At 69.8% G+C, this 48334-nt stretch carries 46 protein-coding genes and 1 pseudogene; 16 read left to right on the top strand and 31 right to left on the bottom strand.

Features of this window, described 5'->3' with window-relative positions:
• Window positions 1-676 (top strand): beta-ketoacyl synthase chain length factor (locus QMX80_RS06200; RefSeq protein ID WP_282275930.1); only part of this gene is annotated, 676 nt, incomplete at its 5' end.
• Window positions 669-1460, top strand: a complete 792-nt coding sequence (locus QMX80_RS06195; RefSeq protein ID WP_055767127.1) for a glycosyltransferase family 2 protein — start codon at window positions 669-671, stop codon at window positions 1458-1460. The genes QMX80_RS06200 and QMX80_RS06195, both read left to right, overlap by 8 nt.
• A 79-nt stretch (window positions 1461-1539) precedes the next feature.
• On the opposite strand, the gene fabG is transcribed toward QMX80_RS06195, so the two are convergent.
• Genes fabG through QMX80_RS06155 form a run of 8 tightly spaced genes read right to left on the bottom strand, consistent with a single transcriptional unit; the run spans window position 1540 to window position 7989 of the window.
• Window positions 1540-2268, bottom strand: coding sequence for a 3-oxoacyl-ACP reductase FabG (gene fabG, locus QMX80_RS06190; RefSeq protein WP_282275929.1), 729 nt, complete (start codon window positions 2266-2268; stop codon window positions 1540-1542).
• Window positions 2265-2729 (bottom strand): phosphotransferase, encoded by a 465-nt coding sequence (locus QMX80_RS06185; RefSeq protein ID WP_282275928.1) that lies wholly within the window; start codon window positions 2727-2729, stop codon window positions 2265-2267. The genes fabG and QMX80_RS06185 overlap by 4 nt, the downstream gene beginning before the upstream one ends.
• Window positions 2716-5013: an MMPL family transporter gene (locus QMX80_RS06180; protein ID WP_282275934.1), complete on the bottom strand. Its 2298-nt coding sequence runs from the start codon at window positions 5011-5013 to the stop codon at window positions 2716-2718. Before QMX80_RS06180 ends, QMX80_RS06185 begins: the two co-directional genes overlap by 14 nt.
• A gap of 41 nt (window positions 5014-5054) precedes the next feature.
• Window positions 5055-5723: a LolA-related protein gene (locus tag QMX80_RS06175; RefSeq protein WP_282275927.1), complete on the bottom strand. Its 669-nt coding sequence runs from the start codon at window positions 5721-5723 to the stop codon at window positions 5055-5057.
• Window positions 5662-6645, bottom strand: a complete 984-nt coding sequence (locus QMX80_RS06170; RefSeq protein ID WP_282275926.1) for an acyltransferase — start codon at window positions 6643-6645, stop codon at window positions 5662-5664. Before QMX80_RS06170 ends, QMX80_RS06175 begins: the two co-directional genes overlap by 62 nt.
• The gene (locus tag QMX80_RS06165; RefSeq protein ID WP_282275925.1) at window positions 6642-6941 is read right to left on the bottom strand and encodes a hypothetical protein; all 300 of its coding nucleotides are present in this window, start codon (window positions 6939-6941) and stop codon (window positions 6642-6644) included. The genes QMX80_RS06170 and QMX80_RS06165 overlap by 4 nt, the downstream gene beginning before the upstream one ends.
• 50 nt (window positions 6942-6991) lie before the next feature.
• Window positions 6992-7714 carry a ketosynthase gene (locus QMX80_RS06160; RefSeq protein WP_282275924.1) on the bottom strand — a complete coding sequence of 241 codons (723 nt, stop codon included), beginning with the start codon at window positions 7712-7714 and terminating at the stop codon, window positions 6992-6994.
• Between the two features lie 5 nt (window positions 7715-7719).
• Complete coding sequence (locus QMX80_RS06155; protein ID WP_273081464.1) at window positions 7720-7989, bottom strand: phosphopantetheine-binding protein; 270 nt, start codon at window positions 7987-7989, stop codon at window positions 7720-7722.
• A 200-nt stretch (window positions 7990-8189) separates the two neighbouring features.
• On the opposite strand from QMX80_RS06155, the gene QMX80_RS06150 reads away from it, so the two are divergent.
• Window positions 8190-9200, top strand: a complete 1011-nt coding sequence (locus QMX80_RS06150; RefSeq protein ID WP_282275923.1) for a pteridine-dependent deoxygenase — start codon at window positions 8190-8192, stop codon at window positions 9198-9200.
• Window positions 9201-9715: 515 nt separating this feature from the next.
• Here QMX80_RS06150 and QMX80_RS06145 read toward each other — a convergent pair.
• Window positions 9716-11042 (bottom strand): annotated as a pseudogene (locus tag QMX80_RS06145) (AMP-binding protein).
• A 214-nt stretch (window positions 11043-11256) separates the two neighbouring features.
• On the opposite strand from QMX80_RS06145, the gene QMX80_RS06140 reads away from it, so the two are divergent.
• Together QMX80_RS06140 and QMX80_RS06135 are read left to right on the top strand one after the other, a co-directional pair.
• Window positions 11257-13623, top strand: a complete 2367-nt coding sequence (locus QMX80_RS06140; RefSeq protein ID WP_282275922.1) for a S9 family peptidase — start codon at window positions 11257-11259, stop codon at window positions 13621-13623.
• 72 nt (window positions 13624-13695) lie between these two features.
• The gene (locus QMX80_RS06135) at window positions 13696-13869 is read left to right on the top strand and encodes a hypothetical protein (RefSeq protein ID WP_282275920.1); all 174 of its coding nucleotides are present in this window, start codon (window positions 13696-13698) and stop codon (window positions 13867-13869) included.
• Between the two features lie 160 nt (window positions 13870-14029).
• On the opposite strand, the gene QMX80_RS06130 is transcribed toward QMX80_RS06135, so the two are convergent.
• Window positions 14030-16756 carry a winged helix-turn-helix domain-containing protein gene (locus QMX80_RS06130; protein ID WP_282275917.1) on the bottom strand — a complete coding sequence of 909 codons (2727 nt, stop codon included), beginning with the start codon at window positions 16754-16756 and terminating at the stop codon, window positions 14030-14032.
• Window positions 16757-16923: 167 nt separating this feature from the next.
• On the opposite strand from QMX80_RS06130, the gene QMX80_RS06125 reads away from it, so the two are divergent.
• The 8 genes from QMX80_RS06125 (at window position 16924) to hemF (ending at window position 22014) form a co-directional block, all read left to right on the top strand.
• Entirely contained in the window at window positions 16924-17715 is a 792-nt protein-coding gene (locus QMX80_RS06125) for a hypothetical protein (RefSeq protein ID WP_282275915.1), read from the top strand.
• Window positions 17716-17720: 5 nt separating this feature from the next.
• The gene (bamE, locus tag QMX80_RS06120) at window positions 17721-18110 is read left to right on the top strand and encodes an outer membrane protein assembly factor BamE (RefSeq protein WP_282275914.1); all 390 of its coding nucleotides are present in this window, start codon (window positions 17721-17723) and stop codon (window positions 18108-18110) included.
• A 37-nt stretch (window positions 18111-18147) separates the two neighbouring features.
• Window positions 18148-18972, top strand: a complete 825-nt coding sequence (locus QMX80_RS06115; protein WP_282275912.1) for a DUF4852 domain-containing protein — start codon at window positions 18148-18150, stop codon at window positions 18970-18972.
• Window positions 18973-19005: 33 nt separating this feature from the next.
• A complete protein-coding gene (locus tag QMX80_RS06110) occupies window positions 19006-19311 on the top strand; it encodes a hypothetical protein (RefSeq protein WP_282275911.1) in 306 nt (101 codons plus the stop codon).
• 2 nt (window positions 19312-19313) lie between these two features.
• Window positions 19314-19904 (top strand): DUF4755 domain-containing protein, encoded by a 591-nt coding sequence (locus tag QMX80_RS06105; RefSeq protein WP_282275909.1) that lies wholly within the window; start codon window positions 19314-19316, stop codon window positions 19902-19904.
• 63 nt (window positions 19905-19967) lie between these two features.
• Complete coding sequence (locus QMX80_RS06100; RefSeq protein WP_282275907.1) at window positions 19968-20372, top strand: NUDIX domain-containing protein; 405 nt, start codon at window positions 19968-19970, stop codon at window positions 20370-20372.
• A 105-nt stretch (window positions 20373-20477) separates the two neighbouring features.
• Window positions 20478-21056, top strand: a complete 579-nt coding sequence (locus QMX80_RS06095) for a hypothetical protein (protein ID WP_082443535.1) — start codon at window positions 20478-20480, stop codon at window positions 21054-21056.
• A gap of 22 nt (window positions 21057-21078) precedes the next feature.
• The gene (gene hemF, locus QMX80_RS06090; RefSeq protein ID WP_282275906.1) at window positions 21079-22014 is read left to right on the top strand and encodes an oxygen-dependent coproporphyrinogen oxidase; all 936 of its coding nucleotides are present in this window, start codon (window positions 21079-21081) and stop codon (window positions 22012-22014) included.
• A gap of 146 nt (window positions 22015-22160) precedes the next feature.
• Here the strand turns inward: hemF and QMX80_RS06085 are convergent, their stop codons facing one another.
• Both QMX80_RS06085 and polA read right to left on the bottom strand, forming a co-directional pair.
• Entirely contained in the window at window positions 22161-22643 is a 483-nt protein-coding gene (locus tag QMX80_RS06085; protein ID WP_055767176.1) for a YetF domain-containing protein, read from the bottom strand.
• 690 nt (window positions 22644-23333) lie between these two features.
• Window positions 23334-26102, bottom strand: a complete 2769-nt coding sequence (polA, locus tag QMX80_RS06080) for a DNA polymerase I (RefSeq protein WP_282275905.1) — start codon at window positions 26100-26102, stop codon at window positions 23334-23336.
• Window positions 26103-26194: 92 nt separating this feature from the next.
• Between polA and QMX80_RS06075 the strand changes: the two genes are divergently transcribed.
• Complete coding sequence (locus QMX80_RS06075) at window positions 26195-26482, top strand: DUF2782 domain-containing protein (RefSeq protein WP_055767181.1); 288 nt, start codon at window positions 26195-26197, stop codon at window positions 26480-26482.
• A 468-nt stretch (window positions 26483-26950) separates the two neighbouring features.
• Here QMX80_RS06075 and QMX80_RS06070 read toward each other — a convergent pair whose 3' ends face one another.
• The 5 genes from QMX80_RS06070 to rpmB form a co-directional block, all read right to left on the bottom strand.
• Window positions 26951-27400, bottom strand: coding sequence for a universal stress protein (locus QMX80_RS06070; RefSeq protein ID WP_055767184.1), 450 nt, complete (start codon window positions 27398-27400; stop codon window positions 26951-26953).
• 115 nt (window positions 27401-27515) lie between these two features.
• Window positions 27516-29705 carry a DNA helicase II gene (uvrD, locus tag QMX80_RS06065; protein WP_273081490.1) on the bottom strand — a complete coding sequence of 730 codons (2190 nt, stop codon included), beginning with the start codon at window positions 29703-29705 and terminating at the stop codon, window positions 27516-27518.
• A gap of 69 nt (window positions 29706-29774) precedes the next feature.
• The gene (locus QMX80_RS06060; protein WP_282275900.1) at window positions 29775-31163 is read right to left on the bottom strand and encodes an FAD/NAD(P)-binding protein; all 1389 of its coding nucleotides are present in this window, start codon (window positions 31161-31163) and stop codon (window positions 29775-29777) included.
• Between the two features lie 153 nt (window positions 31164-31316).
• Complete coding sequence (rpmG, locus tag QMX80_RS06055) at window positions 31317-31484, bottom strand: 50S ribosomal protein L33 (protein WP_169411268.1); 168 nt, start codon at window positions 31482-31484, stop codon at window positions 31317-31319.
• A 10-nt stretch (window positions 31485-31494) separates the two neighbouring features.
• The gene (gene rpmB / locus QMX80_RS06050; protein ID WP_054668347.1) at window positions 31495-31731 is read right to left on the bottom strand and encodes a 50S ribosomal protein L28; all 237 of its coding nucleotides are present in this window, start codon (window positions 31729-31731) and stop codon (window positions 31495-31497) included.
• A gap of 220 nt (window positions 31732-31951) precedes the next feature.
• Here rpmB and QMX80_RS06045 point away from each other — a divergent pair, with 220 nt between their 5' ends.
• Window positions 31952-33166, top strand: a complete 1215-nt coding sequence (locus tag QMX80_RS06045; RefSeq protein WP_282275898.1) for a glycosyltransferase — start codon at window positions 31952-31954, stop codon at window positions 33164-33166.
• A gap of 74 nt (window positions 33167-33240) precedes the next feature.
• On the opposite strand, the gene QMX80_RS06040 is transcribed toward QMX80_RS06045, so the two are convergent.
• From QMX80_RS06040 to QMX80_RS06020, 5 genes are all read right to left on the bottom strand, one after another.
• Window positions 33241-33786: a hypothetical protein gene (locus tag QMX80_RS06040; RefSeq protein WP_282275897.1), complete on the bottom strand. Its 546-nt coding sequence runs from the start codon at window positions 33784-33786 to the stop codon at window positions 33241-33243.
• A gap of 189 nt (window positions 33787-33975) precedes the next feature.
• Complete coding sequence (locus tag QMX80_RS06035; protein ID WP_282275933.1) at window positions 33976-37149, bottom strand: CusA/CzcA family heavy metal efflux RND transporter; 3174 nt, start codon at window positions 37147-37149, stop codon at window positions 33976-33978.
• Window positions 37150-37168: 19 nt separating this feature from the next.
• Window positions 37169-38155, bottom strand: a complete 987-nt coding sequence (locus QMX80_RS06030; protein ID WP_282275895.1) for an efflux RND transporter periplasmic adaptor subunit — start codon at window positions 38153-38155, stop codon at window positions 37169-37171.
• Window positions 38152-39423, bottom strand: a complete 1272-nt coding sequence (locus QMX80_RS06025; RefSeq protein ID WP_282275893.1) for a TolC family protein — start codon at window positions 39421-39423, stop codon at window positions 38152-38154. Before QMX80_RS06025 ends, QMX80_RS06030 begins: the two co-directional genes overlap by 4 nt.
• Window positions 39424-39478: 55 nt before the next feature.
• Window positions 39479-39886: a hypothetical protein gene (locus tag QMX80_RS06020; RefSeq protein ID WP_282275891.1), complete on the bottom strand. Its 408-nt coding sequence runs from the start codon at window positions 39884-39886 to the stop codon at window positions 39479-39481.
• A 36-nt stretch (window positions 39887-39922) separates the two neighbouring features.
• Here QMX80_RS06020 and QMX80_RS06015 point away from each other — a divergent pair, with 36 nt between their 5' ends.
• Window positions 39923-40432: a TIGR03067 domain-containing protein gene (locus QMX80_RS06015; RefSeq protein WP_282275890.1), complete on the top strand. Its 510-nt coding sequence runs from the start codon at window positions 39923-39925 to the stop codon at window positions 40430-40432.
• Window positions 40433-40528: 96 nt separating this feature from the next.
• On the opposite strand, the gene QMX80_RS06010 is transcribed toward QMX80_RS06015, so the two are convergent.
• The 9 genes from QMX80_RS06010 to QMX80_RS05970 form a co-directional block, all read right to left on the bottom strand.
• Window positions 40529-42316 carry a DUF885 family protein gene (locus QMX80_RS06010; protein ID WP_282275888.1) on the bottom strand — a complete coding sequence of 596 codons (1788 nt, stop codon included), beginning with the start codon at window positions 42314-42316 and terminating at the stop codon, window positions 40529-40531.
• A 160-nt stretch (window positions 42317-42476) separates the two neighbouring features.
• On the bottom strand, window positions 42477-42815 hold the full coding sequence (locus tag QMX80_RS06005; RefSeq protein ID WP_273081594.1) for a lipid-A-disaccharide synthase N-terminal domain-containing protein: 339 nt from the start codon (window positions 42813-42815) through the stop codon (window positions 42477-42479).
• Window positions 42812-43534 carry a glycosyltransferase family 2 protein gene (locus QMX80_RS06000; protein WP_055767248.1) on the bottom strand — a complete coding sequence of 241 codons (723 nt, stop codon included), beginning with the start codon at window positions 43532-43534 and terminating at the stop codon, window positions 42812-42814. The genes QMX80_RS06005 and QMX80_RS06000 overlap by 4 nt, the downstream gene beginning before the upstream one ends.
• A 69-nt stretch (window positions 43535-43603) precedes the next feature.
• Entirely contained in the window at window positions 43604-44569 is a 966-nt protein-coding gene (locus tag QMX80_RS05995) for an SDR family NAD(P)-dependent oxidoreductase (RefSeq protein WP_057505008.1), read from the bottom strand.
• A gap of 286 nt (window positions 44570-44855) precedes the next feature.
• Window positions 44856-45158, bottom strand: a complete 303-nt coding sequence (locus QMX80_RS05990) for a helix-hairpin-helix domain-containing protein (RefSeq protein WP_055767252.1) — start codon at window positions 45156-45158, stop codon at window positions 44856-44858.
• 32 nt (window positions 45159-45190) lie between these two features.
• On the bottom strand, window positions 45191-46105 hold the full coding sequence (locus QMX80_RS05985) for a ParB/RepB/Spo0J family partition protein (RefSeq protein WP_055767256.1): 915 nt from the start codon (window positions 46103-46105) through the stop codon (window positions 45191-45193).
• A complete protein-coding gene (locus QMX80_RS05980) occupies window positions 46105-46902 on the bottom strand; it encodes a ParA family protein (RefSeq protein ID WP_055767259.1) in 798 nt (265 codons plus the stop codon). The genes QMX80_RS05985 and QMX80_RS05980 overlap by 1 nt, the downstream gene beginning before the upstream one ends.
• A gap of 174 nt (window positions 46903-47076) precedes the next feature.
• The gene (gene rsmG / locus QMX80_RS05975) at window positions 47077-47715 is read right to left on the bottom strand and encodes a 16S rRNA (guanine(527)-N(7))-methyltransferase RsmG (RefSeq protein WP_282275881.1); all 639 of its coding nucleotides are present in this window, start codon (window positions 47713-47715) and stop codon (window positions 47077-47079) included.
• Between the two features lie 88 nt (window positions 47716-47803).
• A partial coding sequence (locus QMX80_RS05970) for an urea transporter (protein WP_282275880.1) occupies window positions 47804-48334 on the bottom strand: 531 nt, incomplete at its 5' end.

Here is a 48334-nt window from a genome sequence, read left to right as displayed (position 1 = left end):
GCCGGCGCCCACGCTGCTGGCCGCGAACGAGCGCCGCCGCGCGCCGGCCACGGTGGCGGTGGCACTGGAAGCCGCGCTGGCCGCCTGCGAGGCGGCCGGGCGCGAGCCGGCGGCGCTGCCCTCGGTATTCGCCTCCACCCATGGCGAAATGTCGATCACCGACTACATGTGCGCGACCCTGGCCAGCGACCCGCGCGCGGTGTCGCCCACCCGCTTCCACAACTCGGTGCACAACGCCGCCGCCGGCTACTGGACCATCGGAGCCGGCGCGCACGTGCCGGCCACCGCGATCAGCGCCGGCTCCGGCAGCTTCGCGCAGGGGCTGGTCGAGGCGATGGCGCAGCTGGCCGCCGGCAGCGAGGCGGTGCTGCTGGTCGCCTACGACGGCCCATCCTGCGGTCCGCTGGGCGAGGTGGCGCCCAGCGAAGGCCTGCTCGGCGTCGCCCTGGTGCTGTCGCGCGTGCCCTGCCCCGACCTGCCGACGCTGCGCATGGAACTGGTGCAACACGCCGGGACGGACGCCGATGACGTGGCCGGGCCGCTGTCGCAACTGCTGGCCGGCAACGCCATGCAACCGGCGCTGCCGCTGCTGGAAGCGCTCGCGCTGGAGCGCGGACAGGTGCTGCTGCCGGCCGGCATCGAACAATGGCTGCGGATCGACATCGGCCATGGCTGATTCCCGCACACCGGCGCTGCGCCCCGACGAGGTGGCGGTGGTGATCCCGGCGCTCAACGAAGCGCTGCGCATCCGCGAAGTGGTCAGCGGCGCGCTCGCGTGGTTCCCGCACGTGATCGTGGTCGACGACGGCTCCGACGACGGCACCGCCGGCTGCATCGCCGACCTGCCGGTCACGGTGCTGCGCCATCCGCGCCGCAGCGGCAAGGGCCAGGCCCTGCGCAGCGGCTTCGCCGAGGCCGTGCGGCGCGGCCTGCGCGGCGTGCTGACCCTGGATGGCGACGGCCAGCATGCCGCCGCCGACCTGCCGCGGCTGCTGGCCAGCGCCAATCGCCACCCCGGCTGCATCGTCATCGGCGCGCGGCTGCGCAAGCGCGCCTCGCAGCCGCTGCTGCGGCGGCTGGCAAACGAATTCGGCGACTGGGGCGTGGCCTGGGGCACGCATTACCAGGTCGCCGACAGCCAGAGCGGGCAGCGTTTCTACCCGGCCGAGGTGATCGCGATGCGCGAGGTGCCCGGCGAAGACTTCGTGTTCGAGGCGCAGGTGCTGATCTCGGCCGCGCGGCAACTGGGCACGCGCTGCGTCTCGGTGCCGATCGAGTCGCGCTACCGCGCCGCCGGCAGCGACGAATGCTTCCGCCCCAGTCACTTCCGCCCGCTGCGCGACCTCACCCGCATCACCGTGCACATCGTGCGGCTGGCGCTGCGCCACGGCCATGTGCGGCAGGTGCACCGCACGATCCGCGCGCATCCGCCGGTGATCGATGAAGCCAGGGGTGAATGAAGAGTGAGAGAAAGCAGCGGCGGCAGCGCGGGGCTTTTGCCCTTTCCCGCTCCTCACTGCTCCTCGCCCACTCCTGCCCTCACCCCATGCCACCATTGATGCCGATCACCTGGCCGTTGATGTAGCCGGCGTCGTCGCCGCACAGGAAGGCGACCAGCGCCGCCACTTCTTCCGGCTTTCCCGCGCGCGCGGCGGGCACCGCCTGCTTGATCATCTCCGGCGGGAACGCATCGGCCGCCATCTTTCCTTCGATCACGCCCGGCGCGACGACGTTGACGCTGATGCCGCGGCTGGCCATTTCCCGCGCCAGCGATTTCGAGGCGCCGTGCAGCGCGGCCTTGGCCGCGGCGTAGTTGGTCTGGCCGCGGTTGCCCAGCACCGCCGCCACCGACGAGACATTGACGATGCGGCCCCAGCGCGTGCGCGCCATCGGCAGCAGCAGCGGCTGGGTGACGTGGAAGAAACCGTGCAGCGAAACGTCGATCACCCGACGCCAGCGCGCCGCGTCCATGCCGGCCATCGGCGCGTCGTCGTGTACGCCGGCGTTGTTGACCACGATCTGGATCGGGCCGTCGGCCAGCAGCTCGTCCAGCGCCGCGGCGGTCGCCTCGCCGTCGGCCACGTCGAACGCCACCGCCTGCGCGCTGCCGCCGGCCGCAAGGATGTCCGCGGCCACCGCCTGCGCACGGGCCAGGTTGCCGTTGGCGTGCACGATCACGTGCGCACCGTCGGCCGCCAGGCGCCGGCAGATCGCCCCGCCCAGGTCGCCGCTGCCGCCAGTGACCAGTGCGCGTCGTTTCGTGTTCATCGCCGCTCTCCCTGCATGTCGTCTCCCACGCTGTCCGGTTGCAGCATCACCGCGGCGCGGCCTTCGGCCAGCACGCGCGCGCCATGGGTGATGCGGAAGCTGTACTGCTGGCTGGTTTCCGCTTCGGCCAGTACCTGCGCGGTCGCCTCGATGGCGCCTTCCAGATCGTCGATGCGCGCGACATGCAGCTGCACATCGCGCAGCGCCACCAGCACGCCGGGCACCACCGCACCGCCGCGCTGGCGCACGCGCAGGCCACCGTGCACCGCCATCGCCTGCGCGCCGTATTCGCACAGGTGGATCGCGCGCAACCGTCCGTCGCTGCGCAGCGGGTGCGCCGGGTCACGATGGTTGAAGGCGCGCAGGGCGATGTCCGAGGCGCTCCAGGCGGCCACCTCGTCCCACAGGCACATGCCGCCCTGGTGCGGCACCAGCCGCAGGATGTCCTCACGCGCCAGCATCGGCGGCGGCCTCCTGCCAGGGCTCGCGCGAGATCAGCAGCGCCAGCGCGAAATTGCACACCACGCCCAGCGCCACCGTGCTGCCGATCGCGCGCAGCACCGGGATCGAGGACAGGCCGAGCAGGCTGAACACCAGCAGTGTCATCGCGCTGCACACCAGCAGGCCATGCAGGGTGCGCAGCTGGTCGGCGAGGCTGTCGCCGGCGTGCTCGAAGAACAGCCCGTAGTCCAGGCCCAGGCCGGCGGCCAGGATCAGCCCGATCAGGTGGAACAGGTTCAGTTCGATGCCCGCCCCGCGCAGCAGCGCCAGCACCACCAGCGTGGTCAGCGCCATCGGCAGCAATACGCGCAGCACGCGGCGCGGCGAGCGCAGCGCCGCCCACACCGTGGCGGCCAGCAGCAGCACCGCCACCGCCAGCGCCGCCAGCACGCGCCCGCGGTATTCGGCCACCAGCGATTCGGAGGCGTGCTTCAGGTCCAGCAGTTCAGCGCCGTGCAGGCGCGCGCTGGTCGCCACCGCGGCCACGTCGCGCAGCCCGCTCAGCGACACCAGCGCAGTGGCGTGGCCGCTGCCCTGCAGCAGCAGGCCACCGACCGCGGTCGCCAGCGGCGTGCCATGCAGGTCCTGCGGCTGCAGCGCAGGCGCGCCACGGGCGCGCTGCACGTCGGCGACGAAGGGTTCGAAGGCATCGTCGCGGAACGGCGTCTGCGCCACCGCCGCGGCCAGTGCGCCGCGCAGCGTGGCTTCGTCCGGCAGCCGCTGCTGGCGCTGGCGCTGCAGCGCGGCGCTGGGCAGGTAGCGCGCGGCCATGTCGTAGCGGTCCAGTGCGCCGTCGGCGACGAGCTGGTCCAGCACCGGCCGCAGTCGTTCGCTCGCGGCCAGCGCCGCCTGCGCGTCGTCGCCGCGCACGGTGATCACGTAACGCACGTCCGGCGCGCCCAGTTCGCCGCGCAGCTGCGCATCGCGCAGCAGGTCGGCCGTATCCACCGGCGTCAGCTTGCCCAGGTCGTTCTGCCAGAACGGCCCCGGCGCCCACACCAGCACCGCCAGCGCTGCCGCTGCCAGCACCGCCAGCGAACGCCGCGGGCGCGGCAACCGCCGGGTGTGGCGCCACAGCCGCGCCAGCCACGCCGAATCGGCGAAGTCGCGGGTGGCCGGATCGACCAGCGCCGGCAGCAGGTAGCGCGTGGCCAGTGCCGCGGTGGCCAGCGCGGTGATGGTGAACACCGACAGCTGCTTCAGTCCCTCGACGCCGGAGAACAGGAACGTCAGGTAGGCGATGCAGGTGGCGACCACGCCGGTGCCCAGCGTCGGCCACAGCGCGCGCACGTTGTCCCACGGCGAGCGGCCGGGGCGCTCGTGGCTGAAAAAGTGGATCGGATAGTCCTGTACCACGCCGATCAGGGTGAAGCCGAAGGCGATGGTGATGCCGTGCACGCCATCGAAGGCCAACGCCGTCACGGCCAGCCCGGCCAGGCCAGCGCTGGCCAGCGGCAGGAACCCCAGGATCGGCATTTTCCAGCTGCGATAGGCGACCCACAGCAGCAGGATCATGCCGATCGTATCGATGGTGCCGATGACGCCGGCCTCGTTGGCGGTGCGGTTGCCGATCTTCACCGAGAACGCGCCCGGCCCGCTCATTTCCAGGCGGCCGCCGCTGCCGGCGGCGATGCGCTCGAAGGCCGCCTCGATCGTGTCCACCGCCTGCTGCTGCGCGCCGGGATCGAAGCCGGCCGCGCGCGTCTGCACCAGCAGCAGGGCCTGCCGGCCGCTGTGGTCGAACCAGACCTCGTCGATGCGCTGCGGCGCGTTGGCCGGCTGCAGCGCTTCGGCCACGCGCAGCACCTGCAGGGTGGGATCGGACGGCAGCAGCGGTTCGACCAGCCCGCCGGCCGGCGAGCCCAGGTCCTGCAGCCGCGCCTGCAGTTCGTCGTGCAGGTTCGCGGCGCTGAACGCATCGCCGGGCAACTCGTCGATCAGGTAGCGGTAGGGCAGCAGGCGTTCGGGAAAGGCGTCCAGCCCGGCCTGCCCGCCATTGGCAACCAGCTCGAACTGCGGATCGGCCGCCAGCGCCTCGTGCAGTTGCCGCGACTGCGCGGCCAGCTGCTCCGGCGCCGCGCCGGACAGCGCCAGCAGCAGCAGCCGCGCGCCCGGGCCTTCGCCCAGTTCGTCGAGCAGCAGTTTCTGCGCCGGGGTACGCGCATCGGGCATGAACTTGCGCAGGTCGCCGCTGACCTGCATGCGCCCGCTCACCCAGGCGGTGAGCAGGCCCAGCAGCAGCATCCAGCCGATCGCCAGGCCGATGCGCCGGCGCGGGGTCAACTTCAACGGCGGCTCCTGTCCTGAGCGGACCCCGGCGGCGCGGAACCATCGCGCGCGCCGTCATGGCACAGCGCGGCCAGCGCATCGGCCTGGCGCACGTCGCCGGCGGCACCGGCCGCGCCGCCGAGCAGGGTGCGCTGCAGGTCGCCGCGTGCCGGTTGCGTCTCGATGCAGCGCAGCTCGCCGTCGCGGCCGCGCAGGGTCACCTCGCGCACCCGTGCGGCCAGCGCCTGCGCCTTGGGCGTGAGCACCAGTTGCCAGCGCTGCGCGTTGCCGGACGCCTGCAGGCGATAGGCCTGTTCCAGCGCGGCCAGGTCGCCGGACAGCAAGGCGCCGAAGCTGGCCTGCAGGTCCGACAGCTCCGGCACGCGCTGCAGCGAGAACACGCGCGGCGGCTTGCCGGCGCGCTCGATGCTGACCTGACCCCCGGCGATCGTGGTGGTTTCGGCGTAGGGCGCGCGCACCTCGCGCACCAGCGTGCCGGCATCCGGGCGGCGGTACTGGCCCTCCACCCGCAGCGGTTCCTTCAGCAGCGCCGAACCGCGCAGTTCGACGAAGCCGGTCTGGCTTGGCGCCGGCTGCGCCAGCTGGCGCAGGATCCACCCCGCATCAACCTCGGCCGCCATCGCCGGCACGCTGCCGCAGCCCGCGGCCAGGAGCGTCGCCAGCATCCAGCGGCGCGGAAAGAGGAACGTCTGAATGCCAGAAATCATAGAAATTGAACCAGTTCCAGGGAGCGCCGTGCAGATGCTGTTCCAGCCTGCCGGCATAACGGTGAACCAGCGCCGACAAGGCCTCGGCGCGCTGCGCGCGCGGCACGTCGAGCGCCGGCGCGAACGGCTCGAACAGCAGATCGTAGCGGTTGCCGCCGCGGTACAGGCCGAAGGCCAGCATCACCGGCGCCTTCAGCACGCTGGCGATCAGCCACGGCGCGGTCGGGAACGGCGCCGGCGCGCCGAGCAGCGGCGCCTGCAAGGCGGTTTCGCCCGGCCGCGCGCGGTCCACCAGCAGCGCCACCATCGCGCCTTCCTCCAGCGCCTGCTGGATGGCGAGCACCACCGCCGGCCCACCCTGCCCGGCATCGATGATGCCCGCGGCCAGGCCCGGGTCGAGTTCGGCCAGCAGCTCGGTGATGGCGGCATTGTGGGCGCGGTCCAGCAGCACCCGCAGTTTCAGGTCCGGCCGCTGCCGGCCCAGCGCGCGCAGCGCGTCGAAGCTGCCCAGGTGCGAGCCGAACAGCAGCACGCCGCGGCCTTCGTCCAGCTGCTCGAGCAGGGCCTGCGTGCCGTCGGTACGGATGTCGAACAGGTCCATGCGCCCGCCGAGCAGGAACACCCGGTCGAGGATGGTCGCGGCGAAGGTATGGATATGCCGCGCCACGTCCCACAGGCTGGCGCGGCGGCACAGCGCGCGGCCCAGATAGGCGCGCGAGGCGCGGCGTTCGCTGCCGCGCACCAGCAGGAAATAGGCGGTGATGGGATACAGGCAGAGCCGGCCGATGCCGCGCCCGCCGTGGCGGGCGATGCCGGCGATCAGGCGGATCGCGGCGCGGCCGCCGCCCTCGGGCCGGCGCTTCCAGTCGGCATCGCTCATGCGACCGCGCCCCCGTCAGCGGCCACCAGCTCGCCGCGCGCGATCAGCTCGTCGCCGCGCCACACCCGGAATTTCCAGCGCGGCGTGTGCCCGTCCAGTTCGATCCGCGCACTCTGCCCGGGCAGCAGCGGCGCCATGAACTTCACCTGCGGCAGGCGCAATGCCTCCAACGGCCTGCCGGCGGAGGCCTCGGCCGCGCGCAGCACGTGTTCGAGCACCACCACGCCCGGCACCAGCGGCCGTCCCGGGAAATGGCCGGGCAGGCAGGGATGCTCGCGGGGAACGGTGAACTGCATGGCGTGACGGGCGGCGGGGTGGGCCACAGGATACCCGCGGCCCGCCGCGTTCAACGCAGCAGGTCGCGCCAGAATGCCGGGCCGAGCTGCCCCATCTGGCGCACGAACTGGCCGGCACTGCGGTAGGGCCGTTGCGGGAACAGCCGGCAGCGCAGCGCGTATTCGGCCACGAAGAAGCCGCCGATCAGGCCCCAGTCGGCCACGTTCGCGCACCACGACCACTGCGCATGGCTCAGCGGCCAGCGCGGCTGCCGGCCGAACGCGGCCAGCAGGCCGTCAGGCACCGCGCTCATCGCCAGCCCCAGGTTGATCGCCGCCAGCAGCGCCAGCAGCAGCGCCCACGCCGCGGTCAGGCGTCGTGTATAGCGCTCCAGCCGGTCGTCGACCGGTACTCCGGCACGCGCATGCAGGGCCTGCACGATGCGGGTGATCAGCGGCAGCCGGCCCGGCCGCAGCGAGCGCGCGAAGCCCCAGGCCACCAGCAACGGGAACACCACCGGCGGCGCCAGCAGCAGCATCCACGCCCACGGCGAGCGCCCCAGCCAGGCCAGCAGCAGCCCCGATGCCAGCAGCGCGGCCCAGGCCACGGGCCGGCGGCGGCCCAGCGCATCGAGCAGGCACAGCAGCACCAGCCCGAACAGCGCCAGCGCGGCCCAGCCGCCCTCGCTGCGCAGGCTGGCCACATGCGAGAGCGCCGGATAGGCCAGCAACAGCACGATCCGCAGGATGCTGGCGGCCGGCCCGTGGCCGGGCGCGTGGCCGGCGCCGCTCATGGCGTTCAGGCGGTCCGGTTCGCCTGCACGTGCGCCGACAGCGCGCGCAGCGAGGCGAAGATGCGGCGGTTGTCGTCGTTGTCCGAGCGCAGCTGGAAGCCGTAGCGCTTGCCGATGGCCAGGGCCAGCTCCAGCGCGTCGATCGAATCCAGGCCCAGCCCGTCGTTGAACAGCGCCGCCTCCGGATCGATCGCCGCCGGGTCCACGTCTTCCAGGTTCAGGCTCTGGACCAGCAGCCCGGCCAGCTCGCGCTCGGCCTCGGTTTGTTGCGACATCGCCACTTCCACTAGGAGATTGATGCGCAACGATCCGGTATCGCCGCCCGCGGCGCAACCATGGCCGCCACGGCGCGCGCGGTATCATGGCGCTTTCTGCAGCACCGATCCGCCCGCACGATGACGTCCTTGTTCCCCTGCCCTGCTTCCGTTTTCCCTCCCGCCCAACCTGCCTGCCTCCATGGCTGCGGGAGCGCGCGATGAACGCGGTTTCCGGCTTCGCGCCCGCCGCCGGGCTGGAGGTGGACTACGCCGATCCGGCGCAGCTGCCGGCCCTGCTGGCCGATCCGCAGGTGCTGGCCGTGTTCGGCTTCCAGGCCGGCGACGGCGCCCCCGCCAGCGACGACCCGCGCTACCTGCAGGTCGGCCTGCAACCGGAAGGCGAGCCGCGGCTGGAAGTCTGGCGCGGCGCCGGGACGGTGCGCAGCGGCCGCGAGGCCGACGGCCTGGCCTGGGCCAGCGACGGCGCACTGATGTTCGGCGCGCTGCAGATCGCCGAATCCCGCCACGGCGGCATCCTCGAAGCCGGCGCGCATGCCTATGCGCGGCTGCTGTCGGCGCTGCCGCAGCAGGGCTACCCGCATCTGCTGCGCATCTGGAACTACCTGGACGCGATCACCGAGGGCGAGGGCGACGACGAGCGCTACCGCCAGTTCTGCATCGGCCGCGCCCGCGGCATCGGCACCATCGACGTCGGCACCCTGCCCGCGGCCACCGCCATCGGCCGCCTGGATGGCGTGCGCGTGCTGCAGGTCTATTGGCTGGCCGCGCGCGTGCCCGGCACACCGCTGGAGAACCCGCGCCAGGTCAGCGCCTGGCGCTATCCGCGCCAGTACGGCCCGCAGTCGCCCAGCTTCGCCCGCGGCATGCTCGCCGCGCCGGGCAGCGCGCTGCCGCTGCTGCTGTCCGGCACCGCCAGCGTGGTCGGCCACGCCACGCTGCACGGCGAGGACACGCTGCGCCAGCTGGAGGAAACCTTCGCCAATCTCGACGCGCTGGTGGGCACGGCGCGCGCGCGCCTGCCGGCATTGCCGGCGCATTTCGGCGCGGGCAGCCGGCTGAAGGTCTACGTACGCGATGCGGCGGAGATCCCGGCGATACGGCAGGCGCTGGCGCGGCAGCTGCCGGCGGAGGTGCCATACATCGTGCTGCACGCGGAAGTGTGCCGGCGCGATCTGCGGGTGGAGATCGACGGGGTGCACGGCGCCTGACTGCGGTTGCGGTTGCGGTTGCGGTTGCCCCTGATTCTGCTCTTGCCTTGGCTTTTGACTTCCGGATCCCCTTCCGTAGCGACGGAGCCGACGGACAAGACCCCGCAGGGGCGACGTGCAGGGACGCACGTCGTTTTTCGACGAGACAGGGATGTCTCGTCGAAAAATCCCGGCGGCGTAGTGGACCCGGAGTGCCGCAGGCACGGAGGGCGCGGAGGCAGGGGCGTGCTTGACCAGCCATTCGGCTGTTGGAAAAACACTTCTCTTGGTTACTTCTCTTTGCACGAGCAAAGAGAAGTAACCAAGAGAAACACGGGCCGGGCCGCGATCCGTCGGGCTGCGCCCGCCGGTTCCCTACGCTCCTCGCGTGCCGAGGGGACGGCGCACAACTCGCTTCGCTCAGACACGTGCGCCTCTTCGCCCCTCAGCCCACTGCGGTGCTCGGCTCGCTCTACGGCCGGGGTGAGTCAAATGCCAAGGGCACAGCAAAATCACGGGCAACGGCAACGGCCGGATTATTCCCCACCCCGCAGCAACGCCAGCACCGCATCCCTCGGCAACTTCCCCGTCTCGTTGCGCGGCAGGCACGCCACCCTGCGCAACGGGCGCGGCAGGAACACCGGGTCCATGCCCGCGCGCAGTTCGCGCAGGATCTCCGCCTCATCGCGCTCCGGCGCCACCACCAGTGCCGCGATGCGGCCCACCGCCTGACCCGGCTCCGGGTCCAGCTGCACCATCACCGCATCGCGCACGCCGGGCACCGCCTGCAGGCGCCGCGTCAGGTCGCCCAGCGACGCGCGCTTGCCGGCGATCTCCAGCAGGTCGGCGCGGCGGCCGCGCAGCAGGAAACGGCCTGCCGGCAACAGCTCGACCAGGTCGGCCAGCAGCACCGCCGCCGGCAGGTGCGGCGCGTGGACCAGGGTGCCGTCCTCCTGCGGTTCCAGGCGCACGCCCGGCAACAGCGTCCATGCCTGCTCCCGGGCGGTGCGGCGGCGGGCGAAGATGCAGGTCTCGGTGGAACCGAACACTTCGCGCACTTCCGTGGCGAAACGCGCTTCGGCCGCTTCGGCCAGCGGCTGCGGCAACGGCGCGGTGGCGGTGACGATGCCGGCCAGCGGCGGCAGGTCCACGCCCGCTTCGACCAGCGCCTTCAGGTGCACCGGCGTGGTGACCAGCAGCCGCGGCGCGGGCACCTCGGCCAGCGCCTGCGCCACGTCCTGCGGGAAGAACGGCCGGCGCCAGCAGCGGCAGCAGCACCGACATCTCCATGCCGTACATGTGCTGCGGCGGCACCGTGGCGACCACCGAGGGCACCTGCCCGCTCCACAGGTCGCCCAGCGCCTGCAGGTTCTGCGCGGTGCTGGTCACGAACGCGCCCCAGGTCTTGGGATTGGCCGCCGGCGCGCCGGTGCTGCCCGAGGTGAAGCCGATGGCGACCAGCTGCGCCGCATCGAGCTGCGGAACATCGCCCGGCAGCCGCGGAAGTTCCTCCGGCAACGCGAACCAGCCCGGCGGCAGCGGATCGGGTGCGGCGTCGCCCAGGCACCAGGCCTGGTCATGGCGCTGCTGCACTTCGGCCACGACCGCCGGCGCGCGCGAGGGCGGCAGCAGGTTCACCTGTCCGCGCAGGGCGACCGCACAGAAGCCGACCAGGAACCGGTAGCGGTCCTCGCACAGGTTGACCGCATGGCGGCCGGGCGGCAGCAGTGCCGCCACGCCACGCACGTGTTCAAGGAATGTGGACAGGTCGATCCGCGAAGTGGCGATCGCCGCCAGCGGCCGCCCGGGCGCACCGACGGCGAGAGGATGCGGGGCAGGAGAAATCGGAGGGGCAACAGGCACGCGGGACGACCTTCAGGGAAAACCGCCGCGGAACCATAGCGCGGCCGGCGCCCAGCATAGCCGCTGGCGGAAACCGGACAAACGCGGCGGCGGCCCCGGAGCGCCTGCCGCGCCGGCCTGGCCGGCGGTTTGCCGGCTGGCCCATGACCAGTGGCCCAGCCCATCCTGGAAGCGGGCTGCTAGGCTTTGCCGGTTTTCTCCAACGGTGCCCGTGATGCCCAGACTCCTGCCCCTGTCCCTGCTGCTGTTGGCCGCCGCCACCGGTAGCGTCCATGCCGCGCCCACGCCGATCACCATCGAACAGGCGATGGCCGACCCGGACTGGATCGGGCCGCCGGTGGAATCGGCCTGGTGGTCGTGGAACGGCCAGCAGGTCGAGTACACGCTCAAGCGCCAGGGCAGCCCGGTACGCGACACCTTCCGCCAGCCGCTGGCCGGTGGCGTGGCCGCCCAGGTCGCCGACGACCAGCGCGGCACCCTGGATGCGGCCAACCGCGTCTATGACCGCCAGCGCCAGCGCATGGCCTTCGTGCGCAATGGCGACGTGTTCGTGCGCGACCTGCGCAGCGGTGCGCTGACCCAGCTCACGCGCGGCAACGAGCGTGCCTCGGGCGTGGATTTCGCCACCGATGGCGGCCTGATCTGGAACGTTGGCAACAACTGGTACCACTGGAACGCCGGCAGCGGCGCCATCGCCCTGGCCGCCCAGCTCAAGGCCGAGAAGAACCCCGCCGACGCGCCCAAGGCCGACGTGCTGCGCGACCAGCAGATGCGCACGCTGGAAACCCTGCGCCGCGACCGCGCCCAGCGCGACACGCTGCGCGAGCAGGGCGAGCGCTGGCGCCAGGCCGACCCGACCCGTGCGCCCGGTCCGGTCTACCTGGGCGCGGACGTGGAGATCGTGGACAGCGCGCTCTCGCCCGATGCCACCCACCTGATCGTGGCGACCAAGCCGAAGAATTTCGAGGACGGCCGCGGCGGCAAGATGCCGCTGTACGTGACCGAGTCCGGCTACGAGGAAACCGAGGACACCCGCACCCGCGTCGGCCGCAACGGTTCCGCGCCGCATGCGCTGTGGTTCGTCGACGTGGCCACCGGCCAGGTCCGCCCGCTGGCGCTGGACGCCCTGCCGGGCATCGGCACCGATCCGCTGGCCGCGCTGCGCAAGGCCGCCGGCAAGGAGCCGCTCAAGGGCGACCGCACCGTGCAGGTGATGAGCGATTTCATGGGCGGCGGCATCCGCTGGAACGCCGATGGCAGCCAGGCCGCGGTGATGCTGCGCGCCAACGACAACAAGGACCGCTGGATCGTCAGCGTCGGCGGCGATGGCCGCATGCAGAACCGCCACCGCCTCACCGATCCGGGCTGGATCAACTGGGGCTTCAACGATTTCGGCTGGATGGCAGACGGCCGCACGCTGTGGCTGCTGTCCGAGGAATCGGGCTTCTCGCACCTGTACACCCAGGCCGGCACCGGCAAGCCGCGCGCGCTGACCAGCGGCAAGTGGGAGACCTCCGCGCCGGTGCCCTCGGCCGACGGCAAGGGCTTCTACGTGCTGTGCAACCAGCAGGCGCCGCACGACTACGAGGTGTGCGGCGTCGATGCCGCCAGCGGCCAGGTGCGCGAACTCACCGACCTCAACGGCGTGGAGGACTTCTCGCTCTCCCCCGACGGCCAGCAGCTGCTGGTGCGCTACTCCGGCGCCTACCTGCCGGCGCAGCTGGCGGTGGTGCCGGCCGCGGGCGGCAGCGCGCGCGTGCTCACCGACACCCGCAGCGCCGAATTCAAGGCGCGCGAGTGGATCCAGCCGCAGCTCGTCGCAGTGCCATCGAAGCATGGCGCCGGCGTGGTCTGGGCCAAGTACTACGGCCCCGCGCAGAAGGAGCCGGGCAGGAAGTACCCGGTCGTGATGTTCGTGCACGGCGCCGGCTACCTGCAGAACGTGCACCAGCGCTACCCCACCTACTTCCGCGAGCAGATGTTCCACAACCTGCTGGTGCAGAAGGGCTACATCGTGCTGGACATGGACTACCGCGGCAGCGAGGGCTACGGCCGCGACTGGCGCACGGCCATCTACCGCAACATGGGCCACCCGGAGCTGGAGGACTACCAGGACGGCCTGGACTGGCTGGTGGAAACCCAGCAGGGCGACCGCGACCATGCCGGCATCTACGGCGGCTCCTACGGCGGCTTCATGACCTTCATGGCGCTGTACCGCGCGCCGGGCACGTTCAAGGCCGGCGCCGCGCTGCGCCCGGTCGGCGACTGGCACCAGTACAACCACGGCTATACCAGCAACATCCTCAACACCCCGGACATCGACCCCGAGGCCTACCGCGTGTCCTCGCCCATCGAGTACGCCGAGGGCCTGCAGGACCACCTGCTGATCGCCCACGGCATGATGGACGACAACGTGTTCTTCCAGGATTCGGTCAACATGACCCAGCGCCTGATCGAACTGCACAAGGACAACTGGTCGATCGCCCCGTACCCGCTGGAACGCCACGGCTTCACCCGCGCCGATTCCTGGCTGGACGAGTACAAGCGCATCCTCAAGCTGTTCGAGGAACACCTGAAGTGAGACGGACAAGGGCGGCCCTTTGAGTGGGCCGCTCTTCTTTCAACGATTCCACTCAATCAAATGGAGGTTTCAATGAAAACGAAGGTCATGCTTGCGTTGGCCCTGGCAATCGCCGGGCTGAATTCCGGTTCAGCTTCCGCTGCCGACGCTCCCGCCAAGGCCCATGCGGAAAATGCACAGCAAGTGCCCCTGAAAGCATTACTGGCAAGAATCTTCACCTCCGCATCAAAACCAGAGAATCGCTGAGTTCCGTATATTTAAACGGGTGCTTTGAGGTTTGCGAGGAGCCCCCTTCCAGCCCCCTGCCTGCTCCGCGGGCGGGGAGAAGACTATGCTGACGTACCGTGGCGGTCATGCACTGACGCAGGACCGCACACGAACAGGCCGGCAAGATGCTTCAAACAGCTCACCCCAGCTTGCTCAACTCGCGTCGAGCAAGCCGGATGAGCCAATAATCCGGCGGGTTCTTTTCCGACAGCACGGCAATGGATTCCTCCAGCAATCCACTCGCTCTGCTCTTGTCACCCCGGGCTGCCGCCAGACGGCCTTCAAGCATCGTCCGTTCTGCCCGCCCTTCCGAACTGGCCTTGAACAGCATCGCGCCCCGCATGCCATCAAGCAGGGCTGCCAGCTCGTCCCATTTGCCCTGTTCGGCCAGCACGTGCCCGAAGTTGACCTGGACGGCCGTCCTGACCATGCCGTAGGTCTTGCCCTCCTTGCCATCGATCTCGCGCATTACTGCAACGAGCTGGGCATGAGCCTCCTCAACCCGATCATCGCCTAGCAGACACAAGCCTTGGGTATTGCCGATATTGGCCGAATGGATGTGTCCCGGTCCGAACCGCTCGACCATGCCCTGCCTGACCTTGGCAGCCATCTGCCTGCACTCGGCCCACTTTTCCTGCTTGAAAAGGATGTGCGCCAAACCATGCATCGCCAGCAATGTGCTTTCGCTCCGAGGCCCCATCACCTCCGTCATCTCGGCGATGACGTCACGGTAGTCCTGTTCGAGCGAACGCTCCTCACCCATCAGCATGCGCAGCCGAAGGGCACCGTAACGAGCCGACAAGGCCATTGGCATGGATACCGTACCCTTGGCCGCCTGCAACCGCTCGATGGTTTTCTGCTGCAACGCCCGCACCTCATCCATCGGCAGGCCCGCCATGCCACGCGCCATTGCCAGTGCCTGCACAATCCCGAACTGCAGCTCATCATTGGGTTCCGGCAACAGCGCCAGCTGGCCAAGCGCATGCTCCAGCGGCTGCACTGCCAGTGGCAATTCGCCACCTTGGAAATGGCACCACGCCAATGCACGATCATGGTAAATCCACAGTAACGGGCGCTCTGTCGCGGGCGCCTTCTCGATTCCGGCGGCAACCTCGTCCAACAGAGTACGGGCCTGCCGAACATCGCCAGCACGTGCCAGTGTTTCGCCAAGCAATGCTTCCTGCAGCAACTCCGGCGCGCTGCCAGTCCCCTGCAATCGCCCGTACAACCTCGCTGCGGCCCGGAAATGAGTCGCGGCACTGGCATAGTCGGCCTGCTGGTAGTACGCCTGCGCGACGATCTCGTGCAACGGTGCAGCCACTTCAGGCTGCGCTGAGAAGCGCTGTTCGATCCTGGGAGCTGCACGCTCCAGTGCCTCCTTCATCGTCATCGACTCTTTGGCCGATTCGAACGGATTGGTGGCCTTGAGAATGTCATCGGCCACGAAGCGATTCAGCGCGCGGGCAATGTCCCGCTGCTCGACCGCCTCGCGTTCGGATACCCAGGTCCGTTGCAACAACCAGCCAGCCCCACCCAGGCCGAGCGCCAATGCGGCCATCGTCGCCAACACCCACGGCCGTCGCGCACGTACCCGCGCCAGCTTCGCCTCACCCTGGGCGATGCGCTCCCTGACGGCCTCCTCCAGCGCCTTTCTTTCCCGCCTGCCGGACAGGTCACGGATGCGCGCGGCCAGCAGCGCGGCCGAATCCAGCCGCTTGGTGGCGTCACCATTGGCGGCATCGGCAATATCCTCGCGCAACAGCGGGTCGTCGATATCCGCTTCCCAGCCCGGTGCGAGCGGACGCCGGAAGTCGCCCACCACCATCTGATACAGGGTGACGCCCAGCGCATAGACGTCGCTCCTGACGCTGGGCGCCTGCCCGGCCACCACCTCCGGGGCCAGGTACAGCGGCGTGCCGCTGTCCGATGACAGCGTCTGGGTCTGGGTCAGGCCCAGACGGGTGATGCCCAGTCCTTCCAGCACACCCAACTCGAACACGCGGCTGCTGCCGAAGTCCGCCACCCGCAGGTGCAGCGCATCCGGCTCGCCGGCAAGCAACAGGTTGGCCGGCTTCAGGTCCTTGTGCAGCACGCCGACACCATGCGCCTCGGCTACCGCATCGGCGGCCTCGCAGAACAGCGCCAACCGCATAGCCAGCGGCACGGCGTCGATGCCATGCCCGGCATCGTCCTGCCAGCGATCGAGCCCGGTACCGCCATGCTCGAATTCGATGAAATAGGGTGCCTGCTCGAAATCCCAGTCGATCAGCTTGACGAATTCGCGGCGCTCGCCCAAAGCCTGCTCCAGCAGGCGCGCGACCGTCACCTCGCGCTTGAGGCCAGTCAGGCGCTGCCCATCCAGGCTGAACTTGAATACACGCGCCTGCCCGGTCTTGGCATGCCGTGCCAGCCATACCTCGCCATCACCGCCACGGGCCAGCGCCTCTTCCAGCCGCCAGTTGCTGCGACGGGGCACGCTGTCGCCGGCCGAAAGCCGGCTGCCGAGCGGGATGTACTCCACCACCTGATGGTTGACCCGGCCTTCGAGCCGGTAACCCACCCGGGGCAGGGTGGCGATCATCGCCCCGGTTTCATCGCCCAGCGCACGACGCAGCTTGCCTACCGCATTGGTCAGCACGGCCTCCACGACTACCCGCCCGTCCCAGACGGCGGACAGCAGTTCTTCCTTGGTCACCGCTTCGCCGGCATGGCGCAACAGGTACTGCAATACCTCCAGCGGCTTGCGCTCCAGGTCGACGACATGGCCATCAACGACCAGTTGCAGACGTCCCTCGTCGAACTCGGCCTTGCCGAACCTCCAGCGATACGCCACTGGCGCCCCCCCCGTACCCGTTTCCACTGCCATTCCCTTCCCCCTGATGCCCCACTGCCGATCCTGAAAATCCTTTCAGATCAGCGACATGAAAAACGTTTGAACTTCGTTTGAAGCGCGTGGGGACGATTCCACCCGCCTTCGCCAACAGTGCGACACCGGCAACCGTCGTCCGGGGCAACGCACAGCGAGGGATCCACATGCGGGGAAAGATCATTCACTACAACGCCAGCGATGGCAAAGGACTGGTTGCCGCCACCGGCCAGCAATTCGCCTTCCAGATCGGCCAGTGGCGCAGCGACAGCGCTCCGGCCGTCAACCAGACGGTCGAACTGCAGTTCGGCGAAGACAGCACCTTGCAGTCATTGGCAAAGGTCGGCGACGAAGTCCTGCTGAGAGAGAAGGCCAGCGAGCTGGCCGGCAGGCTGGGAGGCGTGGGCGGTGCGGCGCTTGGCACGCTCAAGGCCAACTCCCCCGGTACGGCCGAGGGCCTGCAAGGCGGGATCACGCGACTGGGCAAGCCCGTGCTGGGCCTGTACGCAGTGTTCGCGGTATCGGCCCTGCTCCTGCCCTACCTGAAAATCAGGCACCCCTTTGGCGGCGAGGGCCGCTCTTTCAGCCTCGTCGGCCTGTCGGACCTGTCCCAGCAGCTCGGCACTTCGGTAGGCGGCAGCTTCCTGCCGTGGCTGGCCATCCTCGCCTGCGCGCTGCCGTTGTTCTGGCGCAGCCGCGTTGCCTGGCTGGCGCTGCTGCTGCCGCTGCTGGCCACCCTCAAGCCGTTCTGGGACGTGGCCTGGGCGATCAGGAAGGTCACCCAACAGGCCAGCCAGTTCGATGCACGGATGGGCAACGCCATCGCCGGACGGTTGCTGGACACGCTGGGCACCGGCGTCGGCCTGTGGCTATGCCTGCTCACCGCCCTGGCGCTGGCGGCCTTCGGCCTCAAGCGCACCGTGCTCCCGCCCACCGATACCGCCACTCCCCAGGAATAAAGACCATGAAGCACATTCCCATCGCCCGCATGGCGGTCGCCGCCACGCTGCTGTCGGCCACTGCCTTCAACGCCGCCGCACAGCAGGACAACAGCGCGGTGCTGCAACGCCTCGCCGCCCTCGAAGCGCGGGTGGCGGCACTTGAAGGCCCGTCATCCAACGGCACGCAAGGCGCCGCCGAGGCATGGCAGGACCCCGAGAAATGGAAGCGCCTGCGCAAAGGCATGACCGAGCAGGAAGTACGCGACCTGCTGGGCAAGCCAACTACCGGCAACCGCAACAACCAGGCCGCCAGCCAGACGCTGACCATCATGGCTTACGCCAATGGCCTGCAGATCGGACAGGTCAATCTCCTGAACGGCCACGTCAGCAGCTGGAACGAGCCGCTTTTCTGATCCCTTTCACCTCCAGCCAGAACACCGGAGACAAGCGATGACCAAAACCACCCTGCACCTCACCGCACTGGCAGCCGCACTGCTGCTGGCCGCCTGTGGCGGCAAGAAGAACGACGACAGCAACAACGATGCTCCGCCCGCCGGCAGCCTGCTTGAAGCCGCAAAGGAAAAGGGCGTAGAAGCCGCAAAACAGGACGCACTGCCCAAGCCCGACGCCGACAGGCCCTTGTCCAGCTACCCCGAATTGACCAGCGGGCAGCAGGTGATGTTCCTGTATGCCGCCGCCTCGAAGCTGCCGCCGGACTTCGAGAAGATGGCCGAGGTGTACTCCCGCGAATACCGGCAAAGCAGCGACGCCTTCCGCAAGAACGACCTGCTGCAGGCGATCAAGCCGCAGATCGAGCAGGGTATCGCCCAGGCCGCAGCGCATCCCTATGCGTGGGTTGAACTGGAAGATACGCAACTGGAAAGCTACGACTTCCAGCGCAAGGGCTTTGTAGTCAAGGAGTTCGAAGGCGGCATCACCCGTTATTTCAGCGACTCCCCGCAGTACACCTATACGTGGGCCAACCGCGACCAGATGGCCTTTGCCCCGGTTGCCGACGAAGCCATCGCCCGCGAGCTGGAAGCCATGCGCACCCGGTGGGACCGGAAGCCACGCCTGAAGGTCTTCTTCTTCGCACAGTCGGCGGACTTGAACGCGCAAAAGGTAAATGCCGTCGTCACCCGCGTGCAGATCACCGACCGCTCCGGACGCGTACTGGTCGAATACGGACCCGACACCAGCATTCCGACGAACGCCCCTGCCGCGGAGAAAGAATGTCGAGGCAACCCCGCCGATTGCATCATGCAGGGGTTCTGACGATACCCCACGGCATTCTCTGCCTTCCGCAGCATGCGCCGTGGCCAGACGCCAGGCACGGTTCTCGACGTGAATGCCTCGTTCGGCCAATACCAGGATGAAGGCCAGGGGCGCATTCGCAAGGTCAACACCCACCCGGTGGCCTTCATCAACGTCTCGCCGTCGGCAGCCGGTCCTGGCGCCGGCCAGCCTGGGCAAAACCTGCCCAGCGAGGTCGGCGGCAAAGCGCTCGATCATTTGGTAGCCGGCCTGCTCGAAGGCCGAAAACAATCTTCAAACCCACGCCCTGAAGGCTGCCGCCATGGCGGCAGCCTTGGCACACACCGGCCAAAAAAATGAACATGGATCTTGCCTATATCTTCCTGCCCTCCATCGTGTTCGCCCTGTTCGGAGGTGGACTGCTCGCCCTCATTGCAAAACTGAAAGGCAGGTCCTGGCTGGCATGGGGCGCCATCGGTACCGTCTGCGGGTTGATCCCCATCATCGGCTTCATCGGCTGGATCATCGCCGCCATCATCGTGCTGGCCGGCTCCAGTAAACACGTCCTCCCCGCCGAGGTCGTCAACGCATTCACCCAGGGCGCAAAGTACTCCCACATGGAGGGCCATACGGGCATCGCGCTGGTTCCGGACGAACGTGTCATCCGCCTGAAAAATGGGCCTTTCATCAAGCAATACACGTTTGCCGATGTCCGCTCCTGGAGGGTCAACTCCCAGTCGGGAGGGGGCATCATCAACACGAGTACCAACCTGGCAAGCAGCGTCGCCGCCGCTTCGGCAAACAGCCGCATCCGTCGCGAGAATCAACAGGCCAGCGGCCTGTTCGTGCAGATGCGCGACATCGACATGCCCGAGTGGCGCATCGACATGCCGAGCCAACAGCAGCAGGCGCGCTGGATGGAAATCATGCGCCAGTTGATCAACGACGATTGACTGCCGGGAAACACCGTGCATCCTGTGCCCGGTCGCGCCTCCAACTCTTCCCGGTTCTGTTCCATGACCGCCCCCATCCGCATCGTCACCGCGGTGATCCTCGACGACGCCGGCCGCGTGCTGGTGGTGCGCAAGCACGGCTCAGGCACCTTCATCCAGCCCGGCGGCAAGCGCGAGCCCGGCGAGGATGCGCTGCGCACCCTGGCCCGCGAACTGCGCGAGGAACTGGGCGTGGCGCTGCGCCCCGAGGGCGCGCTCGCCCTCGGCACCTTCGAGGACGAGGCGGTCAACGAGCCAGGCCGGCGCGTGCAGGGCGAATCGTTCCTGGTGCGGGTGGACGGCACGCCGCGTGCGCAGGCCGAAATCGCCGAACTGGCCTGGATTCCGCTGCGGCCACCGCACGGCGTGAAGCTGGCACCGTTGAGCGAACGCCACGTACTGCCGATGGCAGCGCGGCAACCGCTATAGCCCGCCCCCCTGGCGCTGCCGGGAGGGCCGGAGCCGTTCCCGCTGCCTGTAAAAAAGCCGCGAATCCGGCGATAGTGCGCCCGACCATCGCCCACAATGCCCCGTGTGATCCAGCCCGAACTTCCCCCACTGCGTTCCACGCGCTCGCCGGCCGCCGCCTTCGTAGACGTCACCGCCAGGCTGTCGCTGCTGATGGCCGGCCTGTCCATCGCCTGGAGCCTGTTCCAGCTGCTGCTGGTGGCGGTGCTGGGCCGGCTCGACCCGATGGGCTGGCTGCAGCAGCAGGGATTGCCGGTGCCCACGGCGATGCAATGGGCCGCACGGCATGCGCTGTCGCTGACCCTGCTGATGCTGCTGTCGTCCGTGGCCCTGCTCGTGGTGTCGTGGGCGTTTCTGCGCCACCGCGAATGGGGGCGGATCGGCTTCATCGTGTTCCTGGTCGTGGTAGCGCTGGCCAACTTCGCCATGCTGCCGCTGGTGGACGGCATGTTCGCGGCGATGCAGACCATCCTGCCGTCCGGCTTCCAGGATTCGCCCGACAGCCGGGAAGTCCTGGCGCAGATGCAGGCCAGCCGCTGGACCGCACTGATCGGCGCCGGCGCCACCGCGCTGGCCTTCGCCGGCCTGCATGGCTGGCTGGTGGTCAAGCTGTGCCGCGACGAGGTGCGCGCGCTGTTCCGCTGAGCGCCTGCGCTACAGTAGCCGCATGAACGATTTCGACCGCGTACGCGACTATCTCACCGATCTGCAGGACCGCATCTGCAGCGCCATCGAACAGGCCGACGGCCATGCCCGCTTCGTCGAAGACCGCTGGCAGCGCGCCGGCGACGGCAACCCCGCCTCCCGCGATACCGGCCCATCCCTGGGCGGTGGCGGCCGTACCCGTGTGCTGCGCGATGGCGCGGTGTTCGAGCAGGCCGGCATCGGCTTCTCCGACGTCTCCGGCACCCGCCTGCCGCCCTCCGCCTCGGCCCATCGCCCGGAACTGGCCGGCGCCTCGTGGCGCGCCTGCGGCGTATCGCTGGTGTTTCACCCACTCAATCCCTACCTGCCCACCACCCACGCCAACGTGCGCTACTTCCAGGCCGAGCGCGACGGCAAGGCGGTCGCGGCCTGGTTCGGCGGCGGTTTCGACCTGACCCCGTTCTATCCGTTCGACGAGGACGTGCGCCACTGGCACGAAACCGCGCGCGACCTGTGCGCGCCGTTCGGCGGGCAGCGCTACGACGAGCACAAGCGCTGGTGCGACGAGTATTTCTTCCTCAAGCACCGCAATGAGACCCGCGGCGTCGGCGGCCTTTTCTTCGACGACCTGCATGGCGATTTCGAGCGCGACTTCGCCTACCTGCGCGCGGTCGGCGACGGCTTCCTGGATGCCTACCTGCCCATCGTCGCGCGCCGCAAGGACACGCCGTACGGCGAGCGCGAACGCGAGTTCCAGCTGTACCGGCGCGGCCGCTATGTCGAGTTCAACCTGGTCTACGACCGCGGCACCCTGTTCGGCCTGCAGAGTGGCGGGCGCAGCGAAAGCATCCTGATGAGCCTGCCGCCGCGCGTGCGCTGGGAATACGGCTACCAGCCGGAAAGCGGCAGCGACGAGGCGCGGCTGGCCGGGTACCTGGTTCCGCGCGAGTGGCTGTGACCGGGCGTCATCCGGCGCGGTAGCGCCATCCGCCCCCGCCACGCGAACACGCTGCGCTGGCGACCGTCTTCCGCCCCGACCGCGCGCGGAAGGTCATGGGCGATGGCGCCGGGTCATCCGCCACAGGTTCCTGCGGCGGTCCGACCCTATGCGTCCTGCCTGCGCGGCACGATGGTGATGTGGCCATTTATCTCGAGCAGCGCCAGCTCGACCTCCTCGATGCCGCGGCATCCCTGCTGGCGCATCGCGGCGTCGAAATCGGCGTACGTGATCAGCTCGCGGCGCAGCACCGAGTCCAGCAGGCGGCCATCGCGCGCGATCAGCACGGGTTCGCCCTCGATCAGCCGCTCCATGCGCAGGTTGCGCGTGGTGAGCCAGCCCACCGCGTAGTTGATCGCGATCAGGGTCGCCGCCAGCAGCAGGCCGCCGGCGAGCGAGGTGTCCTGTCCCAGCAGTGCGTTCTGCACCGCGTTGCCCAGCAGCACGATCAGCAGCACGTCGAACGGCGTGATCTGGCCCAGAGCGCGCTTGCCGGTCAGCCGCACCATCCCCAGCACCACGACGTAGACCACCACCGCACGCAGGATGAACTCCCACCACGGCATCGCCAGCGTGAACATGTCCGACATCGGCCTGCATTCCCGTTCCTGTCTGTTCCGCCATGATGCCCAGACCGCCGCCGGCGCGCGACAACCGCCACGTCGGCACGTGCGCGGATCTGTGGGCAGGGGTCGAAGCCTTGCACGATCCCCCGAGCGTATTGCCTGCGCTGGCCGGCAGGCCGGAACGGACAACGCAAAAAAAAAGCCCCGCCGACCAGGGGGGGGTCGACGGGGCTGGAGGAGCGGCGATTTGGGGAGGAATCCCCGCTCCGAGATCTGCTCCAGGGGATGGGAGAGATCCGCGACAGGCGTTGCACCTGTCACGGGCTATATGACCACCACGGACATTGATGGTTCGTGAAGAACAGCCATTTATTTCGGGATGATTAAGGAGGGATTCATCCGGAAAAGAAGGCACGCATGATTGGCCACGCAATGCATTACGCAACGTTCCAGCAATGGCGCCACAAGCGTTAAATAATTGGAAATCCGCGCGGTTCGATGCAGACGAATGGCATGCATCGTGAAATTCACTGGACCTCATTCGCCATGCGAATACCCCGGCACCAAGGAGCGCATGACCCTCCGGGAAGCACTCCTGGACGGAGCATGCGCGGGCGAAATGGAGTGTGCCTGGTCCTGCGCCACGCATGCCGTTCGGCCACGGCCATGTCCGCCACGCCGCCACGCGCCACGCGCCATCGAGGTGAATTGCCGTCAGTGCGCCTCGTCCCAGTTGTCACCCACCCCCGTATCCACCACCAGCGGCACCCGCAGTTCCGCCGCGGCGGTCATGCGCGACTCCACTTCCCCGCGCAGCGTATCGATGAAGTCCGCATCGGCCTCGAACACCAGTTCGTCGTGCACCTGCAGGATCATCTGCGCCTGCCCGCGATGGCCGGCGAGCCAGTCGTCCACGCTGACCATCGCGCGCTTGATGATGTCGGCGGCGGTGCCCTGCATCGGCGCGTTGATCGCCGCACGTTCGGCGCCTGCGCGCAGGCCCTGGTTGCGGGCGTGGATGTCGTTCAGGTACAGGCGACGGCCGAACAAGGTCTCCACGTAGCCGTGTTCGCGCGCCTGCACGCGCATGCGCTCCATGAAATCGCGTACCGCCGGGTAGCGACTGAAGTACAGCGCCACGTAGTCCTGCGCCTGGCCGCGGTCGATGCCCAGGTTCTTGGCCAGGCCGAAGGCGCTCATGCCGTACATCAGGCCGAAGTTGATCGCCTTGGCGGCGCGGCGCTCGTTCGCGGTGACCTCTTCCAGCGTGCGGCCGAACACCTCGGCGGCGGTGGCGCGGTGTACGTCCACGCCCTGTTCGAAGGCGCGGATCAGGCCCGGGTCCTCGGACAGGTGGGCCATGATGCGCAGTTCGATCTGCGAGTAGTCGCAGGCCATCAGCCGGCGCCCCGGCGGTGCGATGAAGGCCTTGCGGATGCGGCGGCCGTCGTCGGTGCGGATCGGGATGTTCTGCAGGTTCGGATCGGACGAGGACAAGCGCCCGGTGGCGGCACCGGCCTGGTGGTAGCTGGTGTGCACGCGGCCGGTATCGGGATTGACCATCTCCGGCAGCTTGTCGGTATAGGTGCTGCGCAGCTTGGCCAGGCCGCGGTACTCCAGGATCACGCGCGGCAGTTCGTGCTGCTCGGCGATGGCTTCCAGCGCTTCCTCGTTGGTGCTGGGCTGGCCCTTGGGGGTCTTCACCAGCGCCGGCAGGCCCAGTTCGTCGAACAGCACCGCCTGCAGCTGCTTGGGCGAATCCAGGTTGAAGCTGCGCCCGGCCAGTTCGGTGGCCTTGCGCTGCGCGGCGAGCATGCGCGAGGACAGGTCCGCGCTCTGCCGCCGAAGTTCGGCGCTGTCGACGCACACGCCGTTGGCCTCGATCCGCGCCAGCACCGGCACCAGCGGCATCTCGATCTGCCGATACACCTTTTCCAGCGCCGGTTCGGCCGCCAGCTGCGGCGCCAGCACGCGATGCAGGCGCAGGGTGATGTCCGAGTCCTCGGCGGCGTAATGGCCGGCCTCGTCGATGCCCACCTGCGAGAACGAAATCTGCTTGGCGCCCTTGCCGGCGACTTCCTCGAACTTGGTGGTGGTGTAGCCGAGATAGCGGTGCGCCAGCGAATCCATGTCATGGCGGGTAGCGGTGGAGTTGAGCACGAAGCTCTCCAGCATGGTGTCGTCGGCGTAGCCGCGCACCTCCACGCCATGGCGCCGCAGCACGTGGATGTCGTACTTTCCATGCTGGCCGAGCTTGCGCTTGCCGGCGTCTTCCAGCAGTGGGCGCAGCGCGTCCAACACCTGTGCCGTCGGCAACTGCACCGGCGCGCCGGGGTAATCGTGGCCGACCGGGATGTAAGCGCCCCTGCCCGGCTCGACCGCAAGGCTCACGCCGACCAGCCGCGCGCGCATCGCGTCCAGCGCATCGGTCTCGGTATCGAAGGCGAACTCGGTAGCGGCCTGCAGCCGTTCGATCCAGGCCTGCAGCTGTTCATCGGTGAACACCGTCTCGTACTGGCCTTTGTCCGCCATCGCCGGATCCGTCTCGACGGCCGGCACCCCCTCGCTGGAGCGGGCGAAACCGGCGGCGGTACCGCGCAGGCTGACCTTGGCCTCGTCGGCCGCGGCGGGCGCCGCCACGCCGCCCAGCTCGCGCAGCGCCTGGGTGAAACCATAACGGCCGTACAGTTCGCGCAGGCTGTCCACGTGCTGGTCGCGCAGGCGCAGGTCGCGCGGGCCCTGCTCCAGTTCCACATCGGTGCGGATGGTGACCAGGTCGCGGTTGAGCGGCAGCCGCGGCAGCGCGGCGCGCAGGTTCTCGCCGATCTTGCCCTTCATCGCCGGCGCGGCGGCGATCACGCCGTCCAGCGTGCCGTATTCGGCCAGCCACTTGGCGGCGGTCTTGGGGCCGCACTTCTCCACGCCCGGCACGTTGTCCACGGTGTCGCCCATCAGCGCCAGGTAATCGACGATCTGGTCGGCGCGCACGCCGAACTTGTCCATCACCGCCGCGTCGGAATCGGTGCGGCTGCCGGTCATGGTGTTGACCAGCTCCACGCCCGGACGCACCAGCTGGGCGAAATCCTTGTCGCCGGTGGAGATCGTCACCTCCAGCCCGTCGGCGGCCGCGGCCAGTGCCAGCGTGCCGATCACGTCGTCGGCCTCCACCCCCGGCACGCGCAGGATGTCGATGCCCAGTGCGTGCACGATGTCGCACATCGGCTGCACCTGCGCGCGCAGGTCGTCGGGCATCGGCGGGCGGTTGGCCTTGTACTCGGCGTACAGGTCGTCGCGGAAGGTCTTGCCCGGCGCGTCGACCACGAAGGCCACGTAGTCGGGCTTCTCCTTGAGCGTGGCGCGCAGCATGTTGACCACGCCGAACAGCGCACCGGTGGGCTCGCCGGCGGCGTTGGACAGCGGCGGCAACGCGTGGAACGCGCGGTACAGGTAACTGGACCCGTCGATCAGGACTAATCTGCTCATGCGTCGATTCTACGCGCCGGACCGCTGGACGACGCGCGCCAACTCCGGCGCAGGCATAATCCGGAGAGATACCGACGCGAGGAGCCGCCACGATGAAACACCTGTTGCTGATTCCCCTGCTTGCCTTGGCCGGCTGCGCCAGTACGGGCCGGAACGCCGACGCGCCGCCGGTGGACGTGAGCGGCGCCGAAGTCACCCGCCGCACCATGGACAACGGCGATACCGTCGAGGAATACCGCGTCGGCACCCAGCTGCGCATGGTCAAGGTCACCCCGGCGCGCGGCGCGCCGTTCTATCTCTACGACCGCAACGGCGATGGCCGCATGGACAACGACAAGGACGGCGTTTCGCCGGTCTACTGGAAGCTGTACAGCTGGTGATCCGCATCGGATGCGCGGCACCGCGCACATCCGTTGGGGCATCGCCGGGAAAGCCCCGCCGGGCGTTGCCCGGCGCTACGGAACCACGGCGGCCCACCCTGTAGAGCGGGGCAACGCCCCGCTGGGGCATCGCCGGGAAAGCCCCGCCGGGCGTTGCCCGGCGCTACAGAACCGCGGCGGTCCACCCTGTAGAGCGGGGCAACGCCCCGCTGGGGGCATCGCCGGGAAAGCCCCGCCGGGCGCTGCCCGGCGCTACGGAACCGCGGCGGTCCACCCCGTAGAGCGGGGCAACGCCCCGCTGGGGCTTCGCCGGCCCGCTTCCACTGGGCGCGGCCCCTGCAATCGCCGAAGAAAAGCCCCCTTCGGCAACGATGGCGATGAAGGGGGTACGCTGAAAACGGAAGACGCCGGCCGTCACCGGGACGCCGCGTGACGGCATCCCGGGCCGGTCAGGCAGAGGGGCGCGCGTCAGCGGATCACCAGCACCGGCACCGTGCTGCGCGCGAGCACTTCGGCGGTCTGGCTGCCCAGCAGGACGCGGGTGACGCCGCGGCGGCCATGCGAGGTCATCACCAGCAGGTCGCTGCCGCAGGTGTCGGCGGTCTCGATGATGCCGTCGGCGGCATAGCGGTCGAGCACGTGATGGCCCTGCACGCCGGCCACGCCGGCCGCACGCGCCGCGTCCAGCGACGGCTGCAGGATCTTCTGCGCGGCCGCTTCGCGGTCCTGCTTGTACTCGGGGCTGGCTTCATAGCCGGCGCTCCAGCCCATGGCGTCGTACATGCCCACGGCCCAAGGCTCGGAGACGGTGACGATGTCGACCGCCGCACCGAGCTGGGCAGCCAGCTCCAGGCCCTTCTGCAGGCCCTTGCCGGCAAGTTCGGAACCATCGGTCGCGATCAGGATGCGCTTGTACATGGCGGTTCTCCTTGGGAAGGGTGGGAGGCCACCATTGCACACCCGATGTTGTCGCCGCGCATTGAGTTCGATCAAACGGCCGGCGCTGCCGCCGGCCCGGGGCAGCCCGGACGCGCTACAGCACGGTCAGGTTGGCATACGCCATCACCAGCCACTTGCTGCCGGCATCGGCGAACTCGACCTGCACGCGCGCGTGCGCGCCATTGCCTTCGTAGTCGGTGACCATGCCTTCGCCGAACTTGGGATGGGTCACCAGCGCGCCGAGCTTGACCGGCGGCGCCTCGATGGCCGCGTGCCCCATCACCCGGCTGGTGCCGAGCGAGGCCGGGCGCGAGACCTGCACCTTGGGCCGCACTTCGTGCAGCAGCTCGCGCGGGATCTCACGCAGGAAGCGCGACGGCAGGCTGTAGTTGTCCTGGCCATGGATGCGGCGCGACTCGGCATAGCCCAGCACCAGCTTCTGGCGGGCGCGGGTGATGCCGACGTAAGCCAAGCGGCGCTCCTCCTCCAGCCGCCCGCTTTCCTCCAGCGAACGCGCACCGGGGAACAGCCCTTCCTCCAGCCCGGCCAGGAACACCAGCGGGAACTCCAGTCCCTTGGCCGAATGCAGCGTCATCAGCTGCACGCCGTCCTCGCCGGCCTGGGCCTGGCCTTCGCCGGCCTCCAGCGAGGCGTAGGACAGGAACGCGACCAGCTCGCTCATGTCGGCGGCGCCCTCCTCGTCGATGTCGCGCTGGACGAAGCGCGAGGCCACCGACACCAGTTCGTCGAGGTTGTCGCTGCGCGATTCCGAATCGAGCGCGTTGCGGCTTTCCTTGCTCCAGTGATCGCGCAGCGCCGAACGCACCAGCACGTGGTCGATGCGCTCGGCCAGGGTCATCTGCGCGGTTTCGCCACCGATCTGCTGGACCAGGTTGATGAAACCGGCCAGCGCGTTCTTCGCGCGCGAGGTGAGGTCGTTGCCCTGGGTGGCGAGCATCGAGGCCTCCCACAGCGACACCGCCTGCGCGCGGGCGATGCGCCGCACCTCGTCCAGCGTGCGCTCGCCGATGCCGCGCGTCGGCGTGTTCACCGCGCGCTCGAACGCCGCATCGTCGTTGCGGTTGGTCAGCAGCCGCAGGTAGGCCAGCGCATCCTTGATCTCGGCGCGCTCGAAGAAGCGCATGCCGCCGTACACGCGGTACGGCACCTGTTCGGACAACAGCGCTTCTTCGAAGGCGCGCGACTGCGCGTTGCTGCGGTAGAGCACGGCGACATCGCCATAGCTGCCGCCATCGCGCACCCACTGCCGGGCGCGCTCGACCAGGTAGCGCGCCTCGTCCATCTCGTTGTAGGCCGCGTACAGGTCGATCGGCTCGCCGTCGCCGCTGTCGGTCCACAGCTGCTTGCCGATGCGGTCCGGGTTGTGCGCGATGACCGCGTTGGCGGCATTGAGGATGTTGGCGCTGGAGCGGTAGTTCTGCTCCAGGCGGATGGTCTGCGCGCCCGGGAAATCCTTTAGGAAACGCTGCACGTTCTCGACCTTGGCGCCGCGCCAGCCGTAGATGGCCTGGTCGTCGTCGCCGACCACGAACACGTTGCCCGAGTCGCCGGCCAGCACGCGCACGAAGGCGTACTGGATGGCATTGGTGTCCTGGAATTCGTCGACCAGTATCTCGCGGAATCGCGTGCGGTAATGCGCGAGCAGGGCCGGGTTGTCGCGCAGCAGCTCGTGCGCGCGCAGCAGCAGTTCGGCGAAATCCACCAGCCCGGCGCGGTCGCAGCGCGCCTGGTACTCGATGTAGGCCTGGCGCATGGTTTCCAGCCAGGCGTCGTGCGGCTCGGGCTGGATGTGCTGCGGGCGCCGGCCCTCGTCCTTCTGCGCGTTGATCCACCAGGCGATCTGCTTGGGCTGGAACTTGCCGTCGTCCAGCTCCAGCGCCTGCACCACGCGCTTGACCAGCCGCAGCTGGTCGTCCGAATCCATTACCTGGAACGCCTCGGGCAGCCTGGCATCGGCCCAGTGCAGGCGCAGCAGGCGATGGGCCAGGCCGTGGAAGGTGCCGATCCACATGCCGCGCGCGCCATTGCGCAGCTGCAGGTCGATGCGGTGGCGCATCTCGCCGGCGGCCTTGTTGGTGAAGGTCACCGCGAAGATGCCGTGGGTCGGCACGCCATGCACTTCGTTGAGCCAGGCGATGCGATGGGTCAGCACGCGGGTCTTGCCGGAACCGGCGCCGGCAAGGATCAGGTAGTGGCCGGGAGCAGCGGAAACGGCCTCGCGCTGGGCCGGGTTCAGCCCGTCGAGCAGGTGGGAAACATCCATGCGGTCATTTTAGCCGACTGCAGGAGCGGCCAGGCATGGCGGAGCGGCCCGGTCGCGACCGCCATACCGCTACGCGACCACGCCGAGCAGGGTCCGCGCCGCCTGCTGCGCCTGCCCGCGCAGCTCCGGTACCGCCAGGCTTTCCCACAGGCGGCCGATGCGCAGGCTGCCGACGACCTGCACGCGCGGTTCGGCGATGCCGTCGGCGTCGAGCAGGCTGCCGTCGGCGGAGCTGTCGATGCCGATGCCGTGCGGGCCGGGGCGGGCGGCGCCGCTGCCCAGCATCTGCTGCAGCAGCGGGTTGCGCATGGCCTGCGCGCGCATCTCCACGCCGGTGGCGTTGATGACGCAGTGCGCGTCGATCTGGAACGGCTGCCGGCCCGGATCGAGCGCGCCCAGGTGCACGCATGCGCCCTCGGCGATCGCGGTTTCCAGGCGGCCGCGATGCAGGTGCAGGCGGCCCTGCCGGCGCAGCTCCATCAGCTGGGCATGCACCGGCGCGGCGATGCGGTGCCGGTGCACGTCCCAGTAACGCACCACGTGGCGCAGGAAGCGGCGCTGGTCGTCGAAGGACAGCGACTGCCACAGCGCCTGGCCCAGCGGCCGGATGCGCTCCATCACGTTCTGCCACGGAATGCCGCGCGGCGCGGCCTCGGCGGCATGGCGGCGCAGCGCGCGCACGCGCTGGCGCAGGTTCATCGCCAGCAGCGGTTCCGGATCGTAGTCGGCCGCCGGCCCCTTGGCGTGCGGCAGCGGCAGCAGCGCATGGCGCGAAAGCACGTGCACCTGCCCGCGATGCCCGGTGGCGGCCAGCGATACCACGCTGTCGGCCATGCTCAGGCCGGAACCGACGATGGCCACGTCCGCGGTCGCCGCGATGCCCTGCACCGCGTCGAAATCCCAGGCCTCGATGCGCTTGCCCGGCGGCACGGCGCCGGCGCCGCGCGCGGGCAGCGGCCGCAGCGCATTGCCGGTGCACAGCGCCACCGATGCGGCCAGCAGCGGCTGCCCCGAGTCCAGTTGCAGCACGATGCCGTCGGCCTGCTTTTCCAGGGAGACGACGCGCGCGGCGCGCACGTCCAGCTGCGCCGGGCTGGTCTCCACCGCCTCCTGCAGGCGCTGCCGCAGGTAAGCCGCGTAGTGGCGGCGCGGGACGAAAGCCTGCGCCAGCGCGTCGCGCTCGACGCCTGGGAAGGCGTCCTGCGCGACCAGATAGTCGAGGAAATCGTCGGGCCGGTCGGGGAAGCCGCTCATCTTGCCGGCGGGCACGTTGAGCAGGTGTTCGGGATGGCGCGTGGCATAGGCCACGCCGCGCCCGAGCGGCAGCTGCGGTTCGACGATCGCCAGGCGCAGCGCGCCGCTGGCGCAGCGCAGCACGCCGATCGCGGTGAGCACGCCGGCGGCGCCGCCGCCGATGATCGCGATGTCGCAGGCCTGCGTCTGGTCGGAAACTGTCATGCGCCGATTGTAGGCGATGCCGCCAGCGAAGCCTGATGCCGCCGCCGCATGTGCTGATGGAACACGCTGATGGCGCGTTCCATACCCCTGAAACACTGAACCCGCCTTGCGGCGGGTCCAGTGTGGAACGGCTGTCGAAGCAATCCGTGCGGATTACTTGATCTTGCCTTCCTTGTACAGAACGTGCTTGCGGACCACCGGGTCGTACTTCAGGAATTCCATCTTCCCGGGGGTGTTCTTCTTGTTCTTGTCCGTGGTGTAGAAGTGGCCGGTACCGGCCGAGGAAATCATACGGACCTTATCGCGCTTGCCTGCCATGATGTTTTACTCCTCAGACCTTTTCGCCGCGGGCACGCAGCTCAGCCAGAACGGAATCGATGCCGTTCTTGTCGATGGTGCGCAGTGCATGCGCGGAAACACGAAGCTTGACCCAGCGGTTCTCGCTGGCGACCCAGAAACGGCGCTCGTGCAGGTTCGGCTGGAAGCGACGGCGGGTCTTGTTGTTGGCATGCGAGACGTTGTTACCCGTCTGCACCTTCTTGCCGGAAACTTGGCAAACTCGGGACATTGCGCACCTCGGTAATGTCGGTTGTATCTCCCTTGGCCAGGAAGATGGCGGCCCCGGCGGTTGTCCGCCACACGTCACGGGAGTCAGGGGTACGCTGCAGGGCGGCCGGGCGACGTGCTGCCGGCCACCGGCCCGGGATTCCGGGCACAGCGAGCCGCGCATTATGCGTGCTGTACGCCGCGATGGCAAGTTGTCCACAGACACCCACCCCGGAGGCCCGATGCGACTGCTGGCACTGACCTACGGCACCGAAGGCGACACCCGGCCCCTGGCCGCGCTGTGCCATGGCCTGATCGGCGCCGGCCATCCAGCCACCCTGCTGGCCGACGGCGGCACCCTGGACAGCGCGCGGGCGCTCGGCGTGCCGCACGCGGCGCTGGAGGGCGACATCCGCCAGGAGATCGGCGCCCTGGTCGCCGGCGGCAGCGGCGTGGCCGCCGCCGCCCGCGGGCTGGCCGGCCTGGCCCGGCGGCATATCGCCGGCTGGACGCAGCAGGCCGATGCCGCCGCGCGGGAGTGCGATGCGATCCTGACCGGGGGCCTGGCCGCCTTCGTCGGCATGAGCGTGGCCGAGCGCCACGGCCTGCCGCTGATCGGCACCGGCATGATCCCGCTGACGCCGACCCGCGCCTTCCCCTCGCCGTTCCTGCCGCCGGGGCGGATCGCCGACTGGCTCGGCCGCGCCAGCCATGGACTGGTCAACGGCCTGATCTGGCGCCAGTTCCGCGGCCCGCTCAACCGCGCCCGGCAGCAGGTGCTGGGCCTGCCGCCGCGCCGCTCGCTGTGGACCAGCCAGCCGATGCTGTACGGCATTTCGCCCAGCCTGCTGCCGCGTCCGGACGATTGGCCGGCCGACCACCGCATCTGCGGCCAGTGGCGCCTGCCGGAAACGGAGTGGGTGCCGCCCGCCGATCTGCAGGCCTTCCTCGATGCCGGCCCGCCGCCGGTCTACCTCGGGTTCGGCAGCATGGCCGGATTCGACCGCGAAAAGGTACTGCCGGCCCTGCTGGCCGCGCTGGCACCGCGCCGCGTCCTGCTGTTTCCCGGCTGGGCCGGGTTGCCCGACACGCCGCTGCCGGACAATGTCTTCGTGACCGGACCGGCGCCGCATGAGGCGCTGTTGCCACGCTGTGCGCTGGCGATCCACCACGGCGGCAGCGGCACTTCGCATTCGGCCTGCCGCGCCGGCGTGCCCTCGCTGGTGATGCCGTTCGCCGGCGACCAGTTCTTCTGGGCCGACCGCCTGCGGCGGCTCGGCGTGGCACCGCCCGCGCTGTCGCCGAAACGGCTGGACGGCCCGACGCTGGCCAAGGCCATCGCCTTCGCCGAGCAGGCGCAGACCCGCGCCAATGCCACCGCCCTCGGGCAGGCGATGGCCGCCGAGGACGGCGTGGCGACCGCGGTGGCGGCGATCGAAGCGCTGGCGCGGCGCTGACGCCGGCCTGGGATCCGGCGCAGGGCGAGCCGCAACACCGGGCGTCGGCCCCGGCCGGCCGTGCCGGGGCCGGATCAATCGCCCAGCAGCCGCCCGGAAATCTCCAGCGCCCGCGCCGCGTCCAAAGGCGCGGAGTTGCCGGCCTGGTTGACCAGCATGACCTCGGCATCGGGCAGGTGCAGCCAGAAGGTCACCGATACCGCGCCAGCGTCATGCTCCGTGCGGATCGCCGCGGCCCCGCCGCGGCGCTCGAACGCCGGCGCCGGGACCGGCGTGATGCCGCTGCCCGCGGGCGAACCGTCATCCACCGGCACCGGCCCGATGCCGGGGGCCACACGCGCCTGCACGCTGAACGAGCGCCCCGTCGATATATCCCACCAGGCGCACTGAAGGTCGTCATCGGCGGGCTGCGGATCGCCCGGCACCGGCTCCATGCCGCCGATCAGCCCGCCCAGCGTGGCGGCCAGGGCGTCGCAGCCGGTGATTGCCAGGCGCGACACCGGCGCCGGGGACGCCGCCGGCGTGACAGCGCCTCCACCAGGGGGCGCATCGGCGTCAGTACCGGGCGAGCAGGCAGCCAGCAGCAACAGGACCGGCAATGAGGTGGGGAATAGGCGCACGACGTTCTCCGTGGGACAGGTCTGGAACCAGCCTGCATGCTGCGTCATTCCCGTGACCGTTATCCGAGCGCTTCATTCAGATACCGGCCACGATTGGATTCGTGTTCCCGCTTCCCACGCCGGCGCGACCGTCGAACGGCGGCCACGCCGGCGGGAAAAGCCGCGCCCGCCTGCGCGGGCCCGGCGGCGTCACGCCTCGCGGCGATGCAGCCAGCGGTACAGCACCGGCAACACCAGCAGGGTCAGCAGGGTGGAGGACACGATGCCGCCGATCACCACGGTGGCCAGCGGGCGCTGCACCTCCGAGCCGGCGCCGACGTTGAAGGCCATCGGCACGAAGCCCAGCGAGGCCACCAGCGCGGTCATCAGCACCGGCCGCAGGCGGCCCAGCGCACCCTCGCGCACGGCCTCCAGCAACGGGCGTCCCTGCCCGCGCAGGCTGCGCACGAAGCTGATCATCACCAGCCCGTTGAGCACCGCCACCCCGGACAGCGCGATGAAGCCCACGCCCGCGGAAATCGACAGCGGGATGCCGCGCAGCGCCAGCGCCAGCACGCCGCCGGTCAGCGCCAGCGGCACGCCGCTGAACACGATGGCCGCGTCCCTGCCCGAGCCGAACGCCCAGAACAGCATCGCGAAGATCAGCGCCAGCGTCACCGGCACCACCACCGCCAGGCGCTGGCTGGCCGAGATCAGCTGCTCGAAGCTGCCGCCGTAGTCGATCCAGTAGCCGGGCGGCAGTCGCACGCCGGCGTCGATCGCCTGCTGCAGCTCGCCCACGAAACCGCCCAGGTCGCGGTCGCGCACATTGGCGGTGACCACGATGCGGCGCTTGCCGTTGTCGCGGTTGATCTGGTTCGGGCCTTCGCTGGTGTCGATGCGCGCCAGTTCGCGCAGCGGCACCGTGCGCGGGTTGCCGGTGAACGCGCCGGCGGCGCCGGTGCGGCTCAGCTCGTCGGCATTGCCGCTGGCCAACGCGGTTTCCAGCGACACCGGCAGGTCCGCCAGCGCCGCCGGGTCCTGTCGCAGTTCCTCGGGCAGGCGCACCACGATGTCGAAGCGGCGGTCGCCCTCGAACAGCTGTCCCGCCACCTGCCCGCCCACCGCGGTGGCGACGGTGGACTGCACCTGGCCCGGGTTGAGGCCGTAGCCGGCGAGCTTCTGCCGGTCCGGAGTGACGGTGAGCAGCGGCAGGCCGCTGGTCTGCTCCAGCCGCACGTCCGCGGCGCCGGGCACGCCGGCGGCCACCTTCTCGATGCGCCGGCCCACCTCCATCAGTGTGTCCAGGTCGTCGCCGTACAGCATCACCGCCACGTCGGCGCGCACGCCGGAGATCAGCTCGTTCATGCGCATCTGGATGGGCTGGGTGAACTCGTAGTTGTTGCCCGGCAGTTCCTCCACCGCCTCCTCCAGCTCGGCCAGCAGGCGCGCGCGCGGCTTGCGCGGGTCCGGCCATTGCCCGCGCGGCTTCATCATGATGAAGGTGTCGGCCACCGACGGCGGCATCGGGTCGGAGGCCACTTCCGGCGTGCCGATCTTGGAGAACACCTTGGCCACTTCCGGGAACTGCAGCAGGCGCTGCTCGATCTGCTGCTGCATCTGCACCGATTGGGTCAGGCTGGTGCCGGGAATGCGCATGGCGTGCATCGCCACGTCGCCCTCGTCGAGGTTGGGCACGAACTCGCTGCCCAGCCGGGTCGCCAGCAGGCCGCAGCCGACCGCCAGTACCAGCGCGCCGGCCACCATCCAGCGGCCGCGGCGCAGGGCGAAGTCCAGCAGCGGCTGGTAGCGTCGGCGCAGCCAGCCCATCAGCCGGTTCTCCTTCTCCTGCACGCGGCCGCCGAGGAACAGCGCGATCGCCGCCGGCACGAAGGTCAGGCACAGCAGCATCGCGCCGCTCAGCGCCAGCACCACGGTGATCGCCATGGGGTGGAACATTTTCCCTTCCACACCGGTGAGGGCGAAGATCGGCAGGTACACGGCCGTGATGATGCCCAGGCCGAACAGGCTCGGGCGGATCACCTCGGCGGTGGCGGCCGCGGTTTCGGCGAAGCGTTCGGCACGCGTCATCGCCCGGCCCAGCGCATGCGTGCGTTCGCCGAAACGGCGCAGGCAGTTCTCGATGATGATCACCGCGCCGTCCACGATCAGGCCGAAGTCCAGCGCGCCCAGGCTCATCAGGTTGGCCGACACGCCCCCGCGCGCCATGCCGGTGAGCGTGAACAGCATCGCCAGCGGAATCACCGCGGCGGTGATCAGCGCCGCGCGGAGGTTGCCCAGCAGCAGGAACAGCACCACGATCACCAGCAGCGCGCCTTCCAGCAGGTTCTTCGCAACGGTCTGGATGGTGCGGTCCACCAGCGCGGTGCGGTCGTAGCTGGCGGTGACGGTGACGCCTTCAGGCAGGCTGCGCTGCGCCTGTTCCAGCCTTGCCGCCGCGGCCTGCGCCACGTCGCGGCTGTTGGCGCCGACCAGCATCACCACCGTACCCATCACCACTTCGTGGCCGTTCTGGGTGGCCGCGCCGCTGCGCAGCTCGGGGCCATCGGCGACCGTCGCCACGTCGTGCACATGGATCGGCACGCCTTCGCGGCGGTCGAGCACGATGTTGCCGATCTGCTCCAGGTCGGCGACCTGGCCGGGCACGCGCACCAGGAACTGCTGGCCATTGCGCTCGATGTAGCCGGCGCCCACGTTCTGGTTGTTGGCCTGCACCGCGGCGGCGACGTCCTCCAGGGTGAAGCCCAGCGCGCGCAGCCGCGCCGGATCCGGGGTGATGTGCACCTGGCGCTGGAAACCGCCGATGGTGTTGACCTCGGTGACGCCGGGCACGTTGCGCAGCTGCGGGCGGATCACCCAGTCCTGCAGGGTGCGCAGGTCGGTGGCGGTATAGGCGCTGCCATCGGCCTTGCGCGCCTTCGGGTCGGCATCGATGGTGTACATGAAGATCTCGCCCAGGCCGGTGGCGATCGGCCCGAGCTGCGGATCCAGGCCGTCCGGGATCTGCGAGCGCGCCTGCTGCAGGCGTTCGGCCACCTGCTGGCGGGCGAAGTAGATGTCCGTGCCATCCTCGAACACCACCGTCACCTGCGACAGCCCATAGCGCGACAGCGAACGTACGTTCTCCATCTTCGGCAGCCCGGCCAGCACCGTCTCCACCGGGAAGGTGATGCGCTGTTCGGTCTCCAGCGGCGAGAAGCCCGGTGCGGCGGTGTTGATCTGCACCTGCACGTTGGTGATGTCGGGAGTGGCATCGATCGGCAGCCGGGTGAAGCTCCAGGCGCCGAGCAGCACCAGTGCGCCGCTGAGCAGCAGCATCAGCCAGCGATGGGCGATGGCTGCGCCGACGATGCGTTCGAGCAGGCCGGCGCGCGGCGTGAGGTCAGTGCTCATGGCCTGCCCCCGCCTTGCCGATGTCGGCCTTCACCGTGTAGCTCTGCTCGACGACCACCTCCTCGCCGGCCTGCAGGCCGGCGCTGACCGCCACCTGCCGCGCGTCGCGCGCGCCGAGCGCGACCGGCCGCGCCTGGTAGGTTTCGCCCTCGCGCACGAACACCACGTCGCGGCCGTCCATGCTCTGCAGCGCGGTCAGCGGCACCACGATGTCGGCCGGCGTGCTGGTCACGACGATGCGCGCACGCACCGCCGCGCCCGGCCGCCACAGGCCGTCGGCGTTGTCCACCGTGGCGCGCGCCACGGTGCTCTGGCTGGCGGTGGCGGTGCCCGGCAGCACGCGCTCGAGCGTGGTGGCCTGGCTGACGCCATCGGTCATGCGGGTGACGGTGACCGGCACGCCGGCGGTGATGTGCTGGGTATCGGCGCCGAAGATGTGCAGGTCCACCCACAGCTGCGAGAGATCGCCGATCTCGAACAGCAGCTGGCCTTCGCCGGCGACGCCGCCCACTTGGGCCTGGCGCGACAGCACCACACCGGAAATCGGCGCGCTGATGCCGTAGGTGGTCAGGCTCAGGTTGCTGTCGATGCTGGCCAGCGGCTGGCCGGCGCGCACGCGGTCGCCGACGTTGGCGCGCAGCGCGCGGATCGGGCCGGGGAAACGCGCGGTGACCTGCGCCATGCGCCCGTCGATGGGCGCCAGCAGGCCCTGCACGTCGTGCTCGTCGGCGATCGTGCCCGGGCCCGCGACGGCGCTGACGATGCCGGCGGCCTTCGCGCGCGCGGCCGGGATGGTGGTCTGTTCGGGTGCGCCTTCTTCGTCGGCGTGGTCGTCGCCATCGGCATGGCCGGGGCTGTCCTGGATGGCGTCCTTGGCGGCAGTGTCGGGATTGCCGCCGCAGGCGGCAAGCGCGGCCAGCAACACGGCCAGCGCAGCTGGGCGGAACAGCGGGGAAAGCGGCAGGGAGGCCTTCATGGCGTGTTTCCTTCGGAAGCGGTGGCGACCAGGGGTTGCCCGGTCAGGCGCTGGATTTCGATCAGGGCGGTCTGCGCGGCGAGCGCGGCATCGAGCTGGCGTTGCCGCGCCTCGATGCGCATGGCCTGCAGCTGCGCCCACTCCAGGTAGCTGATGGCGCCTGCGCGCCAGGCGGTTTCGGCGGCCTTCTCGGCGCGCTGCAGCTGCGGCAGCACGTCGCTGTCCATGCGCGCCACTTCCAGCCGCGCGGTGCCGTAGCGGCCATGGGCCTCGGCCAGCGTCGCGTACAGCTGCAGCGCGCGCGATTCGCGCTCCACCGCGCTCATTGCAAGTTCGGACTGGGCGGCGCGGATTTCCGGTGCGGCGCGACGGGCGCTGCCCAGCGGCAGGCTGAAGCCGCCGACCAGCGCGGTGTCGCTGCTGGCGCGGTTGTTGCGCACGCCCAGCTGCCAGGACAGGTCGCTGCGCAGCTGGCTACGCGCCAGCTGCAGCTGCGCCTCGCGTACGCGCGCTTCGCCGGCGACCACCGCCAGTTCCGGCGTGTCGGACAACAGTGCCGCCAGCTGCTGGAAATCCTGCAGCGCCGGCAGCCGCAGCGGGTCGCCGCTGATCTCGGCGAAATCGGCTTCGCGCGCGTTCCACAAGGCGGCCAGCGCCATCCGTGCGGCGCGTTCGGCTTCATCGGCACGGTCGCGGTCCAGTTCGGCCTGGGCCAGCGCGGCCTGCGCGGTCATCAGCGTGGACGCCGGCGAAGCGCCGGCCTGCAACCGCAGGCGCGCGGCGGCGACCGCACGGCGGCGCTGCTCGATGTCGTCCAGCGCGATCCGGCGCTGGCCGCGCGCGGCGGTGATGGCCAGGTAGCGACGCGCCACTTCGGCCATCAGGTCCAGGCGGGTGATCTCGCGCTGCGGGGCCAGCGCATCGATGTTGGCCTGCGCCAGCGTGCGGCGCGCGTCCAGCTTGCCGCCGCGCTCGAGCACGCCGGCCAGCGAGACGGTGATCTCGGCGGCATCGAAGCCGCGGCTGTCGCCGCTGCCCAGGGCGTTCTCGATGTCCACGCCGAACACCAGCGGCGGCTTGAGGCCGGCGCCGTCACGGCGGGCCAGGGCGGCGACGCGCTGCAGTTCGGGCAGGCGCAGGTCGGGATGGGTGCGGGCGACGCGGCTGACCGCCTCGTCCAGGGTCAAGGGTGCAGGCGGCGACGGCACCTGCGCGATGGCGCACGGTGCGATCGCCAGGGCCGCGAGCGCGGCCAGGCGTTTCCACATGGGGAATCTCCGGTTTTCGGCAAGGGATCGGGACGTCCGCGCGGCGGACGGCGGATCAGGCCGGAATCGGAGGACGCAGCAGGCTTTCCGTAGGCGCCGGGCGCCAGCGGGTGTCGTGCGGGGTGGCGCCGGTGGCGGCAGGCGGCATCGCCACGTCCCAGGCCACCGCGGCGAACGGCAGCACGCCGCCGTGGCCGTGGCAGTGGCCGCAATGCACCAGCGCGTGCAGCAGGCGGGCGCTGCCGTCGGCCTCGTCGTGGCCGGTATCGGCTTCCAGCACCGGATCGTGCACGGCGACAGGATGATCGGCGTGGCTCATCGCGTGCAGCTCGCCCAGCGCCGAGGCCAGTGCGCCGCCGGCGGTGCCGAGCGTGACCACCACCAGCACCAGCAGGCGGAGCAGCAGCGACGGCGGACGGCGGCGCAGGAACGCGATCATGCGCGGCAGGGTAGCCGCGGCCACGCGCGTTACACAATCGCAGGGCGCCATCGCCGCCAGGTGCTCGAGCCTGGCGGGCGCGTCCGCGCTACCCTGCCGGCACAGGTGCGCGGAGCACTCTGGACGGATTCGATCCTCATTGCCGACAACACGAACACGGGGCGCCTCATGCAGGCACGCATCGATGAAGAGCTGCGGAAATTCCAGGGCACCTGGGTACAGATCAGGTGCGAAGCCGATGGCGTCGAGAATCCCCCGGATGAATTCGGCGACCGGCCGCTTACCACCTTCTCCGGAAACACCTATGTCGTGACGCTCCCGGATGGAAAGGTCGTCCTGGAAGGCCATTTCACCATTGACCCGTCCCGGGAACCCAGCGCCGTCGATTGGACCGACACGTGCGGAACCGACAGGAACAGGACGTTCCCCGCGATCTATGCCTTCAACGGCGACCAGCTGATGTTCGTCGCCGCGGACGAAGGAAGGGAGCGCCCGAAGGTTTTCCGGAGCGGCCGCGGAGAAACACTACGGGTCCATCGCCGGATATCGCCGGCCGATGCCGCCCGGTGACAGGATGCGGCTTTACCGCCGGCCAACCGCACGACCCTGGAAAACCCGCACCACAAGGCTGGGTGCGGGCGGCTGCAAACCCGGATCGTCGGGCAGTCAGGCCTTCTTGCGTTCCTCGATGTAGGCCCTGATCTGGCTTTCCAGCACCGGCAGCGGCACCGAGCCCTGCTTGAGCACGGCGTCGTGGAAGGACTTCACGTCGAACCTGTCGCCCAGCTCCTTCTCAGCCTGCGCGCGCAGCTTGACGATGGTGATCTCGCCCAGCTTGTAGCTCAGCGCCTGCGCCGGCCAGGAGATGTAGCGGTCGACCTCGGTGGTCACCTCATGCTCGCTCAGCGCGGTGTGGTCGCGCAGGTAGGCGATGGCGCGCTCGCGGCTCCAGCCGTAGTGGTGCACGCCGGTGTCGATGACCAGGCGGCAGGCGCGCCACATCTCGTAGGTCAGGCGCCCGAAATCCTCGTACGGGGTTTCGTAGATGCCCATCTCGATGCCGAGCTTCTCGCTGTACAGGCCCCAGCCCTCGCCGTAGGCGGAGATGTAGGCGCCGCGGCGGAAGTCCGGCTGCTCGCCCTGCTCGGCGGCGAGCGCGCCCTGCAGCGCGTGGCCCGGGTCGGATTCATGCAGGGTCAGCGCCGGCAGGTTGTACAGCGGGCGCGCCGGCAGGTTGTAGGTGTTGACCCAGTAGGTGCCCATGCCGCCGCGGCCGGCGGTCCAGAACGGCGCGATGTCCGGCGGCACCGGCACGATGGTGAAGCGCGCGCGCGGCAGGGTCATGAACTTGCCGATCACCCCGTCCACGCGCTTGGAGATCCATGCCGCGCGCCACAGCAGCTCCTCCGGCGTCTTCGCGTAGAACTGCGGATCGGTGCGCAGGAATTCGAGGAAATCGGCGAAGCGGGTCTGCTCGCTCTTTCCCTTGAAGTCCAGCTTGTCGATGATTGCGTTCATTTCCTGCTGGATGCGGTTGACCTCGCTCAGGCCCAGCGCGTGGATCTGCTGCGGGCTCATGTCCAGCGTGGTGTATTCGCGGATCTGCTGGCGGTAGAACGCCTTGCCGCCGGGCATCTTCTCCGCGGCCAGGGTGGTGCGCGCCTGCGGCACGTACTCCTGGCGGAAGAACGCCAGCAGCTTGCCGAAGGCGGGGATCACGCTGCCGCCGATCGCCTGCTGTGCCTCTTCGCGCAGCTTCTGCTGCTCGTCGGCGGGAATGCCGGACGGCAGCTTCCTGAAGGGCGCGTACAGCGGCGACTGCGCCGGATCCTTGAGCTCGGCCACGGTCGAGATCGACACGTCGCGGCCTTCCAGCACCGCGCGCGGCACGCTGAAACCGCGCTCCAGGCCAGCGCGCATGTTGGCCGTCTGCTGGTCGAAGTAGCGCGGCACGTCGTTCAGGCGCGCGATGTAGTTGCGGTAGTCCTGCGCGGTCTTCATCTCGCGCCGGGCCATGAAGCCCAGGTTCGACCAGAACGAGGAATCCGAATTGAACGGCATCTCGTAGGCGCGCAGGCGCACCTCGTCGGCCAGGTTCTCGACCTGGTACTTGTAGATGGCGTAATTGACCTGGTTCTCGGCCGAGAGCGTGGCCGGGTCGACGGTCTTGAGCTGCTCCAGTACGTCGTCCCAGACCTTGAGCCGCGCCTGCTGCGCCTCCGCGCCGACGTCCGGCAGGCGGGTGGCGTTGGCCGGGCCGTCCTCGTCCTCGCTGGCCTCGCCGCCACCGGTCTGGCGCCAGGCCCATTCCTTCTCGTAGATCGCCTTGAACCGCGCATCGGCGCTCTGCGCGGCCAGCGTGGCGGGCGCGGACGCCTTCGTGGGCGCGGCGTGGACGACGGCGCCCGGCAGGGCAAGGGCGAGCAGCAGGGCGAGGGACAGGGTGGTTTTCACGTACGGCGGACTCTTCGGGAAGCAGGGTCCGATCATGTCACCGGCGACCCGCCCGTGCATGGTTCGAAAGTCCTGCCCACGGAACCGCCGCCGCAGACCGCAAGCCGCGGCGCCGCCCGGGAAGCGCAGGGACGCCGGAACCGGGCCCTGCCCGGACCGCTCAGTGCCCGGCCTTGTCCCGTTTCCAGCCGCGGTGGCGGATGTCCAGGTACAGGCTGTACAGCGCGGTGAAGGTCGGGAACAGGTTGCCGAGGATGCCCACCGCGTCGTTCTTGCCGAACACGAAGTAGCTCAGCGTCATCAGGCTGCCGAAGATGCTCATGTACCAGAACAGGCGCGGGATCACCGGCTTGCCCTGGCGCTTGCTGGCGATGAACTGCACCAGCCAGCGGCCGCCGAACATCAGGGTGCCGGTCAGGCCGATCAGCTTCCACGGCGACATGTGCACGCCGGTCCACTCCAGCCACCCCAGCGGCTGGTTCATGAAATCCATGCTCAGACCTCCTCCACCGCCGTGCGCCTGCTGCGCACGATCAGCCAGGCCACGCCGCGCAGGTCGCGGATGCCGACCAGGGCGCGGCCGAGGTTGTTGTACTTGGACACGCCGGCGGTGCGGTGGCGGTGGTTGACCGGCACGCTGGTGGTCTGCCAGCCGGCGCGCTGCATCAGCGCCGGCAGGTAACGGTGCATGTGGTCGAAGTACGGCAGGTCGAGGAAGGACGCGCGCTCGAACAGCTTGATGCCGCAGCCGGTGTCGGGGGTGTCGTCGCGCAGCATGCGCGCGCGGATGCGGTTGGCCCAGCGGCTGGCCCAGCGCTTGGAGCCGGAGTCCTGGCGGTTGACGCGCCAGCCGGCGAACAGCTTGACCCCGGGGTCGGCGGCGTCGCGCGCGGCCAGCAGTTTCGGGATGTCGGCCGGGTCGTTCTGGCCGTCGCCGTCGAGGGTGGCGATCCACGGCGCACGCGCCGCCTTCACCCCGGTGCGCACGGCGGTGCTCTGCCCGCTCTGGCTGACGTGGTGCAGCACGCGCAGTTCCGGGTTGGCGGCCTTGAGCGACTGCAGCACCTGCAGGGTGTCATCCCTGGAGTTGTCGTCGACATAGACGATCTCGAACGCCACCCGCCCGCGCAGCGCGGCGGTGATCTCGCCGACCAGGGGCGCGACGTTGTCGCGTTCGTTGAAGACGGGGACGACCACCGAAAGTGCGGGTTGGTTCATCGCGGGTATCCGTTCGTGCGGTGTAGGGGGAGCGCGCATTTTCCTGCACGCCGCTGGATGGAAGATGAGTCAGGCCGCGGCGCCGAAGTAATCGCGGCACCAGGCCACCACCGGCGGCAGGCCGGCCTCGATCGGCGTGGCCGGGTCGAAGCCGAAGGCGGCGCGCGCGCGCGCGGTATCGGCCATGGTCTCCACCATGTCGCCCGGCTGCATCGGCTTGTAGACCTTCTGCGCAGGACGGCCGGCGGCCGTGGCGATCACCTCGATGAAGCGCTCCAGCTCCACCGGCGTGTGGTTGCCGAGGTTGAACACCCGGTGCGGCACGGCGTCCTCCGAAGGATGGTCGAGCGCACCGAGGATACCGGCGACGATGTCGGAAACATGCGTGAAGTCGCGGCGCATGCGGCCTTCGTTGAACACCTCGATCGGCCGCCCGGCCAGCACCGCGCGCGAGAACAGCAGCGGCGCCATGTCCGGCCGGCCCCACGGGCCATACACGGTGAAGAAGCGCAGGCCGGTGGCACGCAAGCCGTACAGCTGCGCATAGGTATGGGCCATCAGCTCGTTGGCCGCCTTGGTCGCCGCGTACAGCGAGCGCGGCTGGTCCACGCGCTGGTCCTCGGAGAACGGCGGCGTGGCCGAATCGCCGTAGACCGAACTGCTCGACGCATAGACCAGGTGCCGCACGCCGCGGTGGCGGCACAGTTCCAGCATGTTGACGAAGCCGACCAGGTTGCTGTCGACATAGGCATGCGGGTTCTGCAGCGAATAGCGCACGCCGGCCTGTGCGGCCAGGTGGATCACCCGCGTGGGCCGGATCTCGTCGAACAGCGCGGCCAGGCCGTCGCGGTCGGTCAGGTCCAGCGCGCGGATGTCGGCCTGCGGGCACAGCGCGGCAACGCGGTCGCGCTTGATCTGCGGGTCGTAGTAGTCGTTGTAGTTGTCCAGCCCGACCACGCGCTCGCCGCGCGCGGCAAGGGCCTGGCAGGTGTAGGCGCCGATGAAACCGGCGGCGCCGGTGACGAGAGTGGTCATCTGGTTTTCCAGGAACTTGCGGGATTCAAAGCCCCTCTCCCTTCGGGGCGAGAGGAGCGGTTTGCGAACCAACGGTCCGCTGCTGCCCGGACGCCCCTGCGTTGGCGGGAGGGTACGGGCAAAGCCTCGTGCAGTACGTTACTTGAACCGCAACCTCCCGGTTGTTCCCCATCCGGACGCGCGGCGAGGCGAGGCGCTGATCATCGTGGTTGCCGGCAAGCGCCTGCGACGCACTTTCACCCGCCCCTTCGGGGCGCCCTCTCCCGACGGGAGATGGCAGAACAGGTCACAGCGTCATTGGATCCTTGGCCAGCGCCCGCTTGCGCTCGGCGCTGAAGGCCCACCACGGCTGCGGCGCTTCGCCGGCCATGAAGCGCACGACCGACAGGAACACGTCGATCACGCAGGGGTCGTGCATCACGCCCGTCTTCAGGCACAGCTGCGCGTACATGTCGTAGGGATCACGCCCGCGCAGGTGCGCGGGAACCCGGATCCCGATCAGACGGAGATCCTTTTCACAGGCCGGCCCGACATTCGGCAGGTCGGTCAGACGCAACAGGTGATTGCGGTCGACCTTGGTGGGGTTCATTGCCTTGCATACACCTCGGGAAGTAGGGAACGTCAGCCTTGCCGACGGGTACGCAGCCTTTCCAGCACGCCGTCGAGCGTGTCCAGGTCGGTGTAGTGGATGACCAGCTTGCCCTTGCCGCCGCGGCCGTGGTTGATCGCGACCCGGGTGCCCAGCGACTCGGACAGTTCGGTCTCCAGCGAGGCGATGTCGGCCTGCGGCGCGGCCGGCTTGGGCTTGGCGTTGCGCGCGCCCGGCACCTTGCCGGCGGCGAACTGCTGGGCGCGATGCTCGACCTCGCGCACCGACCAGCCTTCGTCGGCCGCGTCCTGCGCCAGCTTGGTCGCCAGTTCCGGCGCCAGCGTCAGCAGCGCGCGGGCGTGGCCCATTTCCAGGCGGCGGCTTTCCAGCAGCACGCGCACGCCGATGGGCAGGTCGATCAGGCGCAGCAGGTTGGACACCGAGGCGCGCGAACGGCCCACCGCCTGCGCGGCTTCGGCATGGGTCAGCGAGAATTCGGAGATCAGCCGCTGCAGCGCTTCGGCTTCCTCCAGCGGGTTGAGGTCTTCGCGCTGGATGTTCTCGATCAGCGCCATGGCGATGACGGTGCGGTCTTCCAGTTCGCGCACCACCACCGGCACTTCGTCCAGCCCGGCCAGGCGCGAGGCGCGCCAGCGGCGTTCGCCGGCGACGATCTCGTACCTGCCACCCTCGACCTGGCGCACCAGGATCGGCTGGATCACGCCCTGCGCCTTGATCGATTCGGACAGCTCGCCCAGCTTGGCTTCGTCCATCTCCCGGCGCGGCTGGTACTTGCCCGGCTGCAGCAGGTCGATCTGCAGCTTGCGCAGCACTTCGCCCGGCTGCGGTTCGGCCACGGCCGCCACCGATACCGGCGTCACCGCGCCCTTGGGGCCCAGCAGCGCGTCCAGGCCACGGCCCAGGCCGCGTTTCTTTGCAGCGCTCATCAGACAGCCTCCACGGCCCTGACGGCCCTGTTGCGTTCATCGGTGCGGCGGATGAGCTCTCCCGCCAGGCCGAGGTAGGCCACGCCGCCGCGCGAGGTGCGGTCGTAGCCGACGATGCTCTGGCCGTGGCTCGGCGCCTCGGCCAGGCGCACGTTGCGCGGCACGATGGTGCGGAACACGCGGTCGCCGAAATGCCCGGTGAGCTCGGCCGACACCGCGTTGGCCAGGTTGTTGCGCACGTCGAACATGGTGCGCAGCACGCCTTCGATCTCCAGGCTGGGGTTCAGGCTGCCGCGCAACGCCTCGATGGTCTCCACCAGCGCGCTAAGGCCTTCCAGCGCGTAGTACTCGCACTGCATCGGCACCAGCACCGAGTCGGCGGCGGCCAGCGCGTTGAGCGTCAGCAGCGACAACGCCGGCGGGCAGTCGATCAGGATGAAGTCGTAGTCGCCGCGGATCGGCGCCAGCGCGCGCTTGAGGCGCTGCTCGCGGCCTTCCTGCTCCATCAGCTGGATCTCGGCCGCGGTCAGGTCGATGTTGCCCGGCAGCAGGTCATAGCCTTCGGGCGCCTTCACCCGGATGTCGGCGGCGCTGCTCTCGCCCAGCAGCAGGTCGCAGGTGGATGCGGCGACCTCGCGCTTGTCCACGCCGCTGCCCATGGTCGCGTTGCCCTGTGAATCCAGGTCGACCAGCAGCACGCGCCGCGGCGCCGCGGCGAGGGCGGCGGCCAGGTTCACGGCGGTGGTGGTCTTGCCGACGCCGCCTTTCTGGTTGGCGATGGCGATGATGCGAGCCATGCGGGTGGGCCTCATGGGCTGGAAGGTTGGGACTGGGCATTATGCGGGCTGGGGGCCGGATCGGGGAAATCCGCGCCGGCCACGCCTCCCGCAGGAGCGGCTTCAGCGGCCAAAGGCTTCACCGGGAGATCCCCATCGCGGCTGAAGCCGCTCCCGCGCAAGGCCGCGGGGCCTTCAGGTGCGGCTGCACACCACCAGGTGGCGCTCGCCCACCAGCCCCGGCACCTGCAGCGGACGCACTTCGAGTACGCGCCAGTCGGCGGGCAGTGCGGCGATTTCCTCGTGCGGGTGCACGCCCTTCATCGCCAGAAGGTGGCCGCCGGGGCGCAGCAGGTGGCCGCCGACCGCGACGATGCCGGCCAGGGTGTCCATGGCGCGGGCGGTCAGGTTGTCGTAGGCGGCCGGCTCGTCCAGCGCCTCGGCGCGCGACTCGGCCACGCGTGCGTTGTCCAGGCCGAGCTGGCGCACGGCCTCGCGCAGGAAGCGCGCCTTCTTGCCGTTGCTTTCCACCAGCGTCACCCGCAGCTGCGGGCGGGCGATGGCCAGCGGGATGCCGGGCAGCCCGGGGCCGGTGCCGAGGTCGGCCAGGGTGCCGGACTCGATGTGCGGCACCATCGCCAGCGAATCGAGCAGGTGGCGGGTGACCATCTCGCGCGGATCGCGGATCGCAGTGAGGTTGTAGGTGCGGTTCCAGCGCACCAGCAGGGCCAGATAGGCAAGCAGCGGCTCGGCCAGCGCGGCGTCCAGGCCCATCGTCCGCAGGCCGTTCGCCAGATCGCTGCCGACTTCAGGCGGTAGGGAGGTGTCGTTCATGTGCGGATTATCGCAGAGCCGGGGAGCGGGTCAGGAGCGACGCGAGGAAGCAGGCCGCCCTGGCCCGGGCAGCGCGCCACCGGCCGCCTCACGGCGCGCGCAGACGGGGAAACAACGGGCCTGCGGCGACGAAACACCAGGTGACCAGCACGAACGGCAGGGTCAACGCCGGCATGCCGATCGGCTCCAGCGCCGCCGATGCGTCGGCGAACACCACTGCGGTGAGGACCGCGCCCAGCAGGGCGTAGCCCGCCGCCGTGGCGTTGGCGGCGAAGAACACGCCGTACAGCGCGATGGCGGTCAATGCCGGATTGAACCCGAAGGCACCGGCGCGGATCGCCGGCTCGGCCGCGCCCATGCCCCACGCCACCAGCAGGCCGCCCAGCGAACCGGCCAGTGCCGCCAAGAACGCGAGCCGCGACGCGACCAGCAGGCCGATCGCGAACAGCACGCCGGTGACGACATTGCCCTGGAAGAAGACCTGGGCAAGGCCGTTGAACAGGCCTTCGACCACCGTCGAGAAGGTCACGATGCCTTCCACCGCCGTCGCCTTCGGCAGGCCGGCGGTGGGCAGGGAGCCGGTGGAGTGCAGCTGGCCGAAGCGCGCGCAGGCCAGCAC

It is taken from the genome of Stenotrophomonas sp. PS02297, assembly GCF_029959705.1.
Lineage (GTDB): Bacteria > Pseudomonadota > Gammaproteobacteria > Xanthomonadales > Xanthomonadaceae > Stenotrophomonas > Stenotrophomonas nitritireducens.
This window is presented reverse-complemented; position numbering and strand designations above follow the sequence as displayed.

Excerpts from the sequence above, each read along its gene's own strand:
- fabG (WP_282275929.1), bottom strand. The coding sequence starts at position 2,268 with ATGAACACGAAACGACGCGCACTGGTCACTGGCGGCAGCGGCGACCTG.
- QMX80_RS06060 (WP_282275900.1), bottom strand. The coding sequence starts at position 31,163 with ATGACAGTTTCCGACCAGACGCAGGCCTGCGACATCGCGATCATCGGC.
- QMX80_RS06130 (WP_282275917.1), bottom strand. The coding sequence starts at position 16,756 with ATGGCAGTGGAAACGGGTACGGGGGGGGCGCCAGTGGCGTATCGCTGG.
- QMX80_RS06155 (WP_273081464.1), bottom strand. The coding sequence starts at position 7,989 with ATGTCGCAACAAACCGAGGCCGAGCGCGAGCTGGCCGGGCTGCTGGTC.
- QMX80_RS06185 (WP_282275928.1), bottom strand. The coding sequence starts at position 2,729 with ATGCTGGCGCGTGAGGACATCCTGCGGCTGGTGCCGCACCAGGGCGGC.
- QMX80_RS06100 (WP_282275907.1), top strand. The coding sequence starts at position 19,968 with ATGACCGCCCCCATCCGCATCGTCACCGCGGTGATCCTCGACGACGCC.
- hemF (WP_282275906.1), top strand. The coding sequence starts at position 21,079 with ATGAACGATTTCGACCGCGTACGCGACTATCTCACCGATCTGCAGGAC.
- QMX80_RS06180 (WP_282275934.1), bottom strand. The coding sequence starts at position 5,013 with ATGCTGCTGCTGGGCCTGCTCACCGCCTGGGTGAGCGGGCGCATGCAG.
- QMX80_RS06105 (WP_282275909.1), top strand. The coding sequence starts at position 19,314 with ATGGATCTTGCCTATATCTTCCTGCCCTCCATCGTGTTCGCCCTGTTC.
- QMX80_RS05995 (WP_057505008.1), bottom strand. The coding sequence starts at position 44,569 with ATGACCACTCTCGTCACCGGCGCCGCCGGTTTCATCGGCGCCTACACC.
- rsmG (WP_282275881.1), bottom strand. The coding sequence starts at position 47,715 with ATGAACGACACCTCCCTACCGCCTGAAGTCGGCAGCGATCTGGCGAAC.
- QMX80_RS06135 (WP_282275920.1), top strand. The coding sequence starts at position 13,696 with ATGAAAACGAAGGTCATGCTTGCGTTGGCCCTGGCAATCGCCGGGCTG.
- QMX80_RS05980 (WP_055767259.1), bottom strand. The coding sequence starts at position 46,902 with ATGGCTCGCATCATCGCCATCGCCAACCAGAAAGGCGGCGTCGGCAAG.
- QMX80_RS05985 (WP_055767256.1), bottom strand. The coding sequence starts at position 46,105 with ATGAGCGCTGCAAAGAAACGCGGCCTGGGCCGTGGCCTGGACGCGCTG.
- QMX80_RS06165 (WP_282275925.1), bottom strand. The coding sequence starts at position 6,941 with ATGCAGTTCACCGTTCCCCGCGAGCATCCCTGCCTGCCCGGCCATTTC.
- QMX80_RS06125 (WP_282275915.1), top strand. The coding sequence starts at position 16,924 with ATGCGGGGAAAGATCATTCACTACAACGCCAGCGATGGCAAAGGACTG.
- rpmB (WP_054668347.1), bottom strand. The coding sequence starts at position 31,731 with ATGTCCCGAGTTTGCCAAGTTTCCGGCAAGAAGGTGCAGACGGGTAAC.
- QMX80_RS06175 (WP_282275927.1), bottom strand. The coding sequence starts at position 5,723 with ATGCTGGCGACGCTCCTGGCCGCGGGCTGCGGCAGCGTGCCGGCGATG.
- QMX80_RS06070 (WP_055767184.1), bottom strand. The coding sequence starts at position 27,400 with ATGTACAAGCGCATCCTGATCGCGACCGATGGTTCCGAACTTGCCGGC.
- bamE (WP_282275914.1), top strand. The coding sequence starts at position 17,721 with ATGAAGCACATTCCCATCGCCCGCATGGCGGTCGCCGCCACGCTGCTG.
- polA (WP_282275905.1), bottom strand. The coding sequence starts at position 26,102 with ATGAGCAGATTAGTCCTGATCGACGGGTCCAGTTACCTGTACCGCGCG.
- QMX80_RS06140 (WP_282275922.1), top strand. The coding sequence starts at position 11,257 with ATGCCCAGACTCCTGCCCCTGTCCCTGCTGCTGTTGGCCGCCGCCACC.
- QMX80_RS06085 (WP_055767176.1), bottom strand. The coding sequence starts at position 22,643 with ATGTCGGACATGTTCACGCTGGCGATGCCGTGGTGGGAGTTCATCCTG.
- QMX80_RS06025 (WP_282275893.1), bottom strand. The coding sequence starts at position 39,423 with ATGTGGAAACGCCTGGCCGCGCTCGCGGCCCTGGCGATCGCACCGTGC.
- QMX80_RS06160 (WP_282275924.1), bottom strand. The coding sequence starts at position 7,714 with ATGAGCGGCGCCGGCCACGCGCCCGGCCACGGGCCGGCCGCCAGCATC.
- QMX80_RS06110 (WP_282275911.1), top strand. The coding sequence starts at position 19,006 with ATGCGCCGTGGCCAGACGCCAGGCACGGTTCTCGACGTGAATGCCTCG.
- QMX80_RS06030 (WP_282275895.1), bottom strand. The coding sequence starts at position 38,155 with ATGAAGGCCTCCCTGCCGCTTTCCCCGCTGTTCCGCCCAGCTGCGCTG.
- QMX80_RS06150 (WP_282275923.1), top strand. The coding sequence starts at position 8,190 with ATGAACGCGGTTTCCGGCTTCGCGCCCGCCGCCGGGCTGGAGGTGGAC.
- QMX80_RS06195 (WP_055767127.1), top strand. The coding sequence starts at position 669 with ATGGCTGATTCCCGCACACCGGCGCTGCGCCCCGACGAGGTGGCGGTG.
- QMX80_RS06075 (WP_055767181.1), top strand. The coding sequence starts at position 26,195 with ATGAAACACCTGTTGCTGATTCCCCTGCTTGCCTTGGCCGGCTGCGCC.
- QMX80_RS06000 (WP_055767248.1), bottom strand. The coding sequence starts at position 43,534 with ATGAACCAACCCGCACTTTCGGTGGTCGTCCCCGTCTTCAACGAACGC.
- uvrD (WP_273081490.1), bottom strand. The coding sequence starts at position 29,705 with ATGGATGTTTCCCACCTGCTCGACGGGCTGAACCCGGCCCAGCGCGAG.
- QMX80_RS06045 (WP_282275898.1), top strand. The coding sequence starts at position 31,952 with ATGCGACTGCTGGCACTGACCTACGGCACCGAAGGCGACACCCGGCCC.
- QMX80_RS06170 (WP_282275926.1), bottom strand. The coding sequence starts at position 6,645 with ATGAGCGATGCCGACTGGAAGCGCCGGCCCGAGGGCGGCGGCCGCGCC.
- QMX80_RS05990 (WP_055767252.1), bottom strand. The coding sequence starts at position 45,158 with ATGAACCCCACCAAGGTCGACCGCAATCACCTGTTGCGTCTGACCGAC.
- QMX80_RS06115 (WP_282275912.1), top strand. The coding sequence starts at position 18,148 with ATGACCAAAACCACCCTGCACCTCACCGCACTGGCAGCCGCACTGCTG.